Below are 43,835 nucleotides of genomic sequence, written 5' to 3'. Positions count from 1 at the left end.
CGACATCGAGGACAACCTGTCCGAGCGGATCCTGTTCAACGAACTGACCCCCGGCCAGATCGTCGTCGTCGACTGCGAAGGCGACCCCAGCAACACCGCCAAGTCCAAGCTGGTGTTCCGGGGCGGCGACAAGCCGGCGACAGGGCCGGTCCCCGACGCCGGGGCGGTGACGGCATGACCGGCGTACGCGAGCAGGAGCGCGTCACCGACACGCCCACCGGGACGGACACCCTCCGCTTCCTGGGACCCGTCGACGGCGGGCTGCCCGACGAACCGGCGCCCGGCTGCATCGGGACCGGACAGATCCTCCGGCTGCTCACCCGGCAGCTGTTCGCGTACCCCACCGGCACGGATCCGGCCGTCCGACCGGTGGCGGACGCTGCCGTGGAACTGCCCACGGTCGACAACGGAGGAATCAGCGCGGACGGGCGCACCTGGCGCATCCGGCTCCGGGACGGCATCCGCTGGGACGCCCAGGCCGCCCGGGAGCTGACCGCCGGCGACGTCGTCCGGGGCCTCAAGCGCACCGCCCACCCCCTCGCCCGCGCGATGCGCCCGTACCTCGGCGAGATCATCGAGGGCATGGCGGACTACTACCGGGCGTACGACGAGGCGCTCGGGCACTGGGAGGCGCACGCCCCCGCCTTCGCCCAGTTCCAGCAGTTCACCCGGATCCCGGGGCTGCGCGCCGAGGGGGACACCGTCGTCCTGCGGCTCACCGCGCCGGCCAACGACCTCGTCGACCTGCTCGCCACGGGATTCACCGCAGCGGCCCCCCGGGAGTACGACTACTACGTGCCCGAGAGCCCCGAGCTGTACCGGTGCACGCCGTCGGCCGGGCCGTACCGGATCGCCAAGCGGCTGTCCCCGGGCGGCGACCTCGTCCTGGAGCCCAACCCCCGGTGGGATCCGGGCACCGACCCGGTACGCCGGCGCACCGCGCGGCGCATCGAGGTCGTCGCGGCGGCGGACGGCCAGCCGGTCGACCCGGCGTCGGGCTTCGGGGTGCTGTCCTGGTCGGCGCCGTCGCCGGCGGCCCGGTTCGCCGGCACGGGGTGCAGCTACTACCTCGCCGCGGGCACCAACGGGGCGGCCGAGCCCCACGCCGTACGGCATGCCCTGTCCTGGGCGCTCGACCGCGCGGCCCTCGCCGAGGCGGCCTGCGCGGCCGGCGCCGACGGCGCCGCCACCCAGCACAGCGTCTTGCAACCCGGGCACCCGGCGGCGGAACGCGGCGCCGACGACGCACCCGACGCCGGTGATCCGGAGCGGGCGAGGCGTCTGCTCGACGCCGCCGGGCTGGGGGAGGGGGCCCGGCTGACCCTGGGCGTTCCCGCCGGCTCGCGGCTGGGCGCCGTGGCCGCCGCGCTGGTCGCGGTGTTGGCCCGGTACGGCATCACCCTCGTGCCGGTCCCGCTGGCCCCCTCCGGGGGGCCGGGCGTCGACGTCGTGTTGCACGAGTGGGTGCCGGCCTGGGCCGGCGACGCCGGTCGCGACCTGGTGCACCGGATGTGGCCGTCCGACGGCCGCGCCGGCGACCCGGCCGAGGTGGCCCGGGAGGCGCTGCGGGCCACGGACCCGGGCGAGGCGGCGACGCTGTGGCGTCGCTTCGACCGGCTGGCCACTGCCGACCTGCGGCTCGTGCCCCTGCTCGTGGCCGACTGGCCGCGGGCCCGGGCCGACGGTGTGGCCGCCGGGGCGGCCCGGTGGTAGGGGCCGTCGGGCCGGGCTGACCACGCCGGCAACGTCGCGGGCCGGTCGCGGATGCGACCGGCCCGCGGCACGTCCGGCACCGGTGAGGCGGGCGAGCCCTCGGCCCGGTCCGACGTCGGCGGGGTGGCCGGACCGGGCCGAGGCTGCTTCGACGGGTGGGCGGTCGGGTGATGTGGCCCTGTCGAGCTGCCCCGCCTGTGGGACCGCCTGTCGTCAGCGGATGCCGAACAGCGCCCGGTTGAGCACCGGCTTCGCGGTCTCCTGGAAGTCGATGTCGGGGTCGAGCGACCGCACCGTGCCCTCCACGACGAGCAGCGACAGCAGCGGGAAGACCAGCTCGGGCGACGCGGCCACCCCGTACCGGCGTTGCAGGTCGAACAGCTCGCCGGCGAAGGCGATCAGGCTGAACTCCTTGGCCGACAGGCGGTAGCTGCGGGCCACCAGGTCCTTCACGCCCTCGGTGAAGGCCGGCACGTCCGCGTCGTCGGCGACGCCGATCGCGCTCTCCAGCACGATCGCGGCGCAGCGGTCGCCACGCCCGATCGACATGTTGAGGAAGAAGTCCGCGAAGAGCCCGCGCATCTTGTCCGACAGTTGGACGCTGAAGCCCGCGTCCAGCACCACCACCTGCCCGCTGCGGGTGAAGTAGAGGTTGCCGGGATGCAGGTCGCAGTGGACGAAGCCGTTGATGAACAGCATCTGGTAGACCACGGTCAGCGTCGACGCCGCGAACGTCCGGCGCATCGCGCGGGGGCACCGGGCGCCGGTGTCGACGGCCAGGTCGGGGATGAAGTCCATCACGATGGCCGCCGGCCGGCTCGCCGCGGCGTGCACCCGGGGCACGCGTACCCGCGGGACCCCGCCCAGGTCCTCCCGCAGCCGGTCGAGGTCGCGTCCCTCGCGGCCGAGGTCGAGCTGTCCCAGCACCGACTCGCAGAGGCTGTCCACCACCTCGCGGACCGGCACGCCGCGGAACATCGGCAGCCGGGCGACCACCGAGGCGCCCCGGCGCAGCAGGCCGAGGTCGGCGGCCATCCGGGGACCGATCCCAGGGCGGCGCAGCTTCACCGCGACGGTGGCCCCGTCCGGCAGCGTCGCCCGGTAGACACAGGCGATGCTGCCGCTGGCCACCGGCGTCTCCTCGACCGAGGCGAAGACGCTGTCCAGCCGGTCCCCGTACACCTCGCGCAGCGCGGCCCGGCTCTGCGCGGCGTCCATCGGCGGCACGTCGTCCTGCAACATGGACAGCTCCTCGCAGAGCAGCGCCGGTACGACGTCACGGCGGGTGCCCAGCACCTGCGCCGCCTTGATGAACGTCGGGCCCAGCCGGGCGACCGTCCGCGCGACCTCCCGGGCGAAGCGGCGGCGGCCGGCCGGCCGGCCGTGCCGGAGCGCCGTGCCGGCGGCTGCGGCGAGCCCCGCCGCGAGTGACGCGGTCGCCACCGAACCGATGACGACCGCGCGTGCGCCCAACCCCGCCCCACCGGGTGCGAGCGGTGGACGGCGCGATCCGGAGGGTGGGGCGGCGCGCAGGGCCGCCGAACCGAGGGGGGAGAGGCCGAAGATGAACTTGGACGGAACCATCGTGCGCCTTTCTGCCGAGGGGTCAGCAGGCCGGGTCAGGCGGTCGTCGCGGACAGCCCCGGCACGTCCAGCGCCCGCAGGCGCAGGTTGGCGGCGTCGCCGTACCACAGGCGCAGGCCGTCCCAGGTCAGGCTGGTGGGCCGGCCGTCGACGTGGATCTGCAGCACGTTCCGCCCGGCGCGCAGGTCGAAGACGGTGATCGCCTCGCCGAGCCGGTCGGTGTGGGCGACGTACCGGTCCGTCACCGTCACCCCGGTGACGCCGAGCGGGGCGGGCACGGTGGCCAGGAGCCGCAGGTCCGAGGAGTGCCGGAGCTCCAGCGCGTCGGACCAGCCCAGCCAGATGCCGTCCTTGCCCGCCTCCATCCCGCAGATTGGCACGCCCGGCCGTGGGCTCGGCACGTCCCGCAGGATGTCGCCGGTCTGCGTGTCGCAGAGCCGCAGCGCCCCGTCGGTGGCGTAGAGCAGGGCCCCGCCGAGCGAGGTGAGCCCGGCCACCAGGCCCGGGCAGGACAGCGTGTGCCCGGGGGCGCCGGTGCGTGGGTCGAGGCAGGTGGCCTGCCCGCGGCCCTGGTCGGCGTACCAGAGGGCGTGGCCGGACCAGGTGAGGCCGGCGAGCTGTTCGACGTCGATGGAGAGGTCGTGCACCGACGCCGCGGTGTAGATGATCATCGCTTGTCCGCCCGGTCGAGGTGACAGTCGAGGCGCCACCGGGTCACGTCCCGAGCGGCGGGACCCTCCGGACGTCGGGGGCGCACGTGCACGGTGTCGCCCGCGGCGACCCGCGTGTGCCGGAGCGGCCAGACGAAGACCGCCCAGTTGCAGCCGAGGTAGGAGGGCATGTTGGACAGTTCGATGCCCGGCGCCAGCGTGGCGGTGAAGTACCCGAGCACCGCGTGCAGCGTGCCGTCGCGCTCGAGCGGCAGGGCCAGCGGCCGGGCGGCGCGCAGGCCGGTGTCGCCGCGGCCGGTGTCCACGAGGACGGCCGGCTCGCCCAGCAGGACCGGCTCGCGGCTGAGGAAGTGCAGGTGCGCCGACGGCTCGACCAGCTCCTGGACCACGTCCAGCCGCATGCCGAGGAAGTCGTCGCTCCAGATGCCCCAGCCCTCGTCGTCGAACTGCACGGCGGCGAGCCGGGTGACCACCCGCTCGGGCACGACGACGCCGCCGGGCCGCAGGTTGCGGCGGTTGAACGTGCGCAGGATGCGGGCCATGTCCTCCTCGGGCCCGAGGTTGCCCATCAGCTCGCAGACGGTCACGTCGACCTGGCGCGGCAGCCGGGCGAGGCGCGCGTCCCCGACGACCAGGGTCACCCGGTCGTCCCAGTCGTTGGCCTTGATGATCCGGTCGGCGACGGCGGCGACCTGGGGATCGGCCTCGACGGCGTAGACGTGGGCGGCGCCGTGCCGCAGGGCCAGCGCGGTGAGCGCCAGGGTGCCGGCGCCGACGTCGGCCACCACCGTGTCCTCGTCGACCGCCGCGGCCAGCGCCCGGTCGTACGCCTCGACGCGGCGTCGGTCACCGAGCATCGCCTGGTGCATGAGCAGGTGGCGCTGGTCCATGTGCGATCTCCCGCCCCGTCGACCGGCTGATCTACTGGAGAATCATATAGTAGAAATTGACGCTTGTCCCCTGCCTCAGCGACCCGTGTGGCAGCCGCAGGTGCAGCCGACGGCGGGGGGTTCACCGTCCACGCCGTGCTCGTGCAGGAGCTGCCGGGCCAGGGCGTGCACCGTGCCCAGCATCCGGTAACGCCGGCCCGACGAGCTGTGCCGGACCTCCAGGACCGACTTGTCCACCAGCCGCTCCAGCAGCATCTGCACCGTACGCGGCTCGCCGGCGATCGCCTTGTCGGCGACGGCCGCCGCCTCCAGGCAGAACGCGGCCGGCATCGCGCCGAGCGCGGTGAAGCAGCGTTGCTCGGCCGGATCCAGCAGCTCGATGCTGCGGTGCACCGCGGCGTGCAGCGAGCGGTGGTGACTGGGCACGCCGCGGCGGGGCGGCTGGATCCGGCGCAGCGGGTCGTCGAGCCCGTCGACCAGCGTCTCCAGGCGCTCCGTCCGCAGGCAGGCGGCGGCGAGCTCGATGGCCAGCGGCAGCCCGTCGAGGGCCCGGCACACCGACGCCACCGCCTCGACGTTGGACTCGGTGAGCCGGAAGCCCGGCCGCACCTGCGCCGCCCGCCGGGCGAACAACTGCAGGGCGGGCTGCGCGGCCAGATGGCCCGGCTCCGCGTCCACGCCCAACGGCCGCACCGGGTACACCGCCTCGTAGGGCAGCCCGAGCAGCTCCCGCGAGGTCAGCAGGATGGTGATCTGCGGGCAGTTCCGCAGCACGTCGTCCGCCAGGTCGGCGGCCTCGTCGGTGACCAGCTCGGCGTTGTCGAGCACGAGCAGCAGCTTCCGGTCGTGCAGCCGGTGCACCAGCGGGTCGCAGCGGCCGGCGCCCCGGGCAGGTGGCTCGTCGACGGCGACCTCGACCGCCCGGGTCAGGTCCGGGCCGGTGCGGACGTTCGCCAGGTCGGCCACCGCCACGCCGTCGGCGAACCGCTCGCGCAGCTCCTCCGCCGCCGCCAGGCCGAGCGCCGTCTTGCCGACGCCGGCCGCCCCGGTCAGGCTCACCAGGCGGTACTCGCGCAGCAGGTCGCAGACCGCCGAGAGGTCCGCCGCCCGCCCGATCAGCTCGTCCACCACCGGTGCCGGCCCCCGCCACGGTGGTTGGTGGACGCCGGGCCGGGCGTCCAGCACCTCCCGGTACGCCGCCGTGAGCTCGGGGCCCGGGTCCACGCCCAGGTCGAGCTTGAGTCTCGTGCGCACGTCGGCGTACCGCTCGATGGCCCACGCGCGCTGGCCGATGTGGGTGAGCGCCTGGAGCACCCGGGCCTGCACCCGCTCGTTGAGCGGCTCCGCCTGGGCCAGCCGCTCGGCCAGCGGCAGGACCGCATCCGGCCGGCGCAGCTCGAGGCCGAGCGCGACGTAGTCGAGCGCGGCGGCCAGGAACTCCTGCCGCAGCGGGCCGATGTCGTCCTGCTCGGCCAGCAGCACGGACAGGTCGCCGATCTGGGGATCCTGCCACTGGTCGACGCTCTCGCCGTACCGGGCGAACGCGCTCTCCAGCTCGCCGCTGTCCCGCAGCGCCGCCGCCCGCCGGACGCCGGCGCGGAACACCTGCAGGTCGAGCTGGTCGTCGGCGACGGTCAGCCGGTACCCGCCGGGCACCGACACGATGGCGTTGGTCCGCTGTCGTCGAGGCGTGTCGGGCTCGACCGCGTGGCGCAACCGCGCGACGTAGGTGTGGACCAGGTTGGCGGCCCTCGTCGGTGGCTGTCCCGCCCAGAGTGCGGCGATCAGGTCGTCCAGCGGCACATGTCGTCCGGCCCGCAGGGCCAGCAGGGCGAGGACCGCCCGCTGCTTCGGGGGGCCGAGGTCGACCTCCCTGCCGCGAATCGTCGCTCGGACGGGACCGAGGATCTGAATTCGGAGTCCGATCTCGGTCCGGTTCACACGTCCCCCAGCTGTCGTGGCGCTGTGCTCAGTGCTCCTCCACTTTAAGTGAAGAACTTCCATACTTAAAGAGGCGGAGCTGTCGCACTGGGTAGCCGGGCCGGCGTCATCCCGGCGTCAAGTGGCCGTCAAGAACGGTGCCGGAAACTTGGCTGCGGCAGCCGGCGGCACCCGATCGAATCGTGTCCGGCCCAGGCCGGGCAGCTCTCGACCACGACCCGGAGCGGAGAGATGCGGACGATCGCACCCCACGGTTCGTACCCCCACCTCGCGACGCGGCCCCGCCCATGATCGTCGGCATCATCGGGCGCGGTCGGATGGGATCGGCCCTGGCCAGGGCGCTTGCGGCGCACGGGGGGCCGGTGCTGATCGCCGGTCGCGGCGACCCGGTACGGCCGCCCGACCCCTTCGCCCCGTACCCCGGAATCCGGTCCGTCCCGACGGGCGCCGTCGTCGCCGGGGCTGACCTGGTCGTCCTGATGCTGCCGTTCGCCGCCGCCGTGGAGCTGGCCCTGGCCGGCCGGCTCGACGACGGACGAGGGCGTACGGTCATCGATGCGACGAACCCGCCGCAGGCTGGTGTCGCCCCGCCCGCTCCGGCCGGATCCGGGGGACGGTTGCTAGCGGAACTGTTACCGCAGTGGCGCGTCGTCAAGGCGCTCAACACCGTGCCGGCCGGCATGCTCGACGAGCCCGTCCTCGACGGACGCCCGGTCACCGTGCCCCTGGCCGGCGACCACCCGCCGGCCAAGGCGCAGGTGAGCGCGTTGCTGCGCCGGCTCGGGTTCGCCCCGGTGGACGTCGGCGGCATCGACCGGGCGCCGGCGCTGGAGTCCCTGGCCGACCTGTTGATGGCGATCAGCAGCCGGCACGCCCTCCGGGGCCGGCTCGGTTTCCAGGTCGCCCTCGCGGAGCCACCGGCCGCGGTGGACGGTGGGCTGTCCGGGCCCGCGTACGTCGAGCTGAGCCACCGCGCGCCGGCCGCCGGTGGCGAGCGTCAGCGCCGGCCGGCGCCCGCCGCGGAGAGCGCCCGCTCGCCGGCCGGCCGGCCGCCGAGGCCGAGCAGGTAGAGGCAGCGGGGGAGTGCCGCCGGCGGGCCGGTGACGGAGACCGCCCCGCTGACCACGGCCTCGACCGGCTCGATCGCGCCGCTGCCGAGATCGAAGAAGGTCCGGGCGTCGGTGGCGACCCGCAGCGTGGCGTCCGCGCCGGCCGTCCCCTGCACCGTGCGGGCCTCGCCGTCGGCGACGCGGACGTGGAACACCTCGCCCTCGATGTCGAACTCGTAGACCTCGTCGGCGAGGGCCCGGGCCGGGTCGACCATGGACTCGATGGCCAGCACGGCCCAGGAGGCCCGGGTGACCGAGGCGCCCGTGCGGACGGGCTGCTCGGCGAGCAGCGTCAGCCCGAACCGGGCCAGCACCAGGACCGGCTCCCGCAGCTTCTCGCCCAGCTCGGTGAGCGCGTAGCCCGCGGTGCGCCGTTCGGCGTCCAGCGGCTCGATGATGCCGGCCTCGGTCAGGAAGGCCAGTCGGTCGGCGAGCAGGTTGGTGCCGATGCCCGGCAGGGCGTCCAGCAGGTCGCGGTAGCGGCGAGGCCGGACCAGCAGCTCGCGGATGATGAGCAGCGTCCAGCGTTCACCCACCACATCCAGTGCGAAGGCCAGCCCGCATTGCTGGCCGTACGTCCGACGGTCCCGTTGCTCTTTCACGGCGCTCCTCGATGCCGCAGCGCGGACTCGGCCGCGCTTCTTTACTTAGACATAGTACATGACTGCCTCTTCCAGATTGCCCTCCTGCCTGCGGAAATTCCCGTGCCGCCGATACGCCCCATTTTGTCCATCCGCGACCTGCCTAGAATCGGCCCGGTGACGACCGCCGTACCGGCCGGGCAGGACCTCACCGACGTCCTTGCCCGCCTGCCCAAGGTCGAGTTGCACGTGCACCTCGAAGGGTCGGTGCGGCCCCGCACCCTGCTCCGGATCGCCCGCCGGCACGGCCTCGACCTCGGTCGGCTCGACGAGGCGGCGGTGGTGGAACTCTTCCGCTTCCGCGACTTCCGCCACTTCACAGATCTGTACGAACAGTGCTGCGCGGCGCTGCGCGACCCGGCCGACCTCGAGCTGATCACCGAGGAGCTCGCCGACGAGGCGCACCGGCAGAACGTCCGCCACCTGGAGGTGACGTTCAGCCCCGGCACGCACCGGCGGGGGGCGGGCATCCCGTTCGACGAGCAGCTCGACGCCGTGGCCCGGGGCGCCGAACAGGCCCGCCGCCGCACCGGCGTCACGATGCGCTTCGTCGTCGACCACGTCCGGGGCGGGCCGCCGGAGGAGTGCCAGCAGGTCGCCGAGTGGGCGGTGGCCGGCGCCGGCCGGGGAGTGGTGGCGCTCGGCCTCGGCGGTTTCGAGCCGCGGCGCCCGGCGTCGCTGTTCGGGGAGGCCGTCCGGTGGGCGGCGGCGCGGGGGATGCCGTTCGTGCCGCACGCGGGCGAGGCGGTGGGGCCCGAGGGCGTCTGGGACTGCCTGCCGTTCCGCCCGCCGCGCATCGGGCACGGCATCCGGGCGGTCGAGGACCCGCGGCTGGTGGCGGCGCTGCGGGACCGGGGCGTGGTCCTCGAGGTCTGCCCCACCAGCAACCTGCGTACGGGTGTGGTCTCCGAGCCGGGGGCGCACCCGCTGCGCCGGTTGTGGGACGCCGGGGTGCGGCTCACCCTCAACACCGACGATCCCAGCATGTTCCACACCGACCTGCTCGCCGAGCACCGGCTCGCCGTCGAGTGGCACGGTTTCACCGTGGCCGAACTCGCCGCCATGACGCTGATCGGGGTCGACGCCGCGCTGCTGCCCGCGGCGGAGCGCGCGGCGCTGCGCGAGCGGGTGACGACCGAGCTGGCGGAGCTGGGCGTGACCGCCGCCGGCCTGCCCGCCTGAGCCCGCACGGTCAGCCCGGGCGCGGCGCCAGGCGGGACCGCAGCGCGGCGATGTGCGCCGGGGTGGTGCCGCAGCAACCGCCGACGACGCCCAGCCCGACCGGGCGCCAGGCCGTCCAGAGGTCGGCGAAGGCGTCGGGCGTCAGGCGGGGCGGGAGATAGCGGTCCACCGGGGTGGCCGGCGGCACCCCGCTGCGGTCCTCCACGTTCGGGTACGCGCCGAGCAGGCCCGGCCCCGCAGCGCGGAGCCGTCGCAACGCCCGGTCGGTGCCCGCCGGGTCGGTGCAGTTGACCAGGACCGCCGCCGCGCCGGCCGCCCGTACCGCGTCGGCCGCCGCGGCGACGTCCTCACCGGACAGCAGGCGGGCGTCGCCGGTGCAGACGAAACTCACCCAGGCCGGCAGGCCGTGCTCGCGTACCGCCCGGGTGGCGGCGACCGCCTCCCGGACGGTGTTCATGGTCTCGACCAGCGCCAGGTCGACGCCGGCGCGGGCGAGTCGGTCGGCCAGCCAGCCGTGCTCCCGCCGCAGCACCGCGGCGCCGGGCACCAGGTCCGGCCGGTAGCAGTCCTCGACCGGAGCGACGGAGGCGGCGACGAGCACCCGCCGGCCGGCCACCGCCGGGTCGGCCGCCTGGCGGGCCAGCGCCACGGCGGTACGGACCAGACCGGCGGCCGTGGCCTCGTCCGTCCCGGCCCGGTACGCCGTCCGCAGGGTGGTGCGGAACGTGTCCGCGGTGAGCACGTCCGCTCCCGCCGCCACGTACGCGCCGTGGATGCGGGAGACGAGGCGCCGGCCCTCGGCGTCCAGCAGGCAGCGCGCCGTCCACCACGGGGCGGACACGGAGCGGCCGTGCCGTTGCAACTCGGTGCCCAGCCCGCCGTCGAGGACCAGCGGCCCGGACGTCGACGCCCCCGGTACGTCCACCGGCGCCTCCCCGCCCCCGCCGGCCCCGCTCGCCGTGGCCGGCTGCCCGATCGTGGCACGGTCGGCCCGGCCGGCACGACGTCCGCGCGCCGCCGGAGGGGAACTCCGCAAGCTGTGAGACAGGCGCGGCCGGGCCCCGCCGGCCACGCCGGTGCCGTACCCGGCCGGCGGGGTCAGGCCCGGGGGGAGGCGATCGCCGCGACGCCCCCGAGCAGCGCCCGCACGTCGTCCCGCGTCGTGTAGCGCGCCACCCCCGCGCGCAGGGACTCGGGCGCGTCGGGCGACACGGCCCGCAGCGCCGGCTCCGCGCCGAAGGTGCCGTGCCCCACGGTGATCCCCTCGGCGGCGAGGACCGCCGCCACCTCGGCCGCGGACCGGCCGACGACCTGGAAGGACACGATCGGTATCGGGGACCTGCCGTCCGGACGGCCGAGGACGCGCACCCCGTCGATCATCCGCAGGCCGCGGGCCAGCAGGTTGGCGAGGCGTTCGCCGTGCCGGAACACGGCCGAGCGGTCCCAGCGGAGCAGCACCTCGGCCGCCACTCCCGCGGCGAGGACCGCCTCGATGCCCGGCCCGCGCGCCACCCCCGGCCGGTCGCTGGTCCGGGCGACCACCGACCGGGGCCGCCCGTCGCGGTTCCACAGCACCCCGCACCGGGGGCCGTACCACTTGTCGGCGGAGGTGACGAAGGCGTCGCAGCCCCACGCGGCGACGTCCACGAACCGGTGCGCCGGCGCCTGCACCCCGTCCACGAAGATCCGCGCGCCGGTGGACCGCGCGGCCGCACAGATCGCCGGGATGTCCGGCGCGCTGCCGAGGACGTTGGAGCCGGCGGTGACCGCGACCCACCGGGTACGCGGGCTGAGCTGCTCGGTGACCGCGTCGACGGTCAGCTCGCCGCTCGGCGACAGGTCCGCCACCCGGACGACGGCACCCTGCCGCCGGGCGGACTCGCGCCACGGGTCCACGTTGGCCGCGTGGTCGAGAGCCGTGCACATCACCTCGTCGCCGGGGCGGAGTGCGGGTGCCACGGACCGGACGAACTTCTCGGTCAGGCTCGTCATGTCGGCGCCGAACGACACGATGCCGCCCGGTGCCCCGATCAGCGTACGGAACCGGCCGGCCGCCCAGTCGAGCACCGTGCGGGACCGCGGGTGCGCGACGTCCGCGCCGGCCCGCGCGGGATACCGGGTCATCACGTCGCGGACCGCGTGGTGCACCAGGGTGCCGGCGGGAGCGTCGAACCGGGCGGCGCCCGGCCGCAGGTCGGGGAACTGCTCCGTGACGGGCCGTGTCACCAGGGCGGTGAGGGGCAGCGCGTCCAGCTCGCCGAAGGTCATCTCAACGAGGGGGATCAGATCGGCGCGGCGGTCGTACGGACGCGCGCGGTGGTGCCGGTCGGCAACGGGGAACCAGGCAGAGCACGGTCCCGACAGGGCACCGGCACGGTGTCTCCTCGATGGGCGCATGTGGACATCGCGTTCGTCGCAGCTGCGTGCTATCCCAGAGTCGTACTGACGGGCCGCAGGGGACGGCTCCTCTCAGTTCGGCGAAAAGTATCACATCCGGCGCGTACGGGCGAGCCCGTGACGACGGTGAGTGAGTTTCGCCCGTGGTCGTGGCCGACCACGTGCTCGTACCCGGCGCGATCCCGCCCGGCTACGGCATGAGCCCGGGCCCACCCGGTCCGACGTCGGTCGCCGCCGGGTCGGCGTCCGCGTCGGCACCGTGGGGGTCGCCCCACCACCGCCAGAAGTCCGCGCCGGTGGCCGGCGCCCGTCCGGCGGGTGCGCGACGCCGCGGGCCCGTCCGCGCGTCCGGATCGGCTGCGGTCCACCAGGACAGATGCCGCGGGTCGACCTCGGGCACCTCGGCGCTCCCGTCGGCTCCGGCGACCCGGGGACCCTCCGGCGGGGCTCCACCGTGACAGGCGACGGACACCATCGCGGACCTCCCGTCCGGTGTCGATCGAGGACAGTCAGGCTAACCCGCCGTCCGTCCCGGGCGGTCTCCCAGCTTGCGCAACACCGGGCGGCGCCGGAGCGGCTCCCACCAGGCGCGGTTCGCGCGGTACCAGGCGACCGTCTCGCCGAGCCCGTCGTCGAGGTCCTTGCGCGGCGCGTACCCGAGCTCACATCTGATCTTGCTCCAGTCGACCGCGTAGCGCCGGTCGTGCCCCTTGCGGTCCTCGACGTAGCGGATCCGGTCGGGGCCGGCGCCGCAGGCCGCCAGCAGGCGATCGGCCATCTCCCGATTGGTCAACTGGGTGCCCCCGCCGACGTTGTAGACCTCCCCGGCCCGGCCCCGCGTCCGCACCAGCTCCAGCGCCCGGACGTGGTCGTCGACGTGCAGCCAGTCGCGCACGTGCAGCCCGTCGCCGTAGAGCGGGATGTCCCCGCCGTCGAGCAGGTTCGTGATCGCCAGCGGCACCAGCTTCTCCGGGTGCTGGTGCGGGCCGTAGTTGTTGGCGCAGCGCGTCACCCGCACGTCGAGCCCGTGCGTCCGGACGAAGGCCAGGGCGAGCAGGTCGCTGGCGGCCTTCGCGGCGGCGTACGGCGAACTCGGCAGGACCGGGTCCGTCTCCGGCCACGTGCCGTGCTCGATCGACCCGTACACCTCGTCGGTGGAGACGTGCACGAAGACCGCGCGGTCGCCGTGCCGCCGCCGGACCGCCTCCAGCAGCGTGTAGGTGCCGAGCGTGTTGGTGCGGACGAAGTCACCGCCGTCGGCGATGGACCGGTCCACGTGGGACTCGGCAGCGAAGTGGACGACCTGGTCGTGCTCCGCCACCAGCCGGTCCACCAGGTGGCTGTCGCAGATGTCGCCGCGGACGAAACGGTAGGCCGGGTGGCCGGCGACGGGGCGCAGGTTGGCGAGGTTGCCCGCGTACGTCAACTTGTCCAGCACCGTGATCCGGACGCCGCGCGGTCCCGCCGGCCGCAGCAGGGTGCGGACGTAGTGCGACCCGATGAAGCCGGCGCCGCCGGTGACGAGGATCCTCGTCGCGTTCATGCCGACCTCCGTCGCGTGCGGTCTCCGCCGGCCGGCTCGGCCCGGCCCCGCTCCTCGGCCACGGCCGCCTCGATCATCCGTCGCCACGGCGGCAGCGGGCCGAGGCCGGCCCGCGCCCACCCGTCGTGCCCGAGGACGGAGATCCGTGGCCGCCGGGCGGGCCGGGCGGCGAGCGTCCCGCTGCCCGTCGGGCGCACGCGGTCCGGGTCGAGCCCGTGCAGCGCGAAGACCGTCCGGGCGAAGCCGTACCAGGTGGTCCGGCCGGCCGCCGTGCCGTGGTAGATCCCGGCCGGCGCCCGCCCGGCGGCGGCCAGCCCGGCCAGCGTGACCAGCCGGCCGGCGAGCGCGCGCGCCCAGGTGGGCTGGCCGTGCTGGTCGTCCACGACGTCCACGAACTCCGTCTCGGCGGCCCGGCGCAGCACCGCGCGGACGAAGTTGGGGCCGTGGCGGCCGTACAGCCAGCCGGTGCGGACCACGTAGCCCCCGGCGGGCAGCAGGCCGCGCACGGCCCGCTCGCCGGCGAGCTTGCTGCGGCCGTACGCGTTCAGCGGGGCCGGCGGAGCGTCCTCCGGCCACGGCACGGTGGTCTCGCCGGAGAAGACGTAGTCGCTGGACAGGTGGATCAGGAGCGCCCCGCTGCGCGCACACGCCCGGGCCAGGTTGGCCGGGCCGGCGCCGTTCACCGCGGTCGCGCCGGCCTCGTCCGACTCGGCCCCGTCCACGTCGGTCCAGGCGGCGGCGTTGACGACGACGTCGTGGCCGGGCACCGCGTGCCGGACCGCGGCGGCGTCGGTGATGTCGAGCATGGCCCGGTCGAGGATGGTGTGCCGGCCGCCGGCGAGGACCTCGCCCAACTCGCGGCCCAGCAACCCACCCGCGCCGGTCACGAGCAGTCGTGGCGTCGGCGCGCTCATCGCCGCCTCCGGTGCGTCATCGCCACGCCCACGCCGTCGGCCTTATCGTCCACAATGGATCGATGGTGTCCCGGCGTGGCCGGTGGACGCCGAGTCGGTTTTCCGATTCGCTGGCTCGACGGCCGGCCGTGACCGGCCCGCGAGTTCCGCGACGGGTGAGGAGGACAGTGGTGGACATCCGGGCGCTGACGATCGAGGGTTCGTGGCTGGTCACCCCGGAGCAGCACCACGACGACCGGGGCCTGTTCCTGGAGTGGTACCAGGCGGGCCGCTTCACCGAGGCGGTCGGACGGCCGTTCAGGGTGGCGCAGTCCAACGTCTCCGTCTCGGGACGGGGGGTGATCCGAGGCATCCACCTGGTGGACGTGCCACCCGGCCAGGACAAGTACATCACCTGCGTCTCCGGGGCGGTGCTCGACGTCGTGGTGGACCTGCGGGTGGGCTCGCCGACCTTCGGCCGGTGGGAGGGGGTGCGCCTGGACGACGTCGACCGCCGCGCCGTCCACCTCGACGCCGGGCTCGGTCACGCGTTCTGCGCGCTGACCGAGCCGGCCACCGTCGTCTACCTCTGCTCGTCGCCGTACGACCCGGCGGCCGAACGCACCGTCAACCCCCTCGACGCGGAGCTCGGGATCGCCTGGCCGGAGGGGCCGCGTCGGCTGTCGCCCCGCGACGCCGCCGCCCAGACCGTGGCGCAGGCGCTGGCCGGCGGAGTGCTGCCGGCCTACGTGCCGCGCGGGTAGCGCGGCGCGGCGCCGGCCGGGCGTCACCCGCCGCACCCGGGCGGCGTGCCGGCGGCCGGGTGCAGCGCGTCGGCGGCCGGCCCGGGTCGGGGTCGGGCCGGCGCGGGGACACCGACGGCGGTGCCGCCGGCCGTGGCCGGCGGCACCGTTGCGCGGGCGGCGTGGTCGCGGCGACCGGCCGCCGCCGCGGGTCCGGCGCCGGCCGGCCCGCCCGGCATCGCTCACCTGCTGTTGTACGGCATGGTCGGGAACCATCCGTAGTCGAACATCGCCGGTAGCCGGACGTCCCAGTAGACGACCATGAACACGCCCAGCGCGATCAGCATCCCGCCGGTCAGCGCGGCGGTCCGGGACGGGCTCGCCGCCAGCCAGCTCACGAAGCGGCCACGGGTGAGCACCACGATCAGGGCGAACAGCGCCGTCACGACGGCCACGTTGCCAATGGACTGCAGGACGAACGCGCCGGCGCCGTAGAGCGGGTTGCCGGAATCGACGGCCCAGTGGAAGAGCTTGTTGAACAGGGGGTACGGCCGGCCGATCAGGAAACCGCCGACGAGGGCGCCGAGCACCACGACCCGGGCCGCCGGCCGGTGCGCGAACGGGTCCCGCAGCACCCCGAGCGCGGCCAGGCCCAGGTAGACGAAGGCCAGCCCGATCAGCCCGAACACGACCATGGACTGGACCAGCCGTACCGGGAGACCGCCGACCGTGGCCGTGGAGAGCTGCGGCAGACCGTCGCCGACCAGTACGCCGACGAAGCCGTAGACCGCGGCGACGGCGACCATGCCGGCCGTGAGCCAGCCCACCGGCCGTACCAGGCTGCGCAGCCCGGCCCTCGTCGCCCCGCCCGCACCGGCCTGGCTCATCGGGCCGATGGACGCCGCCATGGCGATGTTGCAGGCGGTGAACGTGCCGGCCAGACCGGAGACGAAGGCGAAGACGAGACCGGCCAGGGTGCCCCCGATCGCGGTCGCCTTGGCGTCGCGGCCGAGCATCGCGTTGGCCACCGAGTCGCCGATGACGTGGTCGACGAATTCGTAGGACCACAGCACCGACAGCAGCACGCCGGCGGCCGTGGCGCCCAGCACGATCCGTCCCCGCCCGGCCGGTGTCGCCCGGGGGGCGACGGCGGCGGCTCCTTGCTCAGTGACAGTCATGACTGGATTTTGGGCGACCGGCCGCCGGTCGGTGTTCTCGCAGGTTGCCCGATGCCCCGCGGGCCCGACTGCGCCCGGTGACCCGCCGGTCGGCCAATGGTCCGCGTCACGTCGGGGATAATTTCTTGCACAAAGTGCAAGATCGCTTGTAGCGTTCCCGCGTGCACACCGCCGAGACCGAACCCGGCCCCGGCCGGCGCGACCGCAGGAAGCGCCGGACCCGGGCCGCGCTGACCGAGGCGGCGCTCCGCCTGGTGGCCGAGCGCGGCCTGGCCCAGGTGACGGTGGAGGAGATCAGCGAGGCGGCCGGCGTCTCCCCGCGCACCTTCTTCAACTACTTCGCCTGCAAGGACGACGCGCTGGTCGGCGACCACGCGGGCGACGCGGCGCGGCTGGTCGCGCGCCTGGCGGCCGTGCCGCCGGAGGTGCCGGTGCTGGCCGCGCTGCGGGCCGCGCTCGCCGACGTGGTCGACGAGGTGCGCACCGAGCGCGAGCTGTGGTGCCTGCGGATGGAGGTGGTGACGCGCAACCCGTCGTTGCTGCCCCGCCTGGTCGCCGGCAACGTCGAGACCGAGCGGGCCATCGCCGAGGTCGTCGCGGCGCGGGTCGGGGTCGACCCCGACCACGGCTACCCGGCACTCGTCACCGCCGTGGCCGGCGCGGCGGTGCGAACCGCGATGACCCGGTGGGCCGCACACCCTGACGGACCGGACCTGGCCGACCTCGTCGACGAGGCGTTCGCCGCGCTCGCCGCGGGCCTGCCGCGGCCCGACCCGTCCTGACCCTGCCAGCCTCCTTCCGGGGAACGGTCCCCGGACGGCCCGTGAACCCGCACCCGTGAGGAAGCGTCAATGACCGCCACCGTGCCCGCCGAGACCCCCGAGGTCAGCGCCGGCCGCATGTCCCGCCGAGAGGTGCTCCAGGCACTCTCCGGCCTGATGGTCGGCATGTTCGTGTCGATCCTCGCCTCCACGGTCGTGGCGAACGCGTTGCCGCGCATCATCGCCGACCTGGACGGCTCCCAGACCGTCTACACGTGGATCGTCACCACCGAGCTGCTGGCCATGACGGCGACCGTGCCGCTGTGGGGCAAGATGGCCGACCTCTACAGCAAGAAGCTGCTCATCCAGCTCTCCCTCGGCCTCTTCGTGGTCGGCTCGCTGATCGCCGGGCTGACGCCGAACGTCGAGGTGCTGCTGATCAGCCGCATCGTGCAGGGGGTCGGCGCGGGTGGCATGACCGCCCTGGCCACCATCGTGATGGCGGCGATGATCCCGCCCCGCGAACTGGGTCGCTACGCCGGCATCTTCGGCGCCGTGTTCGGCGTCGGCACCATCGCCGGCCCGCTCATCGGCGGCGTGCTGGTCGACACCTCCTGGCTCGGCTGGCGGTGGTGCTTCCTGATCGGGGTGCCGTTCACCCTGCTCTCGATCTTCCTCCTCCAGCGCACCCTGCACCTGCCGGTGACCCGCCGCAAGGTGCGGATCGACTGGCTCGGGGCGCTGCTCATCACCTCCGGGGTCTCCACCCTGCTGATCTGGTCGTCCCTGGCCGGCAACTCCTTCGCCTGGGCGTCCGGCTGGACCGCCCTGATGGTCGGCGGCGGGATCGCCCTGCTGGCGCTGGCCGTCGCGGTGGAGGCCCGCGCGGAGGAGCCGATCGTGCCGCTGGGCATCTTCCGTAACCGGACGGTCTCGTTGACCACCATCGCCAGCGTGCTGGTCGGCGTGGCGATGTTCGGCGGCACGGTGTTCCTGTCCCAGTACTTCCAGATCTCGCTGGGCAAGTCGCCGACGGTGGCGGGGCTGATGAGTCTGCCGATGATCTTCGGCCTGCTGGTCTCGTCGACGATCGCCGGCCAACTGATCACCAAGACCGGCCGGTGGAAGCGCTACCTGGTCGCCGGCGCGGTGGTGATGTCGGTCGGCATGCTGCTGCTGGCCACCATCGACGCGCACACCAGCGGGCTGCTGCTCGGCGTCTACATGGCGGTGCTCGGCGTCGGGGTCGGCATGCTGATGCAGAACCTGGTGCTCGCCGCGCAGAACGACGTGCCCGCGCAGGAACTGGGCGCCGCCACCTCCGTGCTGACCTTCTTCCGCAGCATGGGCGGCGCGATCGGGGTCAGCGCGCTCGGCGCGGTCATGGCCAACCGGGTCGCCTCGCTGACCGCCGAGAAGCTCGGCCCGCTGGCCGGCGGCGCCGCGGGGGAGGGCTCCGCCGAGGTGCCCGACCTGTCCACCCTGCCGCCGCCGGTGCTGCGGATCGTCCAGGACGTGTACGGGACCGCCACCGCCGAGCTGTTCCTGATCGGCGCCCCGTTCGCGCTGCTCGCCGTGGTGGTCGTGCTGTTCATCCGGGAGAAGCCGCTGCACACCCTCAGCGGTGAGGAGCGGCGCGCCCGGGAGGAGGCGGCGGCCGCCATGCCCGGCGCGCACTGAGGTTCGCCCGATCGACGGAGGGGGCGGCCCGGCCCGCGCCGGTCGCCCCCTCGCCGGGTGGCAAGGGCCCGCCCGCCCGGGCCGGCGCGTCGCTCAGGACGGGCGGAGCCGGGGCGGGGCGACCGGCACCGGCGGGCGCGCCGACGGCCAGGCCGCCGGGATGCGTTCCAGCAGCCCACCGGCGAAGACGTCCCGCAGGCCGAGCGGCTTGAGGTGCACATACCCAATGTGGCAGTCGCAGGTCGCGTTGGCGCACGGGCGGGGCCGCAGGGCCGGCCGCCACGAGCCGTCGTACAGGTTGCCGATCGGTTCGGCGATGAAGTGACACCGGCGCACCGTGCCGTCTCCGAGCACGGAGACGGCGGTCTCGCCCGCGTGGCAGGGCCGGTCGAGCGACACGTGCGGGCGGACGCTGAAGCCGAAGAGCGGATCCAGCTCCGTCCAGACCGCCTCCTCGGCGGCGTCGTAGCGCCGGCCCTCGGCGGCGTTCACCCACAGGTAGACCTCGGCGGGCAGGGCGGCCCGCAGCGCCCGTGCCTCGCCGAGGTGCTCCGGCAGGCCGACCACGCCGACCGAGTATCGGATGCCCAGCTCGGACAGTCGCAGGCAGCGGCGCAGGAAGCGGTCCCGGTCGACCTGGCCGGGGTGGTAGGTGGTCCACAGGGCGGCGGCGCGGGGGTCGGCGTCGGCCAGCCAGTCCACCCGGGCGGCGAGGTTGGTCTGGATGACGACCCGGTCGACGTGCGGCAGGTGCGACAGCGACACCATCGCGTCCCGGTACCAGCTGCGGGTCAGCCCCTCGCCCCACGGGGTGAACAGCACCGACAGCCGCACGTCGGTGGTGGCCGCGACCCAGCCGGCGAAGCGGTCCAGGGCGGCCCGGTCGGCGCGCAGCAGCTCCGGCGGGTCGTGCCGCTTGGCGAAGGGGCAGTACGGGCAGTCGTAGTTGCAGCTCGCCAGCGGGCCCCGGTAGAGGATCGCCAGGTTCACCTCGGCACGTACCCGGTCATCGCGTCGCGGACCCGGGCCGAGGTCAGCCACGGGCCGACGGCGTCGGAGCGGGCCAGCCCGGCCGGGGTCAGCCGCAGCCCGCCGTGGGTGGCCCAGCCCCGGTCGACCAGGCGGCCCAGCTCCGGGAAGTCGTCGCCGGGCGGGCGGCCGAACCGGGCCCGGTAGGCGGCTGCGTCGACGCCGTCGACGCGCAGCAGCGACTTGAGCAACCACCGGCGGCGCTGCTCGGCGCCGTCGAGGGTGAACCCGAACTCGGCGTGCCGGAAGTCGTCGGCCGGGCGGGTCACGTAGTCGTCGAGCACCGCCCGCACCTGCGAGACGCCGACCGCGTAGTCGAACGAGTAGTGCAGGCTCGTGGTGTAGGAGCGGGCGCCGCAGCCCAGCCCGACCATGCCGTCGTCCTGGCAGCAGTAGTCCGGCCCGTCCGGCGCCGGCACGTCGGCGCGGCGGAACTGCCGCATCGACTCCTGGCGGTACCCGGCCGCGCCCAGCGTCGCCACCGCCTGCTCGTAGAGGGCGAGCCGCTGGGCGTCCCAGTCCGCCCGGTCGTGCGCCCGCCGCCCGAGCCCGGTCAGCGGCCGCACGTACAGCGGGTAGAGGTAGAGCTCCTCGGGGCGCCACGCCAGCGCCGCGTCGAGGCTCTCCCGCCAGGTGTCGGCGGTCTGCCCGTCGATGCCGTAGATCAGGTCGATGTTGAGCACCGGGATCCGGGCGTCGCGGATCGCGGCCAGGGCCGCCTCCACCTCGGTGCGGCGCTGCGGCCGGCCGGCGGCGCGGGCCTCGGCGTCGAGGAAGCTCTGCACGCCGATGCTCACCCGGGTGGTGCCGTGCGCGGCGAGCACCGCGAGCCGGTCCGGCGTCGCGGTGGCCGGCGAGGTCTCCACCGACAGCGGTACGCCGGGCAGCCGTGTCCCCGTCGTGGTGGTGGCGACGTCGAACAGCTCGGCCAGCTCGTCGGCGCTCAGGTAGGTGGGGGTACCGCCGCCGAACGCCGCGCGGGCGTACCCGGCGTCGGCGCCGAGCGCGTCGGCGACCCGTTCGGCTTGCCGGCGCAGCTGCCGCAGGTAGCCGGTCACCTGCTCGGCGGGGGCGTTGGCGCGGGTGAACAGGTTGCAGAACCCGCAGCGCATCTCGCAGAACGGCACGTGCACGTAGAGGAAGAGCGCGTCGCGTGCCTCGGCCCGCCACACGTCCGCCAGCAACGGCCGGGGCCGCAACGGCCGGTACGAGGTCTTGTGCGGGTACGCGTACAGGTACTGCTGGTACGGCGAGCCGTCGAGGCCCGTGTCGGTGCTGGTCACCATTCTCCCGGGTGCAGGGTGAAGTGGGCGTACGGGACGCTCCACACCACGTCGTGGCCGATCCGGTGGCCGGTGTGGCCGTCCTCCCCGTACGCGGTGCCGTGGTCGGCGCAGACGATCGCGAACACCGGCCGGCCCCGGCCGGTGAGCAGGGCGAACAGCCGGTCGATCCGGCCGTCGACGTACTCCAGGGCGGCGGCGTGGCTGGCGAGGTCGTCGGCCCGCGCGCCGGGCAGATAATGCCGGTTGGGCTGGTGCAGCGCCGCGACGTTGAGGAACGTGAACAGCGGCTGCCCCGCCGGCACCCGCGGCAGCACCTCGGTCAGCCGGTCGAGCTGGGCGTCCAGGCAGGTGGGGGAGGTGACCCCGAACTCCGGCTCCCAGTGCGCCTCGGCGAACAGGCCGGGCAGCACCGCGCCGAGCGGGCTGCGCCGGTTGAAGAACCCGACCCCGCCCAGACAGAGCGTGTGGTAGCCGACGCCGGCCAGGGCGGTCGGCAGGTCCGGCGCGTCGAACACCCACGTGTCGCTGCCTGCGGTCTCGCTGCCGGGGAAGGCCGCCGCGTACAGCCGCTCGTGCCGGCCGGGGGCGACCGGGGTCGGCAGGAAGCCGGCGAAGAACGCGTGGTGCGCGGCGTAGGTGAAGCTGGCGGGGGAGTGCCGGCGCTCCCACCGACCGCCGGGCAACGCCCGGGCGAGGTGCGGCGTCCGCCCCCGCTCCGCCAGCTCGGCGGCGACGTCGTAGCGGAGCGTGTCGAGGGTGAGCAGGAGCAGGTCGTGGCTGCCGATCAGACTCCGCACGGCAGCACCTCCGCCCCGGCGGGGGCGCGACCGGCCGCCGCCGACCGCCAGCGCAGCCACCGGCCGTCGGTCAGGGCGTGCACCTGCTCGGCGTAGGTGTCCCGGCCGTCGGCCAGCACCCCCGGCAGCAGGTCGCCGAACGCGTTGACCTCCGCCACCGCGTGCCGCCGCCAGCCGACGAGGAACATCAGGTCGATCCCCACCTGGAGCGTGCGGGGAAAACACCCGGCGACCCGCTCGCAGGTCTCCATCGCCGCCGCCCACGCCGCCGGCCCGGCGGCCGCCCGCAGCGCGGCGAGGTCGCCGCGGGCGTTGCCCAGGTGCAGGTTGGTCAGCGGCCCCCGGGCGGCCCGCACCACGGCGTGGGTGGGCCGCCCGGCGACCACCACCACCCGCAGGTCGACCACCCGGTCGCCGAGCCCCGCCTTGGGCAGCCACCGCTCCACGTGCAGGCCCTCGGGCGCGATCCGGTCGACGATCGCGGCGACCTGCGCCTCGTCGGTGTAGCGGCGGGGCCGCAGCGAGTTGAACAGCCCGTCGGGGGTCGTCTCGACCGTGGTGACCGCCTGCACCCGGCGCCCGGCGACCGCCAGCGCGACCACCCCGGCGGCGGACGAGCCGTGCGCGGGCTTGACGAACACCCGGCCCCAGCCGGCCGCCGCCATCGCCGCCCGCAGCTGCGCCCAGCCGTGCACCGGGGGCAGCGCGGCCGGCACCGGCACCCCGGCGGCGGACAGCCGCGCGTGGCAGCGCCGCTTGTCGCACATGACGGCGACGTCCGTCGGGTCGTTGAGCAGCTCCGCGCCGCCGGCGGCGACCCGGCCCAGGCCCCTGAGCAGCCCGGCGTACGTGTCGGCCAGGCCGACCAGCTCGCCGTGCCGGGCCGGGACGGCGGCCCGGCGCAGCAGCCGGTCCACCTCGGCGTCCTCCCCGGGCGAGTCGACCCGCACCAGCGCGCCCGGCGCCGGCGGGGCCGCCCCGGTCAGCACGTCGGCCCAGGGCAGCACCGCGGGCCGGGGCAGGCCGGCATCGAGGACCGCCCGGGTGAACAGGCCGACCCGACGGTTGGCGGGGTTGCCGACGACGGTCAGGCGCATGTCACTCCGACACCGCCGTGTAGCGGTAGCTCTCGCCGTCGTACTCGTCGGCCTCCTGCGGGTCGGACACGTCGACCCGGACGCCTGGCAGCGCGGCGACCACCGAGGCGGCCATCTCCTCCGAGAGGTAGTGGTGGTGCAGGTCCAGCTCCGCCAGGTGGCTCAGCGGCTGCCCGGCCAACAGCCCCGCCGCGCCCCGGTCGCCGAGCGTGCCCAGCGACAGGTCCAGCCGTTCCAGGCGCGGCACCACCGCCGCCCTCGCCAGGGCCTCGGCGAGGTCGTCGGCGATCTCCGCGTTGCGCAGCCCGAGCCGGCGCAGCGCGCCGAACCGCTCCCCGGCCAGCAGCGGGGCCAGGTCGGACACCTGTGCGTCGCCGCCGTAGTCGGAGGTGCCGAGCCACAGCTCCAGGTCGGTCAGGGCGGGCAGGTCGGAGTCGAGCACCGCGCCGACGAACGCCCGCGACAACCCGCCGGTCTCCACCGCCAGCTCCCGCAGCCGCGCGTGCCGCGCGGGAGAGAACGCGAGGTCCTCGCCGCCGCGGACGCGCAGCACCTCCAGCTCCGGGTACGCCGTGAGCAGCGGGCTGACGTCGCCCACCCTCATCCAGGAGACCTCGCACTCCTCGCTGGTCATGTCACCGAGGAAGAGGGCCCGCAGGGCGGGCAGCCGGGGCGCCGCCGCGCAGAGCTGCGCGATCGGGGCGGGGTTGAACGCCGCGTACCCCCACGCGCCGACGACCAGGGACTCCACGGACGGCCCGGCCTGCGCGACGAACCGGTCGAACGCCACCCGGAACTCGTCCGAGAGCTTGTAGTCGGCGGTCTCGTCGAAGTGCCACAGGGAGAACCGCCACGAGACCGGACCGTCCACCGTGGGCAGCGGCCCGTCGACCGGGACGTCGACGACCGGTCGACCGGCGAAGGTCCGCGCGTGGGAACCGAAGGCCACGGCCGGTCACTCCCCGACGGCGGTGTAGCGGTAGCGGGTGCCGTCGTACTCGTCGGCGGTCTGCGGGTCCGACACGTCGACGCGCACGCCCGGCAGCGCGGCGACCACCGCCGCGGCCATCTCCTCGGAGAGGTAGTGGTGGTGCAGGTCGAGCCGCGTCAGGTGGGTCAGCGGCTGGCCGGCCAGCAGCGCCTTCGCGCCCTCGTCGGTGAGCGTGCCCATCGACAGGTCGAGGACCTCCAGCCGCGGGACGACCGGCGCCGCGGCGACGGCCGCCGCCACCACGTCGGCGATCTCGGCGTTGCACGGTGCCAGGTGCCGCAGCGCGGGCAGGCCGGCGCCGGCCAGCACGCCGGCCAGGTCGTCGACGGTCGCGTCGCCGCCGTAGTCGGACCGGCCGAGCCACAGGTCCAACCGGTGCAGGGCCGGCAGCTCGCAGGCGCCGACGGCCCGCACCACCCCGGCCGGCAGCCCGCCGGACTCGAACCGCAGTTCGCGTAGCGCGTCGTGCCGGACCGGCTCCAGCCGCAGGTCCTGCGCGCCGCGCACCCACAGCACCTCCAGCGACGGGTACGCCGCGAGCAGCGGGGTGATGTCGCCGTGCCTGAGCCAGGAGATCTCGCACTGCTCGTAGGTCAGGTCGGCGAGGAAGACCGCCCGCAGCGCGGTCCACTCGCCGGCCGCCGCCACCAACGCCTCCACCGGCAGCGGCCGCTCGTACGCCTCGCCCCACTCGCCGATCACCAGGGCGCGCACCGCGTCGGCCGGCACCTGCTCGCGCAGCGCCTGCACGAGGCCGGCGAACTCCTCGGGCTCCGCGTCGAAGTCCTCGACCTCCAGCCGCCAGGCGACCGCCGACGGGTCGTCGGGGAGGGGCATTCCCGGTGTGAACGGCAGCACCGGCAACCCGGCGAACGACGACACGTGCGAACTGATCACGCCTACCTCCGGTCGACTGGTGCAGCGGCGGCGAGACCGTAACAGGTGTGCCCGACAAGATGATCAGCGGCGGCCGGTGGCAGGCGCGCGCGGCCCGCTGCCGCCGGCGGCGGTGCGCCACGGTGGCGGGGGCGGACGACGGCGGCGAGACGCCCACCTCCCTTTTCTACCTATTGAGGCTTTCGTCCATCAGCCGTTCGGTTGATGTGGCTACAGCCTTTGGTCTAGGGTGGGCTGCACTGCGGTCGACGCCCCCGGGTGCCGCCGCGCCGTGCGGGACAGGAAGGCCAACATGATCACCACGACCACCGCGCCGACGACCACCACCGACGCCAGCACCACGGCGGCCGGGGACGAGTCCCGCGCGAGCGAGCTGATCGCCGCCCTCGCCGCACTGCCCGAGGGGCACCCCGACCGGCCGGCGGTGCGGGAGCGGGCGATCGAGGCGTGGCTGCCGCTGGCCCACCACCTCGCCTACCGCTACAGCGGGCGCGGCGAGCCCACCGGCGACCTGGCCCAGACCGCCGCCCTCGGGCTGATCAAGGCGGTGGACCGGTTCGACGCCTCCCGGGGCGTCGACTTCGCGGGCTTCGCCATCCCGACGATCCTCGGCGAGATCAAGCGCCACTTCCGCGACCGCACCTGGAACATCCGCGTCCCCCGACGGCTGCAGGAGCTGCGGCTGCGCATCTCCGAGGCCAACGGCACCCTCACGCAGACGCTCAACCGGGCCCCGACGGTCGCCGACATCGCCGCTTACCTCGACATCACCGAGGAAGAGGTCCTGGAGGGCCTCGAGGGCGCCCGGGCCTACAACGCCGTCTCCCTGTCCACCCCCATCGGTGACGGCGACAGCGCCACCGAACTGGCCGACACGCTGGGCGCCGAGGACGGCGAGTTCGAGCTGGCGGAGCTGCGGGTGGCCCTCGGCCCGGCGCTCGCCACCCTCGACGAGCGGGAGCAGAAGATCCTCACCCTGCGCTTCTACGGCAACCTCACCCAGAGCGAGATCGCCGCCCGGGTCGGCGTCTCCCAGATGCACGTCTCCCGGCTGCTCGCCCGCGCCCTCGGCAAGCTGCGGGGGCAGCTCGCCGACTGCTGAGTCGGGCTTTCCGCCGCACCGGCCTCCATACGTCAGCGAGGGGCCCTTCCGTACGCCTCCGACAGAGGAAGGGCCCCTCGCTGACGCTGCGCGCCGGCGGCCCGCCACCGGGCCCGGGCCGCTTCGGGGCACCGGGCACGCCTGCGACGGCCACCCTCCGCGGCGACGCTGCTGGCATACGCCGCAACGGCCGGCCGTCCGTTCCACCGGGCGGCCGGGCACACTCGTCCGGGTGAACCACCCACGCGGGCCCGCCGACGGCGGGTCGCGTCGCATGGACTGGCCGGACGTCGCCGACGGACCCTCCGGTGCCACCTCGGAGGCCCGCCGGGCGAAGGTAGGAGAGATCAATGAGCACGATTCTCGTGACGGGCGCGGCGGGCTTCATCGGCTCCAACTTCGTCCGCCACTGGCACCGCGCCCACCCGCGCGACCGGGTGGTCGCCTTCGACCTGCTGACGTACTCCGGCACGCTGGCCAACCTCGCGGACCTCGGTGACGCGGTCACCTTCGTCCAGGGCGACATCCGGGACGAGCCGGCCGTGGCGCGGGCGCTGCGCGAGCACGGGGTCGACGTCGTGGTCAACTTCGCCGCCGAGTCGCACAACTCCCGCGCGGTGCTGGGCCCGACGGCCTTCTTCGAGACGAACGTGCTCGGCCCGGTCGCCCTGATGGAGGCCGTCCGGCGGATCGGCCGCGACGGCATCCGCTTCCACCAGATCTCCACCTGCGAGGTGTACGGGGACATGGCGCTGGACGACCCCGGCGCTTTCACGGAGGACTCGCCCTACCTGCCGCGTACCCCGTACAACGCGGCGAAGGCCGGGGGCGACCACGCCGTGCGGGCCTTCGGGCACACCTACGGGATCCCCTTCACGATCACCACCTGCTCCAACAACTACGGCCCGTACCAGTTCCCGGAGAAGGTGATCCCCCTGTTCGTCACGCACGCGTTGCGGGGCATGCCGCTGCCGGTCTACGCCTCCAGCCGCAACCGCCGCGAGTGGCTGCACGTGGCCGACCACTGCCGCGCGGTCGAGGCGGTGCTGCTGCACGGCCGGCTGGGGGAGACGTACAACGTGGGCAGCGGCGTCGAGGTCGACGTCGAGACGCTCGCCGACGCCGTGCTGCGGGAGCTGGGTCTCGGCGCGGAGCTGAAGCGACGGGTGCCCGACCGGCCCTCGCACGACCGGCGCTACCTGCTCGACTCCGGCAAGCTGCGCCGTGAACTGGCCTGGGAGCCGAGGATCGGGTTCGGCGACGGGCTGAAGGCGACGATCGCCTGGTACCGGGAGCACGAGAGCTGGTGGCGGCCGCTGCTCGACCGCGTACAGGTGGCGGAGGAGACCGCGTGGCGGTGAGCCGGCGCTGAACCCGTCCGCCGGGCGGCGCGCGGCCCGGCCTCCCGCCGATCGCGGTGATCCCCGGCCCGGCGACCCCCGGTTCTCCTACAGTGGTTCGTGCGTCCGGTCGCACGCGGGCCGCCCGCCCCGGCGCCCGAACGCGGTGGCGGCGGCCGGTGGGCCCGGGCCCGGTGTGGCCGCGGGAACGGGGGTTCGGGTTGTTCGCACGGGCGTTCCGCCCGCACCGTGACGCGGCCCGTTCGCCGGGCGGCCACGGCCAGGGCCACGACCGAGCCGCGCACGGCGGGCCCGACGACCACGGCGGGCCCGGCCGGCACGGCGGATCCGGCGAGCAGGCGGGGCACGGCGGGCACGACAAGCACGCCGGTCACGACCCGGAGCAGTTCCGCCGCAAGTTCTGGCTGTGCCTCGCCCTCACCGTGCCGATCGTGCTGACCAGTCACCTGGTGCTGGACTGGTTCGGCTACGCCCTGGACTTCCCCGGCAGGAGCTGGGTGGGCCCGGTCCTCGGCTCGGTGGTCTTCCTCTACGGCGGCTGGCCGTTCCTGGTGGGCGCCGTACGGGAGGTCCGCGACCGCGCCCCGGGGATGATGCTGCTGGTCTCGATGGCGATCACGGTCGCGTACGCCGCGTCGCTGGCGACCAGCCTCGGCGCGTTCGACCTGGACTTCTGGTGGGAGCTGGCGGCGCTGGTGACCATCATGTTGTTGGGGCACTGGCAGGAGATGAAGGCGATCGGCCAGGCGCAGGGCGCCCTCGCCGCGCTGGCGGCGTTGCTCCCGGATGACGCCGAACGGCTCGACGACGGCACCCCGCACCGCGTGCCGCTGGCCGAGCTGCGGGTGGGTGACGTGGTGCTGGTCCGCTCCGGTGGCCGGGTGCCGGCGGACGGCTCGATCGTCGACGGGTCCGCCGAGTTGGACGAGTCGATGATCACGGGGGAGTCGCGGCCGGTGCCGCGCGGCGTGGGGGACCGGGTGGTGGCCGGCACGGTGGCCACCGACTCCGCGTTGCGGGTCCGGGTCGACGCGGTCGGCGAGGACACGGCGCTGGCTGGCATCGGCCGGCTCGTCGCCCAGGCTCAGGCGTCCAGTGGCCGGGCGCAGGTCCTGGCTGACCGGTTCGCCGCGATGCTGTTCTACGTCGCGACCGCCGCCGCGTTGGTCACCTTCGCCGCCTGGTGGGCGCTGGACGACCCGGTCCAGTCCGTGGTCCGGTCGGTGACGGTGTTGGTGATCGCCTGCCCGCACGCCCTCGGGCTGGCCATTCCGCTGGTGATCGCGTTGTCCACCGCGGTGTCGGCCAAGGCCGGCATCCTGGTCAAGGACCGCCTCGCGTTGGAGCGGATGCGCACCGTCGACGCGGTGCTGTTCGACAAGACCGGCACCCTGACCAAGGGCGCCCACACCGTCACCGCCACGGCCGCCGCCAGCGGCACCACCGAGGACGAGGTGCTGCGGATCGCCGGCGCGGTCGAGGCTGACAGCGAACACCCCCTGGCCAAGGCTCTGGTCAAGGTCGCGCAGGACCGGGGGCTGCGGGCGACCGCCCGGGACTTCCGGTCCCTGCCCGGCCGGGGGGTCCGGGCCGTCGTCGACGGCACCACCTGGGCGGTCGGCGGCCCCGCCCTGGTGCGCGAGGTCGGGGCGGCCGTGCCGGACGACCTCGCCACCGTGACCCGGGGCTGGTCGTCACGCGGTGCGGCGGTGCTGCACCTCGTCCGGCTGCCCGCCGACGGGCGACCCGAGGCGGTGGGCGCCTTCGCCCTGGAGGACGAGGTCCGCCCGGAGGCCCGCGCGGCCATCGCCGAACTACGCGAGCACGGCGTACGGACGATCGCGATGATCACCGGCGACGCCCGGCCGGTCGCCGAGGCGGTCGCCGCAGACCTGGGCTTCCGGCCGGGCGTCGACGAGGTCTTCGCCGAGGTGCTACCCGCCGACAAGGACCGGGCCGTCGCCGACCTGCAGGCCCGCGGGCTGACCGTCGCGATGGTCGGCGACGGGGTCAACGACGCCCCGGCCCTGGCCCGCGCCGACGTCGGCCTGGCCATCGGCGCCGGCACCGACGTCGCCATCGAGTCCGCGGGGGTCATCCTGGCCTCCTCCGACCCGCGCGGCGTCATCGGCGTGCTCCGGCTGTCCCGCGCGTCGTACCGGAAGATGATCCAGAACCTGGCCTGGGCAGCCGGCTACAACGTGGTGGCGATCCCGCTGGCCGCCGGCGTCCTGGCCTGGGCCGGGGTCGCGCTCAGCCCGGCCGTCGCGGCGGTGCTGATGTCCGCCTCCACCGTCGTGGTGGCGGTCAACGCGCAACTGCTGCGCCGGGTGCGGCTCACCCCCGCACAACCGGCCGGCGGGAGGGCGGCACGGCCGGGGCGGTGACCGCCTGTGCGCGGCCGCCGGCGCCGCGCGTGCGGCCGGTCGCCTCGGCCCATCCGGCGGTGATGAGCAGCAGGGCCGCGATGTAGGTGGTCATCACGGCCAGGCTGTGGCCGGGCAGCGTGGTGCCCGCGGCGTCCAGCCCGATCAGCAGGTCGGAGACGAGGAACAGCGCCCCGCCCACGGCCGCCCGGCGGGAGACGCCGGTCGCGGCGGCGGCCATCAGGCTGAGCGCGAGGCTGTAGCCGAGGACCGGCAGCCGCAGCGGGCCGAGGGCGTTCCACAGCGCGACGTTGGCCGCCGCCCAGCAGACGAGGTAGCCGACGACCGCCGCGACGGGCGGCCGCCGGTGCCGCAGGAAGGCGGTCAGGAAGCCGACCTGGGCGCCGAGGAAGCACCCCATGCCGACGAGGAACGCGGTGCGGCCGGAGAGCAGCAGCGCGACGTCCCCGGCGGTGGCGAAGACCAGCCCGACGGCGACCCCGTCGATGCGCCGGCGCGCCCGCAGCAGGTACGCCAGCAGCACCGGCGCGAGCAGGGGCTTGGCCAGCCACTGCAGGGCGGTCACGTCGGCCGCGACGCCGATCAGTTCGACGGCGGCCACCACGCCGAACGGCCAGAGCCGCCTCATCGGACGGCGACCGGCTGCGCGTGCGGGACGGGCTGCCAGCCGGGCCGGCCGAGCACGTAGCCGAGCCGGTGCCGCCAGGACGAGGCGGCCCGCGCGTCGGCCCAGATGGCCCGGTACTCGTGGGTCGCCACCCGCAGCGGGTTGTACGTGTCGATGTTCTTCGTCAGGCCGTACCGGACGGGGGCGCGCTCCGGCTCGAAGGTGCCGAACAGCCGGTCCCAGACGATCAGGATGCCGCCGTAGTTGCGGTCCAGGTACTCGGCGTTGGCACCGTGGTGGACCCGGTGGTGCGACGGCGTGTTGAAGATCCACTCGACGGGGCGAGGCAGCACGGTGATCCGCTCGGTGTGCAGGAAGAACTGGTACAGCAGGCTGACCGACTGCTGGAGGAAGATCATCCACGGCGGGATGCCGAGCAGCGCCAGCCCGAGCCAGAACGGGATCGACGTTATCGGCGTCCAGCTCTGCCGCAGCGCGGTCGAGAGGTTGAAGAAGACGCTGGAGTGGTGCACCACGTGCCCGGCCCAGAGCAGCCGCACCTCGTGGTGGGACCGGTGGAACCAGTAGTAGGCCAGGTCGTCGGCGAAGAACAGCAGGACCCAGGTCCAGACGCTGGTGGGGGAGAGCTGGATCGGCGCGACCGTGTACGCGGCGGCGTAGAGGCCGATCGTCAGCAGCTTCCACGGCACGCCGATGACCTGGCTGCCGGCGCCCATGGTCAGGCTGGTGGCGGTGTCGCGCAGTTCGTACCCGCGTTCGTCGTCGTCGGGCGCGAAGCGGTAGGAGAGCGCCTCGACGGCGATGAGGAGCAGGAACGCCGGTACGGCGTAGAGCACGGCGGGGATCATGCCCGGGCTTCCCTTCTCGGCGGTGCGGCGGGGGTGGCGAGGGGGGCGGTGAGCAGGGCGCGTGCCTCGCGGGCGGCGTCGGAGGCCCGGCCGGCGACGATGGCGTCGGCGAGCCGGCGGTGGCCCGCGACGTCGAGCAGTTCCGCGGCGCGCCGCTCCGGTGGCACCTCGCCGACGGCGAGCGCGCCGGCCACCAGGCTGTTGAAGGCCAGCAGGTAGGCGGTGTTGCCGGAGCCGGCGACGATGTGCCGCCAGAGCACGATGGTCGCCTCGCCCATTCCGGCCAGGTCCGGCGCGAGCCCCGCGTACTCCTCGACGGCCCGCGGGATCGCGGCCCGGGCCGCCGGGTCGCCGCGCTCGGCGCAGAGCCGGGCCGCGTCGACCCCGACGCAGGCCCGCATCTCCAGCATGTCCCGGACGAGGGTGTCGACCGGGAGGGTGTCGTGGAAGCGGGTGAGGGAGAGCGCGAGGTCGAGCCCGGCGTGCACCCGCCAGTCCAGCACCCGGGTCGCGCCGCCCTGGCTGACCCGGACCAGCCCGAGCTGCTGCAACCGGCGCAGCGCCTCGCGGACGGCGTGCCGGTTGACCCCGAAGGTGGCGGCCAGCTCCCGCTCCCCGGGCAGGGCGTCGTCGGGGCGGTAGGAGCCGCTGACGATCGCGTCGCGGATCTGGCCGAAGACGTGGTCGGAGACGGAGGAGCGGGGGACGGGGGCGAAGTCCATGCCGAGGAGTGTGGCGCAGCGCACATCAACCCGTCAACTGGTTGGACCAGATCGGCTTGCGGCCGTGCCGGCGCGCGGGACCGGGCCGGGTCAGTCGTCGATCGTGACGCTGGTGATCCAGGACGGCGGCAGCGGCGCGCCCGCCCCGACCAGCCCCGCGACGACCCGGGTGGCCTCGAGCGGCGCCGCCGGCCACGGCGTCAACCCGTCGGTCAGCACCACCACGATGTGCGGTCGGTCGCGCAGCGCGGCCTCGATCCCGACCCGCATGTCGGTGCCGCCGCCCCCGGCCAGCCGCACCTCGCCCACGGTGTGCACCCGCCGTACGACGTGCACGGCCGCGTCGCAGGAGAGCACGGTGACCCGGTTACCGCCGACGCCGACCGCCCGGAGCACCCCGGCGACCTCGGCGAGCGCCGCGGCGAGCTGCGGCTCGCCCATCGACCCCGACGTGTCCACCACGACCGCCACCCGGGGCACCGGTCGGCGCAGGCTGGGCAGCACCACCCCGCGGGTCGCCGCGGCGCGCCGGGAGGGCCGGTGGTAGGTGTAGTCGACCGCGCCGCCGGCCCAGGCGGCCGCCTCGCGTACCGCGCCGGTGAGCGCCCGCCGCCAGTCCACCCGGGGTTCGAGCAGTTGGGCGGCCCAGCGTTCCCATCCGGCCGGGACGGTGCCCCGGGAGCGGACGTGTGCGCGGACCGCGTGGGCCGTCTCTCGGCGGATCGCCCCCGCCTCCACCGTGCTGACGCCGCCCGCGCCGTCGCGCTCCCACGGCCGGTCGACGCCGTGCGCCCCCGATCCGCAGTCGTGCGGCCCGGCCGCGCACACCTGCGGCGGCAGCAGCGGCAGGTACGCCTCGAACAGCAGGCCCGCCGGCAGCCCGAAGGTCTTCGGCTCGATCCGGTCCGGCGGCAGCGGCAGCCGGTCGGCCACCAGGTCGTCGTTGATCTCGCAGTCCTGCGCGACGTTGACCCGGTGGTGGTCGCGCCGCTGCCCGACGGGGAGCCGGTCGGCCCGGCCGTGGTGGTCGCGGAGCAGGTGGGCCACCTCGTGGATCCACACCGCCGCGAGCTGGGCCACGGGCAGCCGGTCGACGAACCCCGGCGAGACGTAGCAGCGCCAGTGCCGGTCGACGCCCATGGTCGGCACGTCCGGCGACTCCACCACCGTGACGCTGTAGAGCGCGGTGGCCAGGTAGGGACGGTCCTGCGCCGCCCGGAACCGGGCGGCGAGCAGCTTCGTGCGGTCCAACCGGCCGCCGCCGGCACTCATCCGGCCAGGCGTCCCGACAACCGCAGCACGTCCGCGAAGGCGTGGATGGCCGGCGGCACCGGCCACGAGGTGTCGCGCAGCGCCGCCAGGTCCATCGCGGCGCGCGCCGCGACGTCCGGCACGCCCGCCTCGACCGCCTTGCCCAGCACCACCCAGCCGGCCTCCCAACGGGACCGGTCGACCTTCGCCTGCACCGCGGAGATCACAGCGGTGAGGAACGCCAACTGCCGGTCGCCCCGCTCCGGCAGCCGGAACGCCGCCGGGTCGGCGAGCACCCGCTCCGGGTCGGGCAGGTCCAGGTTCTCCAGGTAGGTGACGAACTCCAACCCCGCGCCGTCGCCCACGGCGCCGATCACCGCCAGCGCCAGCGCCTCCGCCCCGGTCCCCGCCGCGTGATGGACGGTGAGCAGCCGCAGCACCATCTCCCAGGTGCGCGGCGACGGCCACGCGCCGCCGCGGGCCTCGGCGTCGGCGGGCAGGTGGTGGGTCAGCCCCGGCCGGGCGGTGAGGAAACCCGCGATCGCGCCGCGCGCCCTGGCCAGCGCCGTCGCGGTGCGCCCTGGCCGGACCTCCGGCACGGTCACCGCCGGCCACGTGCCGGCCAGCCCCCGCGCGACCGTGCGCGCGTCGTGCGTCCAGTGCAGGTGCACGAACCGGTTCGCCAGCGGCGGGGCGAGGTGCCAGCCGTCCGCCGCGCTGGTCGGCGGGTTCGCGGCCGCCACGATCCGCACCGACGCCGGCAGCGCGAGGCTGCCGACCCGACGCTCCAGCACCACCCGCAGCAACGCCGCCTGCACCGCCGGCGGCGCGGAGGAGAGCTCGTCGAAGAAGAGCAAGCCCGATCCGGTACGCGCCAGCCGGACCGCCCAGTCCGGCGGAGCCATCGGCACCCCGTCGGTGGCCGGGGAGTCCCCGACGATCGGCAGCCCGGCGAAGTCCGACGGCTCGTGCACGCTGGCGATGACCGTCTCCAGCGGCAGGCCCAACCCGTCGGCGAGCTGCTGGAGGGTGGCGGACTTGCCGATGCCCGGCTCGCCCCACAGCAGCACCGGCAGGTTCGCCGACACCGCCAGGGCCAGCGCCTCGACCTTCGGGTCGGCGGCCGGCTCCGTCCGCCACGCGCGGGTGGCGGCGACGAGGTCGTCGGCGGCGGCCAGCGCCGGCACGGCCGCCGTCATCCGTCGACCCATTCCGCCAGCACGTCCCGGATCCGGAACACCGGCTGCACGTCCTCGCCGTCGTCGTCGTACATGCTCGCCTTTCCCTCCGCCAGGTCGCGGGGGCTGTAGTCGTCCTCGTCGGGGGCGTGCGGGTCGGCGCCGGCGACCAGCAGCGCGCGGACCAGCTCCGGGCTGCCGCCGTCGCCGACGGCAACGTGCAGCGCCGTACGGCCCCGACGGTCCCCGGCCCCGATCGGCACGCCGGCGTCGAGCAGCCGCCGGACCAGCGAGACGTCCTCCACCGCGCGCAGGTGGTGCAGCAGAGTGCCGCCCCGGCCGTCGCCCATCCTCGGGTCGAGCCCCGCGTCCAGCAGCGCGGCCAACGTCGCCGCGCCGCCGTGCTGGATCCGCAGCAGCACGTCGCGCCGCAGCTCGCGCAGGGACCGGGGCAGCCGGCCGGTCCCGCCGCGCCACGCCTGCACGGCGGCGAAGCAGCCCGCCGACTGCCCGCCGAGGGCGCGCAGCAGCTCCTCCCCGGCGACCTCCTCGGCGGTGTGCGACACCGGGTCGAGCCGGCCGTCGCCGTGGACGAGGAGGTGCCACCCGCCCCCGCACCGCACCGGCACCTCCACCCGCAGACCGGCCACCCCCGGCCGCGCCGTTCCGGCCCGCGCCGTGATGTCCACGCCCGCGTCGAGCCGGTCCACCGTTGTCTCCGGCTGTTCGGCGTGCGCCGTCTCGCCCTGCGCGGTCTCCGAGGTGGCCGTCCCCGGCCGTGCCGTCCCGCCCTGCGCCGCGCGCAGGAGTACCGCCGGCACCGGTGGGCCGTCTACCGGTGACGGGGCGCCGTCCGGCGTGGACGGTGCCGACGGGAACAGGGCCCGGCGCACGAGGGGGTGCAGCTCGGCGGGGCGGAGCAGGCCGTGCCGCAGCAGGTCCAGGTCGGGGGGTCGCTCGTGGACCACGCCGGCGAAGCGGGGACGGGTGAAGTGCTCCCGCTCGTACCCGACGAACGCGGCAGCCGGCGTGCCGTCGCCCCGCCGGTGCACCTCGGCCACCGGCCGCCCCCCGGACCAGATCATGACCCGGTCGACGCCGTAGCGGTCCTCCAGCCGGGCCAGCTCGGCGTCCAGCCCGAGCGGGACCAGGCAGCCGCGGGCGGCGCTCGCGACCTCGCGGTTGAGGTAGTAGGTCTCCGGGGCCTCCGGGTCGAGGTCGACCCCGGCCGCCGCCCACGCCTCGACCAGCTCGCCGCCGGCGACCAGCCGGTCGAAGACCTCGGCCCGGCTCGGTGGGGCGCCCGGGTCGACCACCGTCGCGTACGACCCGAACGGCCGGACCGTGCCGTCGGCCGCCAAGCCGGGCAGCCGGCCCGGCGAGCCGCCGTACGCGCCGGCGAGCCCGTCGACGTGCGCGGCGCTCCAGTACACCGGCGGCAGGTCCTGCCGGGGGTAGCCCTCGCCCAGTGTGGGGCGGACGGTCAGCCGCAGCCGCTGCGACCCGTCGACCGTCTTCGGCGTGTCCACCGTCAGCGCGACGTCGCGGTCGTCGAACCGCCCGTCCCCGGCGGACAGCACGAACCGTTGGTGGGTGGCGACGCTGGTGCGGCCGCCGAGCACGCGCGGCAGGTGCCAGCGCAGCAGGTCCGGGGCGAGCACGCCGAGGTCCGCCTCGATCCGGTCGGCACGGGCCCGGCCGTGCTCCCGGGCCACCTCGGCCAGGTCGAACGCCACGTCCACGCGTCCGGCCGCGCAGGCGGCCCGCCAGTCACCTGCCTCCCGGGCCGCGGCGCACGCCTCGACCATCGCGGCCGGCACGGCGTACCGCCGGACGCGCTGCCAGGTGCGGATCTCGTCGACGACGGGCGGGTTCACCGGTAGACGCTCGCGATCGCCCGGATGTCCTCGTGCGGCGCGGTGACCGGCCGCTCGGCGAGCAGGGCCGAGGCCCGGCGACGCTGTCGCCGCGGCACGCCCCCGTTGATGCCCAGGTACTCCAGCGTCGGGTGGCCCTCGACGGCCTCGACGAGCCGCTTCGCGCCCCGCCCCCCGACCTCCGTACGCCGCAGGTCCAGCCGGCGCAGCCGGGCGGCGGGCAGCGCGTCGGCGAGCGCCGCCGCGCCCTCGTCGCCGACCACGTTGCCGCACGCCCCGAGAGCCCGCTCCGAAGGCGGCCGGGCCAGGTCCAGCGCCCGCCAGGCGCCCAGGTGCCGGGCCAGCGCGGTCACCCCGGCCGGGGTGATCCCGTTGCCGCCCAGACCGAGCGTCACCTCCACCCCGTCGGCCAGCTCGGCGAGGGCGGCGGCGCCGGCGTCCCCGAGGTGGTTCGCCGCCAGGTAGAGCTCCCGGACCCGGGCGGCGTGGACCAGCGCGCCGAGCACCGGCACCGCGTCCGGGCCGAAGCCGTTGCCGCCGAGAAAGAGCCGCTGCACCGGCCGCTCCCGGTCGGCCAGCGCCTCGGCCAGGTCGGCCAGCCCGCGTACGCTCATCCCGACGTTGACCAGGTCCAGCGTGCGGATGGTGGAGTTCACCGCGAGCGCGGCGGCGAGCCGCCGGACGCCCTCGTCGCCGACCGGGTTGCGCTTGAGCCACAGCGCCCGCACCGTGTGGTCGCCGGCCAGCCGGGCGGCGAGCGCGTCGACCCCGGCCGGGTCGATCCGGTTGCAGCCCAGGTAGAGCGTCTCGAGGTGGTGCCCCGGGCGCAGCGCCTCGGCGACCGCCCGGGCGCCCTCCGCGCCGAGGCGGTTGGTGCCCAGCAGCAGGTGCCGCACCAGCGGCGAGTCGACCGCGGCGGCCACGATCCGGGCGGTCTGCGCCGGGCCGACGCCCTGCTTGCACAGGTCGAGCCGGCCGTCGGGCTGCACCGTGCCGCGCGGGAACTCCTCGGGCGCGACCACCGCGTCCGGCACGGAGAGGCGGACCAGCAGCGGGTCGAAGTCGGCCGGGTCGGCGAGCCCGGTGTCGGGGTCGGCGATGGCCGGGCACCGCACCGGCGTGGGATCGGTCACCAGGGCACGCTCCGGTAGTCCTTGAGGAACTGGCCGCTCACCGGCGCGCCGCGGACGCCCCGGACGATCGGGTCGTAGACCCGGGCGGCGCCGTCGACCACGTCGAGCGGCGGCCGGAACCCGAGGTCACGCTGGGCGGTCTTGCCGGGGTGCGGCCGCTCGTCGGTGACCCAGCCGGTGTCCACACTGTTCATGTGGATGCCGCTGGTCAGGTAGTCGGGGGCGACCGTGCGGACCAGCATGTTCAGCGACGCCTTGGCCATGTTGGTGTGCGGGTGCCGGGTGGTCTTGCCGGAGCGGCTGTAGCTGCCCTCCATCGCCGAGACCTGCACGACGTGCCGCTGCGGATGGGCGGCCGCCTGCATCAGCGGGCGCAGCCGGGAGGTGAGCAGGAAGGGCGCGAAGGCGTTGACCACGTGCACCTGCAACCACTCGTGCGGGCTCACGTCGGCGTCGCTGAGCACCCACGAGTTGACCTCGCGCAGGTCGAGCGGCTGGCCCGTCTCGTCGACCTGCCCGGCCGGGAAGAACGCGTCCAGCCCGGCGGGCAGCCGCCGCGCCGTGGTGGCGGCGGGCGCGGCGCCGATCGCGATCCGCGCCGCCGGCCCCTCCAGCGCCGTCGACTCGGCCGCCCGGACCTCCCGGTGGTACGCCTCCGGCCGGTACAGCGTCTGCGCCGCGTTGTTGACCAGGATGTCCAGCCCGGCGAAGCGCCGGCCGACCAGCGTGACGAAGTCGAGCGTGCCGGCCAGGTCGAGCAGGTCCAACCCGTGCACGTAGAGCCGGTCGGCCCAGTCGTCCGCGTCCGGCACGGCGGCGAAACGGCGGGCGGCGTCCCGGGGGAACCGGGTCGTCACGATCACGTCGGCGCCGTCGCGGAGCAGCTTGAGCGCGGTGTGGAAGCCGATCTTCACCCGGCCGCCGGTCACCACGGCGGTGCGGCCGGTCAGGTCACAACGGGCGTGCCGCCGCTCGCGGTTCTCCGCCGCGCACGGCGGGCACATCTGGTGGTAGTCGACGTCGACCCGGCGGTAGGGCAGCTTGCACACGTAGCAGTGCCGCTCCCGACGCAACGACCCGCGTTCTGCCGCGTCGTGGCCGGCGCCGCCCCGGCCCGGGTCGGCGGGCCGGTCGGAGACGGGCGGGGCGACGTCGGGGATCTCGGTGTGGAAGCGGGTGGCGCCGGCCAGCAGCGCCCGGTCCGCCGCCCGGGTCGCGGCGTCCCGGCGGGCCTTGGCGCGCTTCTTCACCCCCCGATGGGCGGCAATGACCGCCCGCTCCAACTCCTGCCGCGTCGCCTCGTCGAGGTCGGCGTCGTCGAGCCGGGCCAGGACGGCCAGGCAGGCCGCCAACTCGGCGCGGTCGACGGACACGGTGCTCCTTCGCGAAGGGGTGGCGGCGAGACCGGCCGGATTCGAACCGGCGTCCTCCAGCTTGCTGTCAAGGCGCGTCGACCTCTGCGCTACGGCCTCGCCGCGCGGGAGCATACCGAAGGCCACCGACAAACCGCCGGCTACCGTCGCGTCGGCTTCCGTCGCGTCAGCTTCCGCGCGTCGACTACCGTCGCATCAGTTTCGGCGCGTCAGCTTCCGCGCGGCGGCGAGCAGCCCGGCGGGGGTGCGGCCCTGCGCGTCCCCGGCGTCCGGGTCGGCGCCGGCCGCGAGCAGGGCCGCCATCACCTCGGTGTCCAGTGCGACCGCGGCGGCGTGCAGCGGGGTGCGGCCGTCCCGGTCGCGTTCGTCGACGTCGAGACCGGCGGCGGCGAGCGCCGGCAGCATCCTCGCGTGGTCCAGGTGGGACAGCCAATGCAGCAGGGTGCCGCCCGTGCCGTCGCGCAGCCCTGGGTCGAGGCCGTCGGCGAGCAGGGCGAGCAGACCGTCGGTGTCGCCGTGCAACGCGCGGGCGAAGACGTCCTGCCGGAGCCTGCGGATCTCCTTCGGCACCGGTCTCGCCCCGGTACGCCAGGCCCGCACCGCCGCCGCACAGCCCAGGAGCGGGCCGCCCAGCCCGGCGAGCAGGAACTCCCGGCGCAGTTCCTCGTCGCTGTGGTGCGGGGTGACGAGGCGCCCGTCGGCGGGGCGGACGACGTGCCAGTCGGGCCCGCACCGGATCCGGATCGGCGTGGGTGGCGCCGGTGCGGTGGCCCGCCACGCCTGCGTCCGACCCGGGAACAACGCCTCGTGCACCAGCGGGTGCAGCTCGTCCGGCGTCAGGTCGCCCCGGCGCAGCAGCGCCACGTCCGTCGGCCCCGGCGTCCCGAAGGCGCACGGCCCGACGGCGGGATCGCGCCAGCTCGCCCTGCGGACGGTCGGTCGGCCGTCGGCGGCGACCTCGACGGCGAGCCGACGGTCCACGCTGACCTGTGTCGTCGCCCCGTAGCGGTGGGCGAGGCGGCGGGCCTCGTCGGCGAGTACGGGCAGCGCTGGCGCGTGGGCGGCGAGCGGGGCCGCGAACCAGGCGGCGTGCTGCCGGGCCTCGTCGGGGTCGACGGTGAACCCGGCCGCCTCGTACGCCGCCACCGGCCGTCCCGCCGACAGCAGCGCGGCGAGGGCTTCCACCTCCGCGGCCCGGTCGCCGGTGAGCGCCGGCGCACCCGTGCCGCCGGACGGGTACGGGTGGCCGTCGGGCGAGTGCCAGGCGAGCCGGGCGGCCGAGGCGCCGTACGCCCAACGGCGCGCGTCAACCGCCGCCGCGTCCCAGCACCAGCCCGGCAGGTCGTGCCACCGGGGCGGCAGGCGCCGGCTGTCGGTGACCCGCAGCCCGATCCGCTGCGGGGCGCGGTCGGTGAACGGCAGCGTCGCCACCAGCAGCGGAACGCCCGAGTCGGACGGCTCGGTGCCCGTCGGGACCGGGCCGGGCAGCCGGGTCAGCACGACGACGGCCCGCGGCAGGAGGGCCAGCGAGTCGGTGCGGGGCAGGAAGCGGCGCAGCAGGTCCGGGGCGAGGCCGCGCAGCTCGCCCTCGATCCGGGCGGCCTCGCCGCCGCCGTACCGGGAGGCCACGTCCGGCAGGTCGATGTGCGCGTCGACCAACGCCGCCCGGCACGCGCCCCGCCAGTCTCCGGCGCGGCGGCGGGCGGTGGCGGCGGCGACCATGCCCGGCGGCGAGGCGTACCGCAGGAGCCGCAGCTGCCGCTCCCGCTCGCGTCGGCGCTCCATGTCGGCGTCCCCGTTCCCGTCGGGAGCGGGCCGGCCGGGATCGAACCGGCGTCCTCCCGATTAGCAGTCGGGCGCGACGACCGCTGCGCTACGACCCGCTCGCCGGGGAGTGTAGGGGGTGCGGACCGGCCGGATTCGAACCGGCGTCCTCCCGGTTTTGGAGACCGGGCGCGACGACCGCTGCGCTACGGCCCGCACGGATCGGGCGGGACGACGCCCGGGCGGCGGACGGGCCGGAATCGAACCGGCGTCCTCCTCCCTGCCAAGGAGACGCGACGACCTCTGCGCTACCGCCCGCCGCGAGCGAGTGTAGGGCACCGTTGGGGGCGACCTCGCTGGGCAACGAGTCCTGGTCGGTGGCGCCGCCCAGCCGCTGTGCGCCCACGGGGGGACACGCTCGCCCGCGACCTGACCAGCGGGTGCCGGAGCGTCCCCGGCCCGCCGGGCTCGACGCCGGCCAGGGGCTCCAGCACGTCGTGCCGCGTCAGCCCGGGGCGACCACCGACTCCGCCGGCGGCTGCGCCACGGTGCCGCCCGGGGACCGCTCCTCCTCGCCGGCCGCTGCCCGCCCCGCGTCGCCAGCCGGGTTTCCCGCCGCGCCGCCGGCCCCGCCCGCCCCGGCCTCGACGCCGCCCGCCGCGTAGCCGGCCCCGCCGCCCACGGCCTCGACGGCGGATGCCGCCGGCCGGCCACCGCGGGCGCGGGCGCCGACCTGCGGGTACTCGGCGGTCTCCGCGCCACCCGTGGCCGCCGCCATGACCGCCGCCGCGGCCAGGTCCGCCACCCGCTTCGCCTCCCGCTTCACCCGGGCACGGACCTCCTTGGCGTGCTGCTCGGCGGAATCCGCGGCCCGGCGCACCTCGTCGAGCCGGTGCAGCTCGTCGGCCAGCTCCTGCCGGGTCTCGGCGAGGCGCTGCTGCAGGTCGGTGAACTCCCGCTCGGCGCTGGCGCTGTCCTGCCGTGCCTGGGCGAGTTGTTGCTGCGCAGTCTCCAGCTCGGACTGCAACCGGGCCAGCGCCTCCCGCCGGTCCCGGAGGCCCTGCTGCGCCGCGGCGAGCTGCTGCTGGTGGGCCGCGGCCTGCTCGTCGGCGCGCTGGCGGAACGTGGCCGCGTACTGCTGCGCCTCGGCGATCAGCGTCGCGATCTCCTGCTCGGCCGCCGTGCGCTGGCCGGCCAGCTCCCGCTCCGCCGCCGCGCGCTGCTCGGTGACCTCCTGCTCGGCGGCGGACCGCCGTTCGTTGATCTCCCGCTCCACGCTGGCCTGCCACTGGCCCAGCTCCTGCTGGGTCTTCGCGCGCGCCGCCTGCACTTCCTGCTGGATCTGGGTACGGGCCGCGGTCAGGAACGCCTCGGCCTCGGCGCGGGACTGTTCGAGCTGCTGGGCGCTCTGCTCGTCGATCCGCTTGGCCTCCTGGAGCGCGTGGTCGTGGGCCGCCTCGCCGGCCGCCCGCAGGCGCTCCGCCGCCTCGCGGATCCGGGCCAGCTCGGCCTGGGCGTTGGCGCGGCGTTCCTCGTGTTCCTGCTCGTCCTGGGCGCGCCGGGCCTCCGCCTCCTCCGCCAGCTCCCGCAGCGTCGTGGCGGCGTGCTCCCGGGCCTCGGTGAGCGCCCGCTCCGCTTCGGCCCGCAGCTCGGCAGCCTCCTGACCGGCGGCGTCGGTGATCACCCCGGCCTGCTTCTCCGCCAGGGCCAGGATCTGGTCGACCATCGGCCCCAGGTCACGGAATGACGCCCGGTCCGGCTGCGCCGGCCGCTCGCGCAGCTCGGCGACTTCCGCGTGCAGCCGGTGCAGCTCCGCGGTCAGCTCCCGCAGCTGGCCCGAGGCCCGCTCCCGCTCGGCGGCCAGCGCCGACCGCTCGCCGTCGACCTGTTCGACGTACCGGTCGACCTGTCGTTTGTCGTAGCCCCGCAGTGCGAGGTCAAAGCTCGGCCGCGAGGTCGCGTCCTCGCGTGCCGCGAACGGCTCCTCGCCGTGGGACATGCACCCTCCTCCGTACGATCGCGAGCGCCACACCGGCGGGGAGTCCGCGCCACGGGCCGTGATGTGGCGCCACGCTACCGCCGCCGCACAGGCCCGTGGAACGGGGTGACCCCCGCCCGGCCGCCCCGCGGGACGGATCCTGCCGGCCGCGGAGCCCTCGTAGGTGTCGACTACTTCCGGGTGATGTCCACGCGTACTTCCGGGTGATGTCCACGCGGCGTACAGGCAGGTGACGCCAACGCGTCTGGTGTGGACGCGCGTCAGGCGGGCCGGCTAACGGTGCCCGGGCGTAGTAGGCGTCGGGGCGCTGCCAGGCCGCGACCGGCGCGATGCCGGTGACGACATCCGCGCGGCCCGGCCCCGACCGTCGGTCGGCTCGCGAGGCCGCCGAGCCGAGAGCTGGAAGCCGACCTGGCACGCCCGCCCGTCGCCGCAGGGGGGCGGCGGCCTCACGGTGTTCGGCGGTGGACAGTGCCGGCGGCGGCCAGCTCACGGTGTTCGGCGGTGGACAGTGCCGGCGGCTGCTCCGGCAGCAGGTCGGCCGCCGGTGGCGAGGCAGCCCAGAGCGATCGGCAGCCGGGTGTGCGGCGGGGTGCAGACCACCATCAAGTCCGGCCCCCCCGCCCACAGCATCTCCCCATGGCCGGCCTGGACTGGCGTACGGCCTGCCGACCGCCTCGATCGCGGGTCGGAAGGCTGTGGTCCCGGATGTGACGCGCGACGCCGACCGCCGATTTGACGATCTTCCCGCGGGACGCGTAGCTTTCTCTCTGCCAGCGCGGAACAGACGAAACGGGCGAAAGTCCTGGAGGCCGGAGCGCGGGAACAACCCCCAGCTCGGATGGGTTAGCACTCATCGGAACCTGGACCGGGCGGTGCCCCGGATTCGCCGCGAGGCGGATTTGGCGAGGCGAAACCGACCGGGTATGGTTGACGACCGGCAGGGCACCGGGCGAGCTTGCGGGAGACCGTGGCGGCCGGCCTGCTGAATCCATGATCGGTCCGGCGAAATCCGGCTTCGTTCGTGGTGCCCGGAAATTGGGTTGAAGTGGTGCGGGTCGCGACAGAGCGGTTTGACACGGCGGAAACCCCCGGGTAACGTAGTAAAAGTGCCCGGCGCGAGAGCGGCGGGGATGTGAACGAAATGCCCCGGGTCGGGGGCTCCACGGTGTGGGGTTTCCGGGCGGTG

At 75.4% G+C, this 43,835-nt stretch carries 35 protein-coding genes, 4 tRNA genes and 1 pseudogene; 10 read left to right on the top strand and 30 right to left on the bottom strand.

Going from position 1 to position 43,835, the window contains the following annotated elements:
* Positions 1–178: pseudogene (locus ACZ6Q9_RS32595) on the top strand (AAA family ATPase); the annotation flags it as partial.
* A complete protein-coding gene (locus ACZ6Q9_RS32590) occupies positions 175–1,713 on the top strand; it encodes an ABC transporter substrate-binding protein (RefSeq protein WP_396831077.1) in 1,539 nt (512 codons plus the stop codon). The pseudogene ACZ6Q9_RS32595 and the gene ACZ6Q9_RS32590, both read left to right, overlap by 4 nt.
* Before the next feature lie 213 nt (positions 1,714–1,926).
* Here ACZ6Q9_RS32590 and ACZ6Q9_RS32585 read toward each other — a convergent pair whose 3' ends face one another.
* The 4 genes from ACZ6Q9_RS32585 to ACZ6Q9_RS32570 all read right to left on the bottom strand — a co-directional run bounded on the left by ACZ6Q9_RS32585 (position 1,927) and on the right by ACZ6Q9_RS32570 (position 6,799).
* Positions 1,927–3,186, bottom strand: a complete 1,260-nt coding sequence (locus ACZ6Q9_RS32585) for an ABC1 kinase family protein (protein WP_393460653.1) — start codon at positions 3,184–3,186, stop codon at positions 1,927–1,929.
* Positions 3,187–3,332: 146 nt separating this feature from the next.
* Entirely contained in the window at positions 3,333–3,968 is a 636-nt protein-coding gene (locus ACZ6Q9_RS32580; RefSeq protein WP_393460650.1) for an NHL repeat-containing protein, read from the bottom strand.
* The gene (locus ACZ6Q9_RS32575) at positions 3,965–4,858 is read right to left on the bottom strand and encodes a methyltransferase domain-containing protein (protein WP_357464251.1); all 894 of its coding nucleotides are present in this window, start codon (positions 4,856–4,858) and stop codon (positions 3,965–3,967) included. The genes ACZ6Q9_RS32580 and ACZ6Q9_RS32575 overlap by 4 nt, the downstream gene beginning before the upstream one ends.
* Before the next feature lie 75 nt (positions 4,859–4,933).
* Positions 4,934–6,799 (bottom strand): BTAD domain-containing putative transcriptional regulator, encoded by a 1,866-nt coding sequence (locus ACZ6Q9_RS32570; RefSeq protein WP_393460647.1) that lies wholly within the window; start codon positions 6,797–6,799, stop codon positions 4,934–4,936.
* Positions 6,800–7,086: 287 nt separating this feature from the next.
* On the opposite strand from ACZ6Q9_RS32570, the gene ACZ6Q9_RS32565 reads away from it, so the two are divergent.
* Positions 7,087–7,869 (top strand): NADPH-dependent F420 reductase, encoded by a 783-nt coding sequence (locus ACZ6Q9_RS32565; protein WP_396831079.1) that lies wholly within the window; start codon positions 7,087–7,089, stop codon positions 7,867–7,869.
* On the opposite strand, the gene ACZ6Q9_RS32560 is transcribed toward ACZ6Q9_RS32565, so the two are convergent.
* Positions 7,797–8,510, bottom strand: coding sequence for a winged helix-turn-helix transcriptional regulator (locus tag ACZ6Q9_RS32560; protein WP_393270838.1), 714 nt, complete (start codon positions 8,508–8,510; stop codon positions 7,797–7,799). The genes ACZ6Q9_RS32565 and ACZ6Q9_RS32560 overlap by 73 nt on opposite strands.
* A gap of 156 nt (positions 8,511–8,666) precedes the next feature.
* On the opposite strand from ACZ6Q9_RS32560, the gene add reads away from it, so the two are divergent.
* Positions 8,667–9,731 (top strand): adenosine deaminase, encoded by a 1,065-nt coding sequence (add, locus tag ACZ6Q9_RS32555; protein ID WP_393460638.1) that lies wholly within the window; start codon positions 8,667–8,669, stop codon positions 9,729–9,731.
* Between the two features lie 10 nt (positions 9,732–9,741).
* Here the strand turns inward: add and ACZ6Q9_RS32550 are convergent, their stop codons facing one another.
* The 4 genes from ACZ6Q9_RS32550 to rfbD form a co-directional block, all read right to left on the bottom strand.
* On the bottom strand, positions 9,742–10,656 hold the full coding sequence (locus tag ACZ6Q9_RS32550) for a homocysteine S-methyltransferase family protein (RefSeq protein ID WP_393460635.1): 915 nt from the start codon (positions 10,654–10,656) through the stop codon (positions 9,742–9,744).
* Positions 10,657–10,829: 173 nt separating this feature from the next.
* Entirely contained in the window at positions 10,830–11,999 is a 1,170-nt protein-coding gene (locus tag ACZ6Q9_RS32545; RefSeq protein ID WP_396831082.1) for an aminotransferase class V-fold PLP-dependent enzyme, read from the bottom strand.
* Positions 12,000–12,642: 643 nt separating this feature from the next.
* Positions 12,643–13,671, bottom strand: coding sequence for a dTDP-glucose 4,6-dehydratase (gene rfbB / locus ACZ6Q9_RS32540; protein ID WP_396831084.1), 1,029 nt, complete (start codon positions 13,669–13,671; stop codon positions 12,643–12,645).
* Positions 13,668–14,585, bottom strand: a complete 918-nt coding sequence (gene rfbD, locus ACZ6Q9_RS32535) for a dTDP-4-dehydrorhamnose reductase (protein ID WP_396831085.1) — start codon at positions 14,583–14,585, stop codon at positions 13,668–13,670. Before rfbD ends, rfbB (ACZ6Q9_RS32540) begins: the two co-directional genes overlap by 4 nt.
* Positions 14,586–14,755: 170 nt before the next feature.
* Between rfbD and ACZ6Q9_RS32530 the strand changes: the two genes are divergently transcribed.
* A complete protein-coding gene (locus ACZ6Q9_RS32530; protein ID WP_393460623.1) occupies positions 14,756–15,328 on the top strand; it encodes a dTDP-4-dehydrorhamnose 3,5-epimerase family protein in 573 nt (190 codons plus the stop codon).
* Between the two features lie 221 nt (positions 15,329–15,549).
* Here ACZ6Q9_RS32530 and ACZ6Q9_RS32525 read toward each other — a convergent pair whose 3' ends face one another.
* Positions 15,550–16,485: a hypothetical protein gene (locus tag ACZ6Q9_RS32525; RefSeq protein ID WP_393270855.1), complete on the bottom strand. Its 936-nt coding sequence runs from the start codon at positions 16,483–16,485 to the stop codon at positions 15,550–15,552.
* A gap of 161 nt (positions 16,486–16,646) precedes the next feature.
* On the opposite strand from ACZ6Q9_RS32525, the gene ACZ6Q9_RS32520 reads away from it, so the two are divergent.
* Together ACZ6Q9_RS32520 and ACZ6Q9_RS32515 are read left to right on the top strand one after the other, a co-directional pair.
* Positions 16,647–17,267, top strand: a complete 621-nt coding sequence (locus ACZ6Q9_RS32520; RefSeq protein WP_393460617.1) for an acyl-CoA-like ligand-binding transcription factor — start codon at positions 16,647–16,649, stop codon at positions 17,265–17,267.
* Between the two features lie 69 nt (positions 17,268–17,336).
* The gene (locus ACZ6Q9_RS32515) at positions 17,337–18,926 is read left to right on the top strand and encodes an MDR family MFS transporter (protein ID WP_396831086.1); all 1,590 of its coding nucleotides are present in this window, start codon (positions 17,337–17,339) and stop codon (positions 18,924–18,926) included.
* 93 nt (positions 18,927–19,019) lie between these two features.
* Here the strand turns inward: ACZ6Q9_RS32515 and ACZ6Q9_RS32510 are convergent, their stop codons facing one another.
* From ACZ6Q9_RS32510 to ACZ6Q9_RS32485, 6 genes are read right to left on the bottom strand one after another with little or no spacing between them, the layout of a single operon-like run.
* The gene (locus ACZ6Q9_RS32510; protein WP_393270861.1) at positions 19,020–19,916 is read right to left on the bottom strand and encodes an STM4011 family radical SAM protein; all 897 of its coding nucleotides are present in this window, start codon (positions 19,914–19,916) and stop codon (positions 19,020–19,022) included.
* Positions 19,913–21,238, bottom strand: a complete 1,326-nt coding sequence (locus tag ACZ6Q9_RS32505; RefSeq protein WP_396831088.1) for an STM4012 family radical SAM protein — start codon at positions 21,236–21,238, stop codon at positions 19,913–19,915. The genes ACZ6Q9_RS32510 and ACZ6Q9_RS32505 overlap by 4 nt, the downstream gene beginning before the upstream one ends.
* Positions 21,235–22,038 (bottom strand): STM4013/SEN3800 family hydrolase, encoded by an 804-nt coding sequence (locus ACZ6Q9_RS32500; RefSeq protein WP_396831090.1) that lies wholly within the window; start codon positions 22,036–22,038, stop codon positions 21,235–21,237. Before ACZ6Q9_RS32500 ends, ACZ6Q9_RS32505 begins: the two co-directional genes overlap by 4 nt.
* A complete protein-coding gene (locus ACZ6Q9_RS32495) occupies positions 22,026–23,135 on the bottom strand; it encodes an STM4014 family protein (RefSeq protein WP_396831092.1) in 1,110 nt (369 codons plus the stop codon). Before ACZ6Q9_RS32495 ends, ACZ6Q9_RS32500 begins: the two co-directional genes overlap by 13 nt.
* 1 nt (position 23,136) lies before the next feature.
* Complete coding sequence (locus ACZ6Q9_RS32490; RefSeq protein ID WP_393270870.1) at positions 23,137–24,084, bottom strand: STM4015 family protein; 948 nt, start codon at positions 24,082–24,084, stop codon at positions 23,137–23,139.
* Positions 24,085–24,090: 6 nt separating this feature from the next.
* Entirely contained in the window at positions 24,091–25,023 is a 933-nt protein-coding gene (locus ACZ6Q9_RS32485) for an STM4015 family protein (protein WP_393460599.1), read from the bottom strand.
* A 292-nt stretch (positions 25,024–25,315) separates the two neighbouring features.
* Here ACZ6Q9_RS32485 and ACZ6Q9_RS32480 point away from each other — a divergent pair, with 292 nt between their 5' ends.
* From ACZ6Q9_RS32480 to ACZ6Q9_RS32470, 3 genes are all read left to right on the top strand, one after another.
* Positions 25,316–26,125, top strand: coding sequence for a SigB/SigF/SigG family RNA polymerase sigma factor (locus tag ACZ6Q9_RS32480; RefSeq protein WP_393460596.1), 810 nt, complete (start codon positions 25,316–25,318; stop codon positions 26,123–26,125).
* Positions 26,126–26,475: 350 nt separating this feature from the next.
* Positions 26,476–27,486, top strand: a complete 1,011-nt coding sequence (rfbB, locus tag ACZ6Q9_RS32475; RefSeq protein WP_393460593.1) for a dTDP-glucose 4,6-dehydratase — start codon at positions 26,476–26,478, stop codon at positions 27,484–27,486.
* A 200-nt stretch (positions 27,487–27,686) separates the two neighbouring features.
* Positions 27,687–29,873 carry a heavy metal translocating P-type ATPase gene (locus tag ACZ6Q9_RS32470; RefSeq protein WP_396831095.1) on the top strand — a complete coding sequence of 729 codons (2,187 nt, stop codon included), beginning with the start codon at positions 27,687–27,689 and terminating at the stop codon, positions 29,871–29,873.
* On the opposite strand, the gene ACZ6Q9_RS32465 is transcribed toward ACZ6Q9_RS32470, so the two are convergent.
* From ACZ6Q9_RS32465 to ACZ6Q9_RS32400, 14 genes are all read right to left on the bottom strand, one after another.
* A complete protein-coding gene (locus ACZ6Q9_RS32465; RefSeq protein ID WP_396831096.1) occupies positions 29,824–30,501 on the bottom strand; it encodes a lysoplasmalogenase in 678 nt (225 codons plus the stop codon). The two genes, ACZ6Q9_RS32470 and ACZ6Q9_RS32465, sit on opposite strands and share 50 nt — an antisense overlap.
* Positions 30,498–31,349, bottom strand: coding sequence for a sterol desaturase family protein (locus ACZ6Q9_RS32460; RefSeq protein WP_393460584.1), 852 nt, complete (start codon positions 31,347–31,349; stop codon positions 30,498–30,500). Before ACZ6Q9_RS32460 ends, ACZ6Q9_RS32465 begins: the two co-directional genes overlap by 4 nt.
* On the bottom strand, positions 31,346–32,071 hold the full coding sequence (locus tag ACZ6Q9_RS32455; RefSeq protein WP_393460581.1) for a FadR/GntR family transcriptional regulator: 726 nt from the start codon (positions 32,069–32,071) through the stop codon (positions 31,346–31,348). The genes ACZ6Q9_RS32460 and ACZ6Q9_RS32455 overlap by 4 nt, the downstream gene beginning before the upstream one ends.
* A gap of 90 nt (positions 32,072–32,161) precedes the next feature.
* Positions 32,162–33,343 carry a vWA domain-containing protein gene (locus ACZ6Q9_RS32450; protein WP_396831098.1) on the bottom strand — a complete coding sequence of 394 codons (1,182 nt, stop codon included), beginning with the start codon at positions 33,341–33,343 and terminating at the stop codon, positions 32,162–32,164.
* The gene (locus tag ACZ6Q9_RS32445) at positions 33,340–34,521 is read right to left on the bottom strand and encodes an AAA family ATPase (RefSeq protein ID WP_393270891.1); all 1,182 of its coding nucleotides are present in this window, start codon (positions 34,519–34,521) and stop codon (positions 33,340–33,342) included. The genes ACZ6Q9_RS32450 and ACZ6Q9_RS32445 overlap by 4 nt, the downstream gene beginning before the upstream one ends.
* The gene (locus tag ACZ6Q9_RS32440; RefSeq protein ID WP_396831100.1) at positions 34,518–36,377 is read right to left on the bottom strand and encodes an ankyrin repeat domain-containing protein; all 1,860 of its coding nucleotides are present in this window, start codon (positions 36,375–36,377) and stop codon (positions 34,518–34,520) included. The genes ACZ6Q9_RS32445 and ACZ6Q9_RS32440 overlap by 4 nt, the downstream gene beginning before the upstream one ends.
* On the bottom strand, positions 36,374–37,510 hold the full coding sequence (locus ACZ6Q9_RS32435; protein ID WP_396831102.1) for a gala protein: 1,137 nt from the start codon (positions 37,508–37,510) through the stop codon (positions 36,374–36,376). Before ACZ6Q9_RS32435 ends, ACZ6Q9_RS32440 begins: the two co-directional genes overlap by 4 nt.
* Complete coding sequence (locus ACZ6Q9_RS32430; RefSeq protein ID WP_396831104.1) at positions 37,507–38,883, bottom strand: SDR family NAD(P)-dependent oxidoreductase; 1,377 nt, start codon at positions 38,881–38,883, stop codon at positions 37,507–37,509. The genes ACZ6Q9_RS32435 and ACZ6Q9_RS32430 overlap by 4 nt, the downstream gene beginning before the upstream one ends.
* Before the next feature lie 26 nt (positions 38,884–38,909).
* A tRNA-OTHER gene (locus ACZ6Q9_RS32425) sits at positions 38,910–38,982 on the bottom strand.
* A gap of 96 nt (positions 38,983–39,078) precedes the next feature.
* Positions 39,079–40,668 carry an ankyrin repeat domain-containing protein gene (locus tag ACZ6Q9_RS32420; protein ID WP_396831106.1) on the bottom strand — a complete coding sequence of 530 codons (1,590 nt, stop codon included), beginning with the start codon at positions 40,666–40,668 and terminating at the stop codon, positions 39,079–39,081.
* Positions 40,669–40,692: 24 nt separating this feature from the next.
* Positions 40,693–40,767: transfer RNA gene (locus ACZ6Q9_RS32415), tRNA-Ser, on the bottom strand.
* Positions 40,768–40,787: 20 nt separating this feature from the next.
* Positions 40,788–40,864, bottom strand: a tRNA-Trp gene (locus ACZ6Q9_RS32410).
* 28 nt (positions 40,865–40,892) lie between these two features.
* Positions 40,893–40,965: transfer RNA gene (locus ACZ6Q9_RS32405), tRNA-Ala, on the bottom strand.
* A gap of 187 nt (positions 40,966–41,152) precedes the next feature.
* A complete protein-coding gene (locus ACZ6Q9_RS32400) occupies positions 41,153–42,646 on the bottom strand; it encodes a hypothetical protein (RefSeq protein WP_396831108.1) in 1,494 nt (497 codons plus the stop codon).
* Positions 42,647–43,835 lie beyond the last annotated feature (1,189 nt).

The organism is Micromonospora sp. NPDC049139, from assembly GCF_055586845.1.
The sequence above is the reverse complement of the archived record's forward strand: the minus strand, read 5'-3'. Positions and strand labels throughout refer to the sequence as shown.

Excerpts from the sequence above, each read along its gene's own strand:
- ACZ6Q9_RS32590 (WP_396831077.1), top strand. The coding sequence starts at position 175 with ATGACCGGCGTACGCGAGCAGGAGCGCGTCACCGACACGCCCACCGGG.
- ACZ6Q9_RS32580 (WP_393460650.1), bottom strand. The coding sequence starts at position 3,968 with ATGATCATCTACACCGCGGCGTCGGTGCACGACCTCTCCATCGACGTC.
- ACZ6Q9_RS32575 (WP_357464251.1), bottom strand. The coding sequence starts at position 4,858 with ATGGACCAGCGCCACCTGCTCATGCACCAGGCGATGCTCGGTGACCGA.
- ACZ6Q9_RS32565 (WP_396831079.1), top strand. The coding sequence starts at position 7,087 with ATGATCGTCGGCATCATCGGGCGCGGTCGGATGGGATCGGCCCTGGCC.
- ACZ6Q9_RS32545 (WP_396831082.1), bottom strand. The coding sequence starts at position 11,999 with ATGACCTTCGGCGAGCTGGACGCGCTGCCCCTCACCGCCCTGGTGACA.
- rfbB (WP_396831084.1), bottom strand. The coding sequence starts at position 13,671 with ATGAACGCGACGAGGATCCTCGTCACCGGCGGCGCCGGCTTCATCGGG.
- rfbD (WP_396831085.1), bottom strand. The coding sequence starts at position 14,585 with ATGAGCGCGCCGACGCCACGACTGCTCGTGACCGGCGCGGGTGGGTTG.
- ACZ6Q9_RS32525 (WP_393270855.1), bottom strand. The coding sequence starts at position 16,485 with ATGACTGTCACTGAGCAAGGAGCCGCCGCCGTCGCCCCCCGGGCGACA.
- ACZ6Q9_RS32515 (WP_396831086.1), top strand. The coding sequence starts at position 17,337 with ATGACCGCCACCGTGCCCGCCGAGACCCCCGAGGTCAGCGCCGGCCGC.
- ACZ6Q9_RS32495 (WP_396831092.1), bottom strand. The coding sequence starts at position 23,135 with ATGCGCCTGACCGTCGTCGGCAACCCCGCCAACCGTCGGGTCGGCCTG.
- ACZ6Q9_RS32480 (WP_393460596.1), top strand. The coding sequence starts at position 25,316 with ATGATCACCACGACCACCGCGCCGACGACCACCACCGACGCCAGCACC.
- rfbB (WP_393460593.1), top strand. The coding sequence starts at position 26,476 with ATGAGCACGATTCTCGTGACGGGCGCGGCGGGCTTCATCGGCTCCAAC.
- ACZ6Q9_RS32465 (WP_396831096.1), bottom strand. The coding sequence starts at position 30,501 with ATGAGGCGGCTCTGGCCGTTCGGCGTGGTGGCCGCCGTCGAACTGATC.
- ACZ6Q9_RS32460 (WP_393460584.1), bottom strand. The coding sequence starts at position 31,349 with ATGATCCCCGCCGTGCTCTACGCCGTACCGGCGTTCCTGCTCCTCATC.
- ACZ6Q9_RS32455 (WP_393460581.1), bottom strand. The coding sequence starts at position 32,071 with ATGGACTTCGCCCCCGTCCCCCGCTCCTCCGTCTCCGACCACGTCTTC.
- ACZ6Q9_RS32450 (WP_396831098.1), bottom strand. The coding sequence starts at position 33,343 with ATGAGTGCCGGCGGCGGCCGGTTGGACCGCACGAAGCTGCTCGCCGCC.
- ACZ6Q9_RS32445 (WP_393270891.1), bottom strand. The coding sequence starts at position 34,521 with ATGACGGCGGCCGTGCCGGCGCTGGCCGCCGCCGACGACCTCGTCGCC.
- ACZ6Q9_RS32420 (WP_396831106.1), bottom strand. The coding sequence starts at position 40,668 with ATGGAGCGCCGACGCGAGCGGGAGCGGCAGCTGCGGCTCCTGCGGTAC.
- ACZ6Q9_RS32400 (WP_396831108.1), bottom strand. The coding sequence starts at position 42,646 with ATGTCCCACGGCGAGGAGCCGTTCGCGGCACGCGAGGACGCGACCTCG.